We start from the raw sequence: 55898 nt of genomic DNA, 5'->3' as shown, positions 1-55898 counted from the left end.
CACCCGCTCTGCGCCGACACGGTCCGCGGATCGGCGAGCGCGTCCCGCAACCCCGAGAAGTAGTCCTCGAGGGCAGCCGGCTCCACGTCGACCCGGGTGAGCGGCTCCAGCCGAGGCCGCACGATCTCGTCGAGGTAGCTCTGCACCGCCGCGTCGAAGAGCCCGCGCTTGCTGCCGAACGCGTGGTACAGGCTGGAGCGGCCGAGTCCGGTCGCCGCCTCGAGCTCGGGCAGCGACGCCTCCTCGAAGCCGCGGTCCCAGAAGACGGCGCGCGCCGACCGGACCACCTGGTCGGTGTCGAAGCTCTGCGTGCGTCCCACGGCGACTCCCTCTGCTGACGACCCGGAACCGGTGGTCTGTTGTGAACCGGTCGTTCCAGTATAGAGTGAGGCCGTTCGGTAGTGAACCGAGCGATACACAATCAGGAGGCCTCGCCGTGATCGTCATCGGACTCGTTCTCGCCGTCCTCGCGGCGCTGCTGCACGTCTACATCTTCGTGCTGGAGTCGCTGCTCTGGACGACCCCGCGCGCCCGCTCCACCTTCGGCACCACGGCCGGCGAGGCCGAATCGACGAAGGAGCTCGCGTTCAACCAGGGCTTCTACAACCTGTTCCTCGCGATCGTCACGATCGTCGGCGTGATCGTGCTCGCCTCGGGAGCGACCGCCGTCGGCGCCGCACTCGTCTTCACCGGCACCGGATCGATGGTGGCCGCAGCCCTCGTGCTGCTGCTCTCCTCCCCCGGCAAGCGGCGCGCGGCCCTCACTCAGATGGCGCCCGGACTGCTCGCGGTCCTCGTGCTCGGCATCGGCCTCGCGGCCTCCTGATCTCCATCCCCACGACCCCTCGAGAGGCTCCATGACCACCGTCACCAGCACCCAGATCCAGCTCGTCCGCCGCCCCGTCGGCTGGCCCGTCGCCGAGGACTTCCGGACCGCGCAGGTCGAGTACGACGAGCCCGCCGCCGGCGAGATCCGCGTCGAGAACGCCTTCCTCTCCGTCGACCCCTACATGCGCGGGCGGATGAACGACGTCAAGAGCTACACCCCGCCCTACGCGCTCGGCGAGACGATGACCGGCGGCGCGATCGGCCGCGTCACCGTGTCGAGCGACCCGGACTTCCCGGTCGGCGCCGTCGTGCTGCATCAGCTCGGCTGGCGCGACATCGTCCAGGCCCAGAGCTCGGCGTTCCGCGTCGTCCCCGAGATCCCCGGCGCCCCGCTCTCGCTGCGGCTCGGCGTCCTCGGCATGACCGGCCTCACCGCCTTCGTCGGCCTCACCACCATCGCGGGGCTGAAGGAGGGCGACACCGTCTTCGTCTCCGGCGCCGCGGGAGCCGTCGGCTCGGCCGCCGGCCAGATCGCCCGCCTGCTCGGAGCGAAGCGCGTCATCGGCTCCGCCGGCTCGGCCGAGAAGGTCGCGCTGCTGACGGAGAAGTACGGCTACGACGCCGCGTTCGACTACCACGCCGGCCCCGTCCGCGAGCAGCTCGCCGCAGCGGCACCCGAGGGCATCGACGTCTACTTCGACAACGTCGGCGGCGATCACCTCGAGGCGGCGCTCGACGCCTTCAACGACGGCGGACGCGCGGCGCTCTGCGGCGCGATCGCCGGCTACAACAGCACCGAGAAGCCGGCCGGGCCCGACAACATGGCCAACATCATCACCCGCGGGCTGACCCTGCGCGGCTTCACCCTGTCGGCGTACCTCGACCACGCCCCGGAGTTCAACCGCCTGATGGGCGGCTGGTTCCAGGAGGGGAGCATCGCCTACGACGAGACCGTCGTCGACGGCATCGACCACGCGGTCGAGGCCTTCCTCTCCATGATGAGCGGCGGCAACACCGGCAAGATGATCGTCCGCCTCTAGTGCGACGCCGAGGCGTCCCCGGACCGTCGAGACGTCCCGCTACTGCGGGCTGTCTCGACCGTACGGGGACGCCTCGCCCGGCCCATGCTGGTCGAGTAGCCGCACAGCGGCGTATCGAGACCCGCCCACCGGACGACGATGGATCTCGATACGCCCTCTGCGAGGGCTACTCGATCAGCATGAGGGCACCCCTCGCGAGGGCTACTCGATCAGCATGACGGCAGCCCTCTGCGAGGGCTACTCGATCAGCAGGCAGTGCCCCCGCCCGGCGCCTCAGCGCTTGACGGCGTCGATCTTCAGCATCTTGGCGATGACGGAGTCGAGCTCCGAGTCGTCGAAGATCTTCTTCCAGTCGTCCTTGATCAGCGCCTCGCGGCCGTAGCCCATGGCGATGTGGCACGCCTCCGAGAAGGGGTTCGAGCCGCGCAGGCCGTTGGTCAGCGCGATCCAGGTGTGGCCGTAGAGCATCGCGCGGGCCGCCTCGTAGGGCACGCCGACGCCGTTGACGGTCTCGTCCAGCGCCTCCTTGAGGAACTCGCCGACCATGCAGGCGATGGTCTCGACCAGGGTCGGCTCGAGCACCGCGAGCTGCTTGACGGTCACCCAGTGCACGGCGATGACGGGCGCGTAGATGGTCGAGATGACCTTCCCCGCGATCGCCCGCACGTCGTCGTCGGCGTCCTCGAGGGCGGCGACGACCTCCTGCGGCGCGGCGATGCCGCCGAACGTGTCGGCCCACTCCTCCGGGGTGGTGCGCTCGAGGAACACCGACGGGTGGCACGGGTGCGCCACGGCGTAGTGGATGTCCTCGCGCTTCGCGAGCAGCCCCGCGTAGGCGGCGGCCGGGTCGAGGGTGAGGATGATCGCGCCGCTCTTCATCTGCGGGATCACGTCCTCCGAGACCGCGCCGAGCACGACGTCCGGCACGGCGAGGATGACGACGTCGGCGTCCTTCACGGCGTCGGGCGTCGCGGTGATCTCGCGGCCCGCCTCGCGGGTGCGCTCCTGGCCGGCGGGCGAGGCCTCGCTGTAGAGGGCGTTGTACTCGGACTTCTGCAGGTTGTTCGAGACCCGCATGCCCATCTTGCCGCCGGCGCCGATGACGGCGACGGTGAGGGCGGAGGCGGCGGTGCCCGGGGCGGTGGTGGCGGTGGTGTCGGTCATGAGTTCCTTCTCCTGAGCTGGTCGAGGGTGGTGCGGGTCCACTCGGCTTCGAGCCGGGTGGTGACGAGCGCCTGCTCCGCGGCGGGGACGGTGTCCTGCCAGGGGAGCCAGAACTCGATGATCTGGGTGATGCCGCGCTCCGCCGGCTGCAGCAGCGCGAGCATGGCGTCGTAGTCGAGGCGGCCGTCGCCGAGCGCCGTGCCGGTGTAGACGAAGCCGACCCAGCCGGGATTGCGGCTGAAGTCGAAGTCCTTCACGTGCCAGTTGGCGACGTACGGGGCGCAGCGGGCGGTGACGTCCTCCGGCAGCTCGAGGTTCGCGACGGTGTTCGCCGGGTCGAGGCAGATCCGGATCCGCGGGTGATCGAGCGTCGCGATCACGTCGACGAGGTCGGCCGTGCTCACCTGCTCGTAGGTCTCCAGGGCCAGCGTGACGCCGGCCTCCTCCAGCTCGGGCGCGATCTCGCGCAGGCGCCGCAGCGTCTCGGCGCGGTCCGGCCGGTCCTCCCCCGACGTCCACATGCTGCGCAGCAGCACGACGTCGAGCGCGCGGGCCAGGCGGAGCCAGCGGCGCAGGTGCGCGGGATCGGTGCCGCGGGTGCCGAGCTCGAGCCCGACCCCCTCGGCGTTCGCGACCGCGCGCAGCGACGCGAGCTGCTCGTCCGAGTACTCCTCGAGCGCCGGCACGTCGCAGAGCTGCAGCAGGTCGACGCCGAGCGCGGCGGTCTCGCGGACCATGGCCTCGACGCCGAGCGGCTCGGGGACGCGATCGGAGGAGCGCCAGAAGAAGGCGTAGCTGCTCAGCCCGATGCGGCTCACGATCGGGCCTCCAAGTCGGCGCGCACGAGAGCGAGCGCCTCGTCGAAGATCGCGCCGACCGCCTCGGGGTCGTGCGCGAAGCGGCCGAGGAACAGCCCGGGCACGCGGCCCTCGAGCGCGGTCAGGAGCCCGGGTCCGGCGCTGCCGCCGTAGATGACGCGGCTGCCGGCGCGGCCGGGGAGCTGCGCGAGCGCCGCCTCGAGCGCGGTGACGACGCCGGCGATGAAGGCCGGCTCGGCGGGCTCGGGGGCGCCGATCGCCCAGACCGGCTCGTAGGCGGCGAGGATCGGGCCGACGGCGCCGGCCTCGTCCGCGTCCGCGAGGGCGGAGCCGATCTGCGCGAGCACGAGCTCGACGGCGTCCTCGACGGAGCCGCGCTCGGTCTCGCCGACGCAGAGCAGCGGGACGAGGTCGTTGCGGAACGCCGCCGCGACCTTCGCGCGCACGCGCTCGTCGTCGTCACCGAAGAGCGCGCGCCGCTCGGCGTGGCCGATCTCGACCAGCCGACAGCCGACCTCGCGCAGCTCCGCACCGCTGACCTCGCCGGTGAACGCTCCCGCGTCCTCCCAGAACAGGTCCTGCGCGCCGAGCGCGACTCCGGTTTCCGCCGCGAGGGCGCCGACCGGCACCAGCGCGGGGAAGGTCGGCACCACGAACAGCTCGACGGCTCCCGAGGCGGTCGCCTCGTGCGTCCGCGCGATCTCGGCGATGCGCTGCATCCACTCGAGCGTCCGCGCGTGCCCGAAGTACATCTTGAGGCTCACGCCGACGGTGAACGCCGGGGCGTCCCCGGCGGCGCGGCTCAGCACGAGCCGACCGTGGCGGCGTCGTCCGCGACCGGGTTGCCGGCCTCGTAGGCCTCGATCACGCGCACCTTCTCGGCGGAGGCGGAGGAGCTGTCGAACTCGTAGCCGAGCCACTCCTTCGCGAGGCGGCGCGCGAGCTCGATGCCGACGACGCGCTGGCCCATGCAGAGCACCTGCGCGTCGTTGGAGAGGATCGAGCGCTCGACCGAGAACGAGTCGTGCGCGGTGACGGCGCGGATGCCGGCCACCTTGTTGGCGGCGATCGCGACGCCGAGCCCGGTGCCGCAGATCAGGATCGCGCGGTCGGCGTCGCCGCGGGCGACCATCTCGGCGGCGGCGATGGCGACGCTCGGGTAGGGCGTGTGCGACGAGGCGTCGACGCCGACGTCGACGACGGACGCGACGCGGGAGTCCTTCTCGAGGTCGGCCTTGACGATCTCCTTGTAGTCGAGACCGGCGTCGTCGGAGCCGACGACGAGGCGGAGGGGTGCGCTCATGGGTGTTCTCTCCTTGCTGGAAGCGGTCGTGGGGACGGGGTCGACGCTACGCGCCGCTGCCGACAGAGCCGGGGGTCGCGGAGACGGAGGCGCCCGCCCGCAGCACCGCGCCGATCGCGGTGACGATGAGCCCGAGCGAGTGCGCCCCGGCGTCGGGGGTGCCGAGGCTCTTCTCGGCGTGCGGCCGGGCGCGGCCCATCTTCGGCAGCAGCTGCGCGGTCGCGGCGGCGGCGGTCGTGCAGGCCTCGGCGGCCCGGGTCCAGGCCGCGGGCAGCTCCTCCCCCGCGGCGACGGCCTCGCCGAGGACGTCGGCGAAGGGGACGAGGGAGTCGACCATCGTCTTGTCGCCCGGCGTCGCGCCGAAGCGGAGGATCGCCGCGCGGGCGCCGTCGACCCCCTCGACCACCGCGGCGGCCGTGGGCGCGGCGGTGTCGCCGAGCGCCGAGCCGACCGCGGCGAGCGCGGCGCCCCAAAGCGCTCCGGAGGTGCCGCCGGCCCGGTCGGACCAGGCATCGCCGGCATGGGCGAGCACGGTTCCCGCCCCGGCGCCGGCCTCGAGCGCGGCCCGGGCGGCGGCGACCGCCGCGTGCACGCCGCGCTGCATGCCGATGCCGTGATCGCCGTCGCCGGCGACCGCGTCGATCCGGCCGAGCTCGTCGGCGTTCTCGTCGATCGTGGACTGCGTCGCCTCGAGAGCGGCGAGCACGGTGCGGGCGGCGTCGCGGGAATCGTCGCTCGCCTCGCCGATGACGACCGCGGTCGTCTCCTGCTCCGTCACAGCGGCCTGCTCGGCGGGGCGGACCGAGCCCTTGCGGTACGCGGGAGCCTCGGCCGGCGCGGCCCAGAGCCGCTCCAGCTCGTCGTCGACCCAGAAGAAGGTGAGTGAGACGCCGGCCATGTCGAAGCTCGTGACGAGCTCGCCGACCTCGGGCTCGAGCACCTCGAGGCCGCGCTCGCGCAGGCGCCGCTCGACGCCGGCGTAGACGACGAACAGCTCCTCGTACTTCACGGAGCCGAGCCCGTTCAGCACGACGACGAGGCGCGAGCCCTCGGCCGCGTCGACGCCGTCGGGCAGCTCGGCGAGCAGGGACGAGACCAGCAGCTCGGCGAGACCGTCGGCCGTGGGCACGTCGTCCTCGCGGATGCCGGGCTCCCCGTGGATGCCCATGCCGACCGCCATCCGACCCTCCGGCACGGTGAACAGCGGCTCCAACGCCCCGGGCAGCGAGCAGCCCGAGAACGCCACGCCGAAGGAGCGGGTGCGCTCGTTGGCGAGGCGGGCGATGCGCTCGACCTCGTCCAGCGACGCGCCCTCCTCCGCCGCGGCGCCCGCGACCTTGAAGACCGTCAGATCGCCCGCGATCCCTCGGCGCTTGTGCTTCTCGGCGACGCTCGCGCTCGAGACGTCGTCCGTCACCGTGACGGTGCGGACGTCGATCCCCTCGTCGCGGAGGCGCCGCTCGGCCGCGTCGAAGTTGAGCACGTCGCCCGCGTAGTTGCCGTAGCTGAGCAGCACGCCGCCGCCGTGCTCGGCCGCCGCGGCGACCGAGTGCACCTGCTGCGCGGACGGCGAGGCGAAGAGGTTCCCCATCGCCGCGCCGTGCGCGAGCCCCTGCCCGACGAGTCCGCCGAACGCCGGGTAGTGGCCGGAGCCGCCGCCCACCACGAGGGCGACCGAGCCGGGCGCGCTCACGGTCGAGCGCACCACGCCGCCCTGCACCCGCCGCACGAAGCGGCGGTTCGCGGCGACGAAGCCGTCGATCATCTCGTCGGCGAAGTCGGACGGGTCGTTGTAGAGCCGGGTCATCAGGAGTCCTGTTCGGGGAGGGGCGGCGTCGGGCGGTCAGCAGGTCGTGCGGGTGCTCAGTGCGCGATCACGTCGACGCTCGGGGCGTCGAGCGGTGCGTCCTTGTAGCGGCGCGCGAGGAGGGACATCAGCACCGCGGAGAGCAGCAGGAAGAAGCCGACGATGACCATCGGGACCTCGTAGCCGCCGGTCGCGTCCTTCAGGGCGCCCGTGATGTACGGGGCCGAGAAGCCGGCCAGGTTGCCGATCGTGTTGATCAGCGCGATGCCCGCGGCCGCCGCCGCGCCGGTGAGGAACCGGGTCGGGAAGGTCCAGAAGTTGGGCAGCGCCGAGAAGATCGCCATCGCGGTGACGGTGATCACGGCGATCGTGGCCGCCGGGGAGCCGGCGAAGAGCGCGAGCGGGATGCTCAGGCCACCGACGATCGCGGGGATCACGATGTGCCAGGTGCGCACGCCGCGGCGGGTGGCGTCGCGCGACCAGAGGTAGAGGGCGATGGCCGCGGGCACGTAGGGGATCGCGGTGATCAGGCCCTTCTCGAAGATGCCGAAGGTGGTGCCGTACTGCTCCTGGAAGCCCTCGATGATCGTGGGCAGGAAGAAGGCGAGCGCGTAGAGGCCGTAGATGAAGCCGAAGTAGACGAAGCTCAGCATCCAGACGCGGCCGCTCTTGAAGGCGGAGGACATCTTGGGGTGCGTGGTGACGCCCTTGGTCTTGACGTCCTCCTCGCGCTTCAGCGCGGTGGTCAGCCAGACCTGCTCCTCGCGGGTCAGCCACTTCGCGTCGGAGGGCTTGTCCTTGAGGTAGAACCAGGCGATGACGCCCACGACGATCGCGGGCAGCGAGACGCCGAGGAACATGAAGCGCCAGCCCTCGAGGCCGAGGATGCCGTCCTGCTCGATCAGGAAGCCGGCGAGCGGGGCGCCGATCACCGTGGTGAGCGGCTGCGCCAGGTAGAAGAGCGCGAGGATCTTCGAGCGGTGCTTGGCCGGCACCCAGAGGCTGAGGAAGAGGATCGCGCCGGGGAAGAAGCCGGCCTCGGCGACACCAAGCAGGAAGCGCAGGGCGACGAGCTGCTCGAAGTTCTGCACCCAGGTGAAGAGGAGCGCCACGATGCCCCAGCTGACCATGATGCGGGCGAGCCAGCGGCGGGCGCCGAAGCGGTGCAGCGCGAGGTTGCTCGGCACCTCCAGCAGGATGTAGCCGATGAAGAAGACGCCCGAGGCGAAGCCGAACTGGGCCGCCGAGAGGGCGAGGTCGGCCTCCATGCCGTTCGGCGCGGCGAAGCCGATGGCCGTCCGGTCGAGGTAGTTGATGAAGAACATCAGGGCGACGAACGGCACGAGCCGGATCGACACCTTCCTGATGGCGCTCTTCTCGACGGCGGCGTCCGCCGTCGCGGTTCCGCCTGTGCGGGAGGGAAGGTCCACGTCGATCTCCTGATCCGTGTCAACGACTGTGTTGGGTGGTGCGGGGTGGGGCTCGGGCCGCCTTCGGGGGAATTGGCTGACCGGTTGACCAATTAGAGGATGCCGTGCCGGGGCCGCGGTTGTCAACCGGTTCTCCGGTCGAGTCGCTGCGGGTGCGGCGTCGGCGCGGTTGCTACGGTCGGAGCATGCCGGCGTACCCCGAAGACGACCCGTCCCTCGTGCGCCTGGAGCTGCAGGTCCTCCCCCGCGGCACCGCCGTCGCCGAGGTCGCCAAGCAGCTCACCTCGCTGCTCACCCGCGGCGACCTCGTGCCCGGCTCCCGCCTCCCGCCGGAACGCCAGCTCGCCGAGAGCCTCGGCGTCGGCCGCTCGGCGGTGCGGGAGGCGCTCGCGGCGCTGGAGATCCTCGGCATCGTCACGGTGCGGCCCGGCTCCGGCACCTACCTCCGCGACAGCACCTCCGAGCTGCTGCCGACGACGCTGAGCTGGGGCCTGATGCTCTCGGCCGGCCGCACCGCCGAGCTGATCGAGGTGCGCAGTGGGCTCGAGGTGCAGGCGGCGATGCTGGCGGCGCTCCGGATCGACGACGAGGGACTCGCCAGGCTGCACGCGCACCTCGAGGCGATGGAGTCGCACCTCGACGACATCGCGGCCTTCGTCGAGGCCGACGTGCGCTTCCACCTCCAGATCGCCCTCAGTGCGGAGAACGTCGTGCTGCGCGATCTGCTGCAGACCATCCGCTCCCTGCTGCGGCTCTGGGTCGAGCGCGCGCTGAGCAGCCCGGAGCAGGCTCGCGACGCCTTCACCGAGCACCGTGCCGTGCTCGAGGCGATCGAGGCGCGCGATCCCGCCGCCGCTGCGAGGGCGATGGAGGCGCACATGAGCACCGCGTCGCGGCGGCTGGCGGACACCGGGAGCTGATCCGCGGGCCATCGATCCGGGTCCGTCGATGTGGGGCTGCCGATCCGGGTCCGTCGATCCGGGCTGCCGATCGCGCCCCGCGGTGGCAGACTCGGCCCATGAGCCACCTCCTGCGCCGCGGTGCCGCGGCGGCCCTGACCCTCGCCGCGGTCGGCCTCCTCGTCACCGGCTGCGCGGGGCGCGCCGGCATCGCCTCCACGACCTCGCCGCTGCCGCGGCCGAGCGCGACGGCCACCATCACGCCCACCCCCTCCGTCACGCCCACCGCGACGGCGACGGCCGCAGCGTCGCTCGCTCCGTCCGCGGAGCCGGCGCCGACGACCGCCCCGGAGACCCCCGCCCCGGCGCCGACCGCGTCCCAGCCGCCCGCGCCGGCGCCCGAGCCCGAGACCGTCCGCTGCGTCGGGAGCGACCTCTCGCTCGAGTACCGCCCCGATCCCGACGCGTCCGGCGCGGGCAGCAGCGCCTTCGACCTGGTCTTCACGAACACGACGGACCGCGCCTGCACCCTCGCCGGCATCCCCGGGGTCTACGCCGCCGGGGCCGACGGCAGCCGCCTCGGCGCGGTCGCCTCCGCCGACGGCCCGAACCCGTCCGGCCTGCTCGCCCTCGCTCCGGCGGCGCAGGCGGACGTCCGGGTCGCCTGGCACTCCCCCGGCGCCTTCGGCTGCCCGACCGCGACGTCGACGTTCCTGGTCGCCGAGGTGATCGACGCGGCCGATGCCGCCGTCCGCGCGCCCGCCGCGATCGAGGTCTGCACCGACAGCACGGTGTACCTGGACGCGTCCACGTACACGCTGCTCGGCTGAACCGACGCACACGCTGCTCGGCCGAACCGCAGCCCCGGTTCGTCGGGGCCGGGGCTCAGGTCCCGCGAAGGGCCGCGATCGGCTCGATACGGGAGGCGCGTCGGGCCGGCACGCTGCCCGCCAGCAGCCCGATCAGCGCGCCGAGGAGCGCCCCGCCGAACGCCACACCGGGGTCGAGCACCGGGGTCCACTGCTGCGCGAGTGAGACCGAGAGCACGGCGAGGACGCCGGTCGCCGCTCCGACCAGACCGCCGAGGAGGCCGATCACGGCCGATTCGACGATGAACTGCTGGGCGATCCGGCGCCGTGTGGCGCCGAGCGCACGGCGGAGGCCGATCTCGCCGACGCGCTCCATCACCGACAGCGTGGTGACGTTGGCGATGCCGACCCCGCCCGCGAGCAGCACAACCACCGAGAGGATCAGGAACACCAGGTCGACGTCGGCGCGGACGTCGCCCGCGAGCTCCGATCGGCCGCCGGGTGCCGCGACGGAGACGGAGTCGGGAGAGTCGGGGGCCAGGGTCAGCGGTGCCTGCGCCGCGACCTGCGGCCCGGCGCCGATGTCGATGCGCGCCTGGAGGTCGCCCGGCGTCGCGAGCGCGAAGTCGGCGCGCGCGGTGCCCGTGGGGAGGACGACCGCGTCGAGCAGCTCGGCGCGCGCCTGGACGTCGGCGAAGAGCCCGAGGACCGAGTAGGCGACGCCGTCGATCAGGATCGAGGGCCGGGAGTCGACGCGCTCCACCCCGAGCCGCTCCGCCGCACGGGCGCCGAGCACGACCACCCGGTCGGCGCGGGCGTCGTGTCCGGAGTCGAACATCCGCCCGGCGGTCACGTCGCCCTCCAGCGTGTCGAGGAGATCGGCGGAGGCGGCGAACAGCCGCGGCGGCGCGGCGGCGGGCGCGGACGGGTCGTTGACGGGGACCGCGGTGATGCTCGCCCCCTCGCGCAGGGACACCTCGCCCACGACGGCCGCCTGCTCGACGCCGGCGAGGCGGCGGACGCGGTCGACGGCGTCCCAGGGCAGCCGCCCGGTGGCGACGCTGTCGCCGGAGGAGTTCTCCGCCTCGGCCGGCTGCACGACGACCTGGGTCGCGGCGAAGGCGTCGAACCGGCGGGCGAGCTGACCGGCGGTCGTCTGCGCGAAGCCGATCGTGGCGACGAGGGCGCCGATGCCGAGCACCGTGCCGAGCAGGGTCATCACCAGCCGGGCGGGCCGGGTGCCGATGTCGGAGGTGGCCTCGGCGAGGAGGTCCGCGGCGGTGAAGCGGTCGGCGCGGCGGACGGGCCGCAGCAGCGGGGACGCGGCGGCCGAGCGCGGTCGCCGGCGCCGGAACCGGCGGCGGAGCGCCGCGAGCACGGGGCTCACGCCGTCACCTCCTGCATCCGTCCGTCGGCGATGCGGAGGCAGCGGCGCGCCCGCCGCGCGACGGCGAGATCGTGCGTGATCACGACGAGGGTGAGCCCGGTGTCCGTGAGGTCCTCGAAGAGCCGCATGACGTCCTCGGTGGTCGAGCCGTCCAGGTTCCCGGTGGGCTCGTCGGCCAGGAGGAGACTCGGACGCGCGACGACCGCCCGCGCCACGGCGACCCGCTGACGCTCGCCGCCGGAGAGCGTCGTCGGCAGGAAGCCGAGCCGGTGCCCGAGTCCGACCCGGAGCAGGGCGTCGCGGGCGCGCGCCTCGCGGGCGGCCCGCGGGGTCCCGCTGTAGAGCATCGGCAGCATCACGTTCTCGAGCACGGTGCGCCGCGGCAGCAGGTGGAAGGACTGGAAGACGAAGCCGATGCGCTGCGCGCGGACGGCCGCCCGGGTGTCCTCGTCGAGCGCTCCGGTGAGGGCGCCGTCGAGGCGGTACTCGCCGACGCTCGGCCGGTCGAGCAGGCCGAGGATGTTCAGCATCGTCGACTTGCCGGAGCCGCTGGGGCCGACGATCGAGACGTAGTCGCCCTCCTCGATGCGGAGGCTCACGCCCTTCAGCGCCTGTACCTCGGGCGGACCGGGGAAGGAGCGCGTGACGTCCCGCAGCTCGACCAGCGGAGCGGTCACCGGCCGACCACGACCAGGTCGCCCTCGTCGAGCGCCCCGTCCACGGCCGTGACCTCGACCGCCCCCTTCGCGGCGAGACCGGTGCTGACGACGACGAGTCGGCTGGCGGCGCCGGGATCGCGCGGGTCACCCTCGACGACCTCGACCCGGCTCTCGCCGCCGGAGCCCGCGGACAGCGCGGCGACCGGGACCGAGAGCACGGCGCCCTCCGTCGCTCCGACGGCGACCGAGACCTTGACGTTGGTGTCGCGCAACTGCTCGATCTGCTCCGGCGAGAGCGGGTCGGGGGTCAGCGTCACCGTCCAGCGGCCCTTGCCGTCCTTCGCGGGGTCCACTCCCGAGACGACGGCGCCGTGCGAGGCGCGATCCGGCAGCTCGAACGTCGCCTTCTGACCGACCGAGAGCAGGCGCGCATCGGCCTCGGCGGCGGACCCGGAGAGCTCGAGCTGTGCGCCCGAGACGGTCATCGCCGCGCCGGACAGGACGCTACCGCGCTTGGCGGTGACCGCGTCGACCCGCCGCGGGAGCGAGGTCAGGAAGAGGACCTCGCCGGCGGGGAGGGCCGGCAGGACCGACTGACGAGCCCGGGTGAGGTCCTCCTGCGCCTGCGCCACCTGGGACTGCGCGGACTCGACGGCGCCGCGCTGCGCACCGGTGTCGGTGCTCGCGCCCAGCTGGGACCGCTTGAGCTCGGCCAGGCCGAGCGCGTCGTCGAGGTCCGCGATGCGGAGTCCGTCCGGCGGCTCGGCCGAGCGGGCGGCCTCCAGCTCGCGGCGTGCGCCGGCGACCGCGATGTCGGCCTCGCGGACCTCGACCGGCGAGGAGCCCGCCAGGGCGTCGTCGAGGTCCTTCTGCGCGGCGACGAATCCCTGCTCGGCCGACCGCAGCGCCTCCTGGGCGGCACGGACGACGTCCTCGCCGTCCTCCTGCGTCGCGGGCGGCGCGTAGCCGGCCTGGGCGTAGAGCTCGGTGACCGCGTTCGCGGCCGTCTCGTCGAAGACGTCGTCGGCGGGGTCGCCGGCGTCGATCCCGAGGCCGCGCAGCGCGGTCTTGAACTGAACGACGTCCGGCCCGGACACCCCGAAGCGCAGGGTCCGGTAGGCCGGGAGCTCGCCGGGGAGGACGATGACGGGGCGGCCCGCGATCTCCAGGGCGATCGACAGCGGCGAGAGCTCTGCGCCGGCCGCGGGGACCTGACCGGTCACGACCGCCGCGCCCTGGATCGACGTCGTGTCGACGGTCACCTCGACCGCGTCCGCGTAGCGCACCTCGCCGCGGAGGGTGACGTCGTTGCTCAGCGCGCCGAACTCGACGGGCGCGGTGATCAGGCCGGGGGCGGAGGGTTCCGCATTCGCGGCGGCCTCCGCGGGCGACACCACGAATCTTCCGACGAGCAGGCCCGCGACGAGGCTCAGCAGCGCGGCGGCGGCCACGATCCAGAGGACGCGGTTGCGCGAGACGACCGCGGCCAGGGCGGCGAAGCGGCCCCGGCGAGGGTGCGTATCGGTGTCGCCGCTGTCGGTGCCGTCGTTGTCGTCACCGTCCGTGGGCTCGGCGACCGCGAGGAGGTCGAGCGGATCGGTCGGCGTCGGAGCGGTCGACGACGGATCGATCGACGACGGATCGGACGGATCGCCCGAGCCCGGGCGACGGGGGACGCGCATCTACTCGCCCTGCTCGGCCGCGGCCTTCAGCGCGTCCAGCTCGGCCCGGTGGTCGTCGATGAACTGCTGCTCCAGCGCGTCCTGGACCTTCTTGTGCACCGCCGCGTAGTCGGTCTTCTCCCGGCAGTCGAGGTCGGCGAGCGCGAGCTCGATCTCCTCGTCCTTCACGGCGACGAGCTTCGGGTCCGTCGGGTCGACGGGCTGGTCGCCGGCCGCCGCGTAGACCGCCGACATCTTGTCGTCGATCGAGTGCACGGCGTCGAACTGGGTCGCGAAGCCCGGATAGCCCGCGTCGCTCAGGCAGGAGGACCAGGCCGCATCGAGATCCGCCAGCTCGGGGACCGACGGCAGCTCCGTGTAGAAGTCGGTCAGCGCGTCGAGCACCGGCTCGTGCTCCTTCCCGGAGGTCGGGTCGTCCTCCTCCAGCTCGTGCGAGGCGGCGCCGTAGCAGCCCGCCGTCGTCCAGTCGAACTCGTAGGACCCGTCGTCCGAGGCGGCGACGTCCTCCGGCTCCGGCGGGCCGTGCAGCGCCTCGGACCAGGCCGCCTGCTCGGACTCCGAGAGGCTGTCGTAGTAGTCGGCGTTGGCGTCGACGTACTCGTCCTCCGCGTCGGCCGAGTCGTAGCGTCCGGGCGAATCGACGACACCGTAGCCGTACTGCGCGACCCACCCGCGGTCGTCCGGCTTGTAGGCGTCGTCGTCGGAGGAGAACGACGCCGACTGCACGCTCGGGGTGTACTCGAAGCCCGCCTCCTGCATGCACTTCGCGACGAGCTCCTCGCGCGCTCGGTCCTGCTCCTTGTACTTCTCCTCCTGCTCCTCCGGCGAGAGGTCGCCGCCGTAGAGCGAGCCGAGGTACTCCGTCAGCGGCGAGGTCGTCTCGTCGGTCTTCGTCTCGTCCGCCGGGGCGGAGCAGCCGGAGAGCGCCAGCAGTCCGGACAGTGCCAGAGCAGACAGTGCTGCGCTCAGATGGGCGCGGCGTCGTTGCTTCGGGCGGCGCTGCTTCACGCGTCGTTGCTTCACGGAGGACCCTCTCGATCAGGGGCGCGCGGCGCGGGCGGGGGTCCCGCGCTCGCGCGCCGCCGACGACGCTACCGACGGATCCTCACCACCGTGTGGGCGGCACGGTCCTCTGTCGTCGCACGTCGGTCGAGGGCTGCAAGACGTCGCGCCGGGCGCCGCCACCGGCACGGAACCTCGGTCTCGCGGTGCCGCTACGCCGTCAGCAGCACCCGCGCAGCTGCACCGGGCTCGAGCACGAACAACTCGCTCTCGGCTCCCCCGTGCGCCTCCCAGCGCTCGATCCCGGCCGGATCGACCGTCACCGCGGTGCCGCCCGGATTGCCGAGCAGCAGCACGCGGCCGCCCGGTGCGGCCGCTCCGAGCACGACCAGCCCCGGCGCGTCCACCTCGAGTCGCGGCGAGCCGACGAGGTCCGCCGCCCACTGGAGCACGACGCCCGCGGGAGAGACGCCCGTCGCCGCGGCGATCCCGCGCGGGCCCCACTGCTCGAAGTAGGCGAGCGAGGCGACGGCCGGGACCGCGAGGGCGGCGAGACTGCCGACGACCCAGGCCGCCAGCTCGGGCGCCTGCTGGCGCTCGTCGGTCGCGCCCGGCACGGCCTCCGGGCCGTAGCCGGACCGGTCGATGTCGGCGGCGCCGGGGTCGAACGGCGACGTCGACACCGCGTTCATCCGCGCCCCGAGGGTGATCGGCCCGATGTGCAGCGGTCGGCCGTCCGCGATCGCCGCTGCGTCCCGGACCACCGTGCGCTGCACGGCGAGGGACTCGACGAGCTGGTGCCCCGACCGGTCGTGCATGAAGGGAGTGATGCTGAAGGCGAGTGGCCCGTCGACGTGCGCGAGCGCGTCGGCACCGCGGTTGAGCTCGGTGAAGTGCGAGCGGACGCCGCCGATCACCTCGATGCCGCGTTCGGCCGCGACGCATCGCGCCTCCTCGAACAGCTCGGGTGTGCTGCGGTGCCCCTTGGCGGCGAAGACGCCGAGGCGGGAGAGCCGCGCGTCGCCCAGCTCGTCGAGGACCGCGCGGACGTCGTCGGGAGTGGACGCGACGATCCGCAGGTCGACGGGCCGCTCGCCCGCGTCCTCGATCGCGCGGCGGAGGGCTCGGCGCCAGCCGGTCCAGCGCACGTCGCACTCGACCAGCAGATCGATCGTCGGCCGGACGCCGGGCCGGAGGTCCGTCGGCGCGCTCGCGGCGGAGGTGCGGATCTCGGGCAGCGGGTGCCCGATACTCCCCGTGCGGAGGATGCAGACGGACGCGGTCGCCGCGTCGTCATTCGTCGGCGGCGCGCCGGCGCAGTCGATCCGCAGGCTCTGCCGGACGACCTCGCCCGCGGCGACCGCGACCGGGAACGGCAGGCTCAGCGGCGTCGAATAGGTCTTGAACGATGCGTCGGTCCAGTTGCGCTGGTCCTCCGTCTCGAACACGTCGCCCGCCAGGGTCAGCTCGACCGGGACGCCATCGGCGGTCCAGGCGAGTCCGGCGAGGTCCTGCGCGGGCTGGTGCGGCGCGATCCGGCCGGGGAAGGCGGTGCGCTCGGAGCCGCCGTCCGGGTGGCGCACCTCGAGGGCCGCTCCGGCGCTCTCCATGCCGTGCAGCACGATCAGCCCCAGGCGGTTGCGGAGGAACGCCGTGCTCGCACGCGCCTCGAGCGCGACCGAGAGCGAGTCGTCGGAGAAGACGACCCTCAGGGTCCATCCGACGCGCGCCTCGCCCTGGGCACTCTCGCCCTCGACGACCAGGACGTCGTCCTCGACCTCCAGTGCCGCGCGGACGGTCGCGAAGGTGCCCCAGTCCTCGTCCCGGACGACGACGCGGACCCCGCGGAGGATCCGCGCCGCGCCGAAGCGGACGTCGTCCAGCCGCCCGTCGGAGTACCGCAGCGACCACGGGCCGCAGCGCACCGTCCGCTCGTCGCGCTCCGCCGCCTGGAGGAGCCCGAGCGGGACCGTCGGCGCGGCCGGCCGGATCTCGATCGCGGGCACGATCAGAGGGTGGTCATGCCGCCGTCGACGCGGAAGAGCGCGCCGGTGGCGTAGCTCGACTCGTCGCTGGCGAGGTAGACCATGATGCCCTCGACGTCCGCGGCGGAGCCAGGCCGGCCGAGCGGGATGCGCGAGGTGATCGCCGCACGGGCCTCGGCGTCGCCGGAGATCGCGGTGACGAGCGGAGTCTCGGTGTAGCCGGGGACGACCGTGTTGACGCGGATCCCCTCCCCCGCGTACGCGGCGGCGACGGTCCGGGCGAGGCCGTGCATGCCGGCCTTCGAGCTGCTGTAGGCGGTGAAGTCCTGGCCCTCGCCGTTCAGCCCGGTCGGGCTACCGGTGAGGACGATCGAGCCGCCGCGGCCGAGAAGCGCCCGCACCGCGTGCTTGACGGTGAGGAACGTGCCGGTGAGGTTGATGTCGATCGTGCGGCGCCAGACGTCGAGGTCGAGGTCGGCGATCTTGGCGTCCTGCCCGAACAGCTGCACCCCCGCGTTCGCGACGACCACGTCGACCGCGAAGCCGTCGGCGGCCAGACGGGCGAAGGCCTGCTCCACGCTGCTCTCGTCCGAGATGTCGAGCTGCACGGCCACGGCGTCCGGGAAGGCGGCCGCTGCGTCCTCCGCGGCGGCGAGGTCGCGGTCGGTGAAGGCGACCCGGGCGCCCTCCCGCGCGAAGCGCTCGGCCACGGCTCGGCCGATGCCGGAGCCGGCTCCGGTGACGAGGGCGGTCTTGCCAGTGAGGCGTCCGGTCATGCGTGCTCTCCTTCGAGTCGATCTGCTCCGATCATATGAGGCGAACCGGTTGACCGCCTAGGTCACTCCTGCTCGATCCTCGACACTCGCGCGACCCCTTGACCCGGCCCGGTCGAGCCGCGACGCTCGCTCTACACGTCCCGCACCACCCCATCCCTCCCGGAGGTCCCCATGAAGGTCGGCTCGCTCATTCTCCGTCTCGCCGTCGGCGGTCTGTTCGTCGGACACGGACTGCAGAAGCTCCGCGGCTCGTTCGACGGGCCGGGTCTCGACGGCACCGAGCAGATGATGACGAGCCTCGAGCTGCACCCCGCGCGCCGCAACGCGGTCGCGGCCGCGGTCACCGAGACCGCCGGCGGCGCCGCGCTCGCCCTGGGCCTCGCCACGCCGATCGCGGCGGCCGGGCTCATCGCGACCATGGTGACCGCCGTGCGCAAGGTGCACTGGTCGAACGGGCTCTGGAACAGCGGCGGCGGCTGGGAGTACAACGGGCTGCTCGCGGCCGCCGCGACCGCGATCGTCGCGGACGGACCGGGCGCTCTCTCCTTCGACGGCCTCGTCGGGAAGCGGAAGTGGGGAGCCGGCTGGGCGCTCTTCGCCCTGGTCGCCGGCGCCGCCGCCTCCACCGCCGTGATCGAGGCCGGACGCCGCGCTGCACCCACCGAGGTCGAGGACACCGGCAGCGAGACCCCCGCCGCGTCGGACGAGACCGCCACCGCATGAGCGCACCCCTGCTGATCGACGCTTCCGCATGAGCGCAGCCGTGCTGATCGAGTAGACCGCGAAGCGGGCGTAACGAGATCCGCCGTCGTCCGAAGGAGGGTCTGCAGACCCGCCCTTTGGCGGAGCCGGGTCTCGATACGCCCCTGCGAGGCTACTCGACCAGCATGTGGGGGGCCGACGTGCCGCGGGGAGCCGCACCCGATCCGCAAGGAGCGGACGGGGACCCCCTGCTGCTCGAGCAGCCGTCCGCGGGACTGCCTATCGAGACCCGGTAGCGTCGGCACGTGACCGCCGCCACTCCTCCCACCGTCCGTCAGCTCCGCCTCGTCGTCCAGGTCGACGACATCGATGCGGCGCTCCGCTTCTACCGAGACACCCTCGGGCTGTCCGAGCGCGCGGCCTTCGAGGGCGGGGGCGACGCCCGCGTCGCGATCCTCGACGCGGGCGGCGCCACGCTCGAGCTGGCGAACGCTGCGCAGGTCCGGATGATCGACGGCATCGAGGCGGAGGGCGACCCGAGCGATCCCCTCCGCGTCGCCTTCGAGGTCGATGACGCCTCCGCCGTCACCTCAGCCCTCGCCGCCGCGGGCGCCGAGCTCGTCGCCTCCCCCCGCGAGACGCCGTGGCGCTCGCTCAACTCCCGCCTGCGCTCGCCCGACGGCCTCCAGCTCACCCTGTTCGAGGAGCTCGGATCCGCGCCCGACGACGAAACGGTCGACGACCTCGTCCTCTGGCAGCGCGCCGTCGACCGGCTCGACGGCCTCGACGATCCGGACGGGGTCGTCGAGCGGATGCGCGTCCTCGCCGCGCGCTACCCCGGCACCGACGGCGTCGCGCACTTCGAGCTCGGCGGAGCCCTCGACAGCGCGGGGCACGAGGCGGAGGCGGCCGAGGAGTACGAGCGCGCCGTCGCCGCCGGCCTCGACGGCGAGCGCCTCGCCCGGCTGAGCATCCAGTACGCCTCGACGCTCCGGAACCTCGGCCGGACCGACGAGGCGATCGCTCTCCTCGCCTCGACCGAGCCGCATCCGTCGATCGGAGCGGCGCGCGAGGTCTTCCTCGCGCTCGCCCTGCACAGCGCCGGTCGCACCGATGAGGCGCTGCGCACCGCCCTCGAGGCGCTCGCCCCGACGTTGCCGCGCTATCGCCGATCCGTCGCCGCGTACGCCGCCGATCTCACCGACTCGGCGCCGCAGATCTGAGACGGCCGGTCGCCGGTCGGCGCGCCCACCGCTGTGCGCCCTCGGCTCTGCTCACTCCGCCAGCAGCGCGTCGATCTGACCCATCGCCTGGTTCATCCCCTCCTCCATGCCCATCCGCACCATCTGCTCGAGCTGCTCGAGGGTCTCGAACGAGGAGCGGACGGTCATCGTGGTGCGTCCGTCCGCCTCGGCGAGGGTGACGACCGCGTGAGTGACCCCCATCGAGTCGTCCGGGCGCCCCTCCTCGTCGGCGAAGCCGTCGTCGAACTCGAACCGCGTCGGCTCCTCGACCTTCGTCACCACCCAGTAGCCGCGGGCCTTCTCCCCGTCCGGCCCCGTCATGAAGTACCGGCTTCGCGAGCCCTCGACCGCCTCGTGCGTCTCGAAGGTCGCCGGCCAGGTCGGCGGGCCCCACCAGCGCTCGAGTTGCCGCGGATCCGCCCAGATCCGCCACACCCGCTCGACGGGCGCCTCGAACTCGGCGGTGATGGTCATGGTCAGGTTCTCGATGTCCTTGACGGACTCCACGACGGTCATCCTGCACGTCCCTTTCTTCGTTCCTCCGGTGGTCGAACGTCGTCCTCGGCGAGGACGTCGGCGATGCGGTCGGCGCGATCGCGCCAGAGCAGCTCGTAGGCCTCGAGCAGTCGCGCCGCCCTCCTGAGCGAGGCGACCTCGCCGCTCACGAGCTGCTCCCTCCCGCTGCGGCGCTTGCGGACGAGCTCCGCCCGCTCCAGGACCGCGACGTGCTTCTGCACCGCGGCGAACGACATCTCGTAGCGCGCCGCCAGCGCCGTCACCGACTGCTCCGCTTCGAGCACCCGACTGACGATGTCGCGCCGCGTCCTGTCCGCCAGCGCCTGGAACAGCCGGTCGACCTCGATCTCGTGTCTCATATCTGAAACCATTTGGTTGCACGTTAGCCCTCTGACGAGCCGGGCGGAAGACCCCCGTCCCGACCGACCGACCCCGTGCGCCGACCACCGAGCTCACGGGCGAGCCGCCGCGCGATCCAGCGACCGGGCGGCCGCCTCGATCACCCAGTCGGGAACGGCGCGGATCTCGAACACCGACCAGTAGAGCTTCGCCATCGAGTAGTGCGGATCGATCCGGAGCGCCTCCTCGAGGTGGCGGGCGGCGACCGAGGAGACGCCGAGTGCCCACCAGCACCAGGCGAGGACGGTCAGCACCGGAGGGCGCGCCTCGAGAGGTGCGAGCGCGGCCGCCCGGGCGAGCCGAGCTGCCGCGCGCTCGGTCCGCTCGGGGTCCGGTCCGGGGCCCGTCCCCATCATCAGCGACGCGGAGACCAGGTCGTGCGCGTCCTCGAGCCCCGCGTCGACATCGCTCTCGACGATCTCGTCGATCGGCCGGCCGGTGCGCGCCTGCTCCTCGTCGAGCCGCTTCTGACGCCGCCGCTCCTCGAACGCCGCCTCACTGCCGAGGGCGATCTGCAGGGTCGTCCGATCGCGGAGCGGCGGGGACTGCAGCACCCGGATGAGCGTCGCCTCCTGGCGGGGTGCGGGAGGACCGTGCAGCCAGCGCTCGACCAGCCCGATCACGTCGCGCGCCCCAGACGCGGGATGGCGCAGGATCGCGGCGACGGTCGCGCGATCGCCGGCCGAGACCGTCGGCAGCGCGGCGAGCGCCGACACGTCCAGGGGCTCGGGAGCCGCCGCGCGAGCGAGGACACCGGCCTCGCTCCCCTCGATCTCGGCGAGCGGCCGCGGTTCACGCGTCTCCTCGGTCGAGGTGTACCGTCCCCACCCGTCGGCGGCGACGCAGGCCACGTCGACGATCCCGAGGTCGGTCCGCTCCAGCCTCCGGAGGACGGCGCGACCGAGGTCGAGCAGCGGGATCCCGCGCGCACTCTCGTAGCTCTGCCGCGTGTAGACGATGGCGAGCACCGCGGTGGCCCGTGGGATCGACGCCGTGAAGCGCACGCACCTTCCCGCCAGCTGGTCGATCTCGGCCCGGCGCAGTCGCTCGGGGATCGGGAAGCGGAAGCCGCCGCCGCTCCGGTTCCCGAGGAACGGGACGACGACGAGGGCCTCCTCCGGATGGAGGCCGATCATCGAGGGGACGGCGGCGAGGAGGTCGGGAAGGCCGTTCACGCAGAGGAGCTCCGGCTCCCGGGAGGGGCTGTGGCGGGCGGTGGCGAGGCGATCGGTGCGAGTCATGACGGTCACTGTCGTCCCCGCCGAGCCGGCCGTGGCAGCGGGGCGACGGATCCGTGGAGAGCCGCGGCATCTCCTCCGCTGTGGAGGGGACCGAGTCAGCGCGAGGCCGCGGCGTGCATCCGCTCGAGAGCCGCGCGCACCGCCGCGAGCGTGCCCGGATCCCCTTCCATCCGGTGCTCCACACTCTCCGGGATCCACACCAGCGCCGAGAGCAGACCGGCGACCGTCTCCGCCTCCACCGGCCACCGCGTCCACCGACTGTCGAGCGCCACCGCTCCGGCCGACCACCGCCCGAAGACCCGCACCACCTCCTCGAGCGGCAGCGCCAGATCGACCATCAGCTCGAACCGCGTCGTCCGCCCGGTCGACGCCACGAAGGCAGCGGCGTCGTCCCCGGGGAGCCGCCGGGGCTCGAAGTGCACCCGCGTCTCGAGGAGCCGGCTCACCCGGTCGAGCCGGAACGTGCGCCAGGCCTCGCGCTGCCGGTCCCAGCCGACCAGCACCCAGGTGCGGTGCGTCGACACGACCGCGTGCGGTTCGACGACGCGGTCGCTCTCCGCTCCGTCCGCGGCGACGTAGTGGAAGCGGAGCCGCTCGTGGTCGCGGCAGGCCAGCGCGATCCGCCCGAGGATCTCCGGCGGGATCGACGCGCTGCGCGGCCTCGCGGAGCGGAGCACGCCACCGACCGCGTTGACCCGCTCGCGCAGAGCCCCGGGCAGCACCTGCTCGAACTTCGCCAGGGCGCTGAGCGTCGTGTGCTCGCCGTCGGCGAGCCCTTCGTCCGCCGCGAGCCGGAGCCCGACCGCGACGGCCACGGCCTCGTCGTCGCTGAGGAGCAGCGGCGGGACACGGCTGCCCGCCTCGAGTCGGTAGCCGCCGAGGGCGCCGCGGACCGCCGCCACCGTGTAGCCCAGCTCGCCCAGCCGCTCGACGTCGCGGCGCAGCGTCCGCTCCGTCACGCCCAGCCGCGCGGCGAGGACCGGCCCCGACCACTGCCGGTGGGTCTGCAGCAGGTCGAGCAGGGCGAGTGCGCGGGAGGTGGTCGCGGCCATGACGCCATCCTGCTCCCGAATCAGGACGGGAACCGACCTGATTCCGCTCTAGCGTCGTCCCCGAGAGCCCGATCGGGCGCCCCTAAGACCCGAAGAAGGAGAGACACCATGGACATGAAGCTCGAGCTCGTCGCCGTTCCGGTGACCGACGTCGATCGCGCGAAGCAGTTCTACGTCGAGCGGATCGGCTTCGTCGCCGACCACGACCACACGGTGCACGAGGGCCTGCGGTTCGTGCAGCTGACGCCTCCGGGGTCGGCCTGCTCCATCGTCCTCGGCATCGGCATCACCGAGATGGCGCCCGGCTCGCAGAAGGGCCTGCAGATGGTCGTCGCGGACGCGGCGAAGGCCCGCGAGGAGCTGCTCGCCCGGGGTGCGGAGGTGTCCGAGGTCGACTCGCAGCCCTGGGGCGAGTTCGTGTACTTCGCCGACCCCGACGGCAACACCTGGGCGCTGCAGCAGATCGTGATCCCCGATCTGTCCTGAGGGCGGTGCTCTCCACTGCGGCCCGGTCGGATTCTGAGACGATCCGTGCCCGCCCGACACTGTCAGAGTGAGAGGGAGAGGAGGTCCGCGGATGACGCCCTCGCAGGAGAGCGCGCCCTACGGCGGAACAACGGCACCTTCCGGGGCGGGGTCGCCGGCGGAGGAGACCGATGCGGCGCTCGTACGCCGTGCGGCCGCGGGCAGCGAGCTCGCCTTCCGCACCCTCTACCGCGCCTACGTCCGCCCGGTCTACTGGCTCGCCCACGGGATCCTCCGCGACAGCCGCGATGCGGAGGACGTCACGCAGGAGACCTTCGTCCTCGCCTGGAGCCGGCTCGGCGGGCTCGAGCTGGTGAGCGACTCCCTGCTCCCGTGGCTCGCGACGATCTGCCGCTTCCAGGCGGCGAACCGCCTGCGCTCCCGCCGCCGCGACCGGGAGCGGACCGTCGAGGCCGACGACGAGACGCCCTCGCCGCACGACCTCGAGCAGCAGATCGTCACCGCCGCGCTCGCCGAGGCGGTCCTCCGCGAGACGGCCGGGCTCGCTGAGCTCGATCGCGCGATCTTCCGCCTCTGCGCCACCGAGGGCCGCGGGTACGAGGAGGCCGCGCTCACCCTGGGCGTCTCGCACGCCACCGTCCGCAACCGCCTGTCCCGCGTCCGTCGGCGCCTCCGCCTGGTGGTCGACGACTTCCGAGGAGCCGAGACGTCATGACCGAATCCACCGATGTGCGGGGCCGCGAGTTCCAGGTCCCCGATCCTCAAAGCTCCGATCTTCAGGGCCCCGATCGTCCGGCGCCCGAGCTCGAGGCCCTCGACGACGACCGCGTCTCGGCACTCGAGACGCGCGTCTTCCGCGCCATCGGCACCGCGCGCCGCGAGCGGGGAGCCCGTCGCCGACGCGTCGTCACGATCGGGAGCGTCGCCGCGGGTCTGCTCGTGCTGGCCGTCGTCATCGGCCCGCTGGTCGGAGGCGGCGCCGGAGTGGGGTCCGCCTCGAGCGCGGCAGGGGCCTCGAGCGAGGAGGGAGGTGCCGACTTCGGGCAGTCGGGTGGGGAATCCGCGCCGCAGTTCGCCGACGGCTCTGCGGAGGGCGCCGCCGCGGCACCCGGCGACCGGTCCGCGGAGGGGACCGGACGGGAGGTCGTGTCCACGGCGAGCGCGACACTCGAGGCCGACTCCGTCGCCGACGCGATCGCCGCGCTCAGCGCGACCGCCACCGAGCTCGGCGGCTACGTCGAGAGCTCCAGCACCGGCTCCAGCAGCTCCGGGTCGGCGGTCGGCGTCGATCCGGCGATCGACCCGTACCTCCCGGCGCCCCTCCCCGAGGGCGCGGGAACCGTCTCGATCCGCATCCCCGCCGACCGGCTCGCCGAAGCGCGCGACTCGCTGGCCGCCCTCGGCTCGGTGACCGGATCGTCGATCGACCGGCGCGACGTCACCACCCAGGCGATCGACCTCCGCGCGCAGGTCGACGCCGCGCAGGCCTCCGTCGACCGGCTGACCGAGCTGATCGCCCAGGCCGGCAGCCTCGCCGACCTCCTCGCGGCGGAATCCGCCCTCGCCGAGCGCCAGGCGTCGCTCGAGTCCTCCGAGCAGCAGCTCGCCGCCCTCGAGGGCCAGGTGTCGCTGGCGACCCTCACGGTGACGGTCCTCCCGGAGTCGTCCCCCGTCACCGCCCAGCCCACCGGCTTCCTGGACGGCCTGCTCGCGGGCTGGAACGGACTGGTCGCCGCCACGAACGGTGCCCTGGTCGGCATCGGCTTCCTCCTCCCCTGGCTCGTCGTCGTCGCCGTGATCGCCCTCATCGTGGTGGCCGTCCGCCGTCGCCGCGGACCGCCCGCCGGCACACCTACACCGGGTCGTCCGGACTCCGGCAGGACGGAAGGCGCCGACAGGAGCAGCGGCGAGAGCTCACGCACCGTCGGGAGCGAGGGCACCGGCAGGAGCACGACCGTCGAAGAGTGATCGTGCAGCGAGCGATGGGGTCGGCCTCAGCCGCGCAGCACCTTCGTCATCGCCTTGCCCTTCGCCAGCTCGTCGACCAGCTTGTCCAGCCAGCGGATCCTCTGCATCAGCGGATCCTCGACGCTCTCCACCCGCACGCCGCAGACCACGCCCGTGATCAGCTCCGCGCTCGGGTTCATCGGCGCCGCCGCGAAGAAGTCCTCGAAGGTCGTCCCGGCGTCGAGGTGGCGGCGCAGCTCGTCGTCCGAGAAGCCGGTCAGCCAGGCGATCACCTCGTCGACCTCCGCCCTCGTCCGCCCCTTCCGCTCGGCCTTCGCCACGTAGTGCGGGTACACGGAGGCGACGCTCGTCGTGAAGATCCGGTGCATGCGTCGAAGGCTAGCCCCGCACCCCCGAGCGCCGCGAGGGCGCACCCCGAAGAACTCGCAGACCCCGCCGGTTACCCCCGCGCCCGAGCGGCGTAGACCGCGGGCGTCGATCCCAGCCGAGCACGGAAGGCCACGATGAAGCTGCTCACCGAGTCGTACCCGACCGCGGGCGCGACCGTCTGCACGGCGTCCCCCCGCATGAGCATCCCGATCGCCGTGTGCAGGCGCGCCCGTACGCGCCACTCGCGGAAGGTGCTGCCCGTCTCGGCGGCGAAGGCGCGCGCGATGGTCTTGGTGCTCACCCCGAGCTGTGCCGCCCACTCGGCGAGCTCTCGCGGATCGGCCGGGTCCTCGAGCAGAGCCGTCGCCACCGCGCGGGCTCGCGGATCGCGTGGGAGCGCCACCGCCGCAGCATCATCGGGCGCCTCGTCGAGCAACTCCCCGAGCAGCAGCCAGCAGCGCCGACGACGCAGCGCCGACGGGGCGGAGTCCGCCAGGTGCAGCACCAGCGACCCGGCGAGGTCCTCGAGCCGCAGGGTCCGCGCGCCGCCCCACCGGTCGCCGCGCGGTCGCAGCGCCGGAGCCACGTAGACGCTGATCAGCTCGCCCGGCTCGACGAACGCCATCTCGTGCGGCACGCCGGCCGGGATCCACGCCATGTGCTCGCGCCGCAGGTGCCAGTGATCGCCGAGCACGCCGAGCTCCATCGACCCCGATGCCATCCAGGCGAGCTGGTCCTCCTGGTGCACGTGCGCGTCGAAGCCGGTGCCGCGGACGACCCGGGATCGCGAGGCCGAGAGAGCGGCGGATGTCCACTCGAAGGGATCCGCATCGAGAGGAGCCGCGCCACCGGGTCGGAGATGTTCGCTGACGGACACGACGGTGTCCCCCCTCCTTGATCGGCGTCCGCTCGAGGCGATGGCGGACCGAGTAAGGCAAGGCTAACCTGACGTCCGCCTCCCCTGCCCCACGATCCCGGAAGAGCCATGACCCCTCGCGCCCTGCCCGCCCGCCTCCTCGCCGCCTCCGCGGCACTCGCCCTGAGCGTCGCCGCGCTGTCCGGCTGCAGCAGCACCGCCGCGGCGAGCGCCGAGAACCCGGACTACACGACCGAGCCGTCCGACTCCTTCCCGGTCACCGTCGAGCACCAGTACGGCGAGACCGTCATCGAGGCCGAGCCGCAGCGCGTCGTCGTGGTGGGTCTGACCGAGCAGGACATCCTGCTCGAGCTCGGCGTCACTCCGATCGCCACCACCGAGTGGTACGGCGAGCAGCCGTTCGCCGTCTGGCCCTGGGCGACCGACCTACTCGGCGACGCGGAGCCGACCGTGCTCGACCAGACCGACGGCCCCGAGTACGAGCGGATCGCCGCCCTCGAGCCCGACCTGATCGTCGGCACCAACGCGGGGATGACGGAGGAGATCTACGACAGGCTCGCCGGGATCGCCCCGACCGTCACGAGCGTCGAGGGCTCCGGTCTCTACTTCTCCAGCTGGCAGGACCAGACCCGCCAGGTCGCCCGCGCCGTCGGCCGCTCCGCCGAGGGCGAGGCGCTGATCACCGGGGTCGAGGACGCCTACGCCGAGGCCGCCGCCGCGCACCCCGAGTTCGCCGGGCTCACCGCCACCTTCTCGCAGGGCGTGCCCTACGACGGCAGCATGTACGTCTACCCCGACGGCCTCAACACCGATTTCCTCACCGACCTCGGCTTCACCATCACGCCCGGGCTGGAGCAGTACGCTCCCGGCGCCGACCAGCAGGCACTGATCTCGCCGGAGAACATGGGCCTCATCGACGCCGACGTGATCGTCTTCGCGACCGAGTCGGCCGACGGCGTGCAGGAGGTCCTCGACTTCGGCACCACGTCGAGCCTCTCCGCGGTCACCGGCGGTCACGCCGTCTTCACCGACCCCGAGCTCTCGGGCGCGATCTACTTCCTCACCCCGCTCAGCCAGAAGTTCGTCCTCGAGAAGCTCCTTCCGCGACTCGTCGACGCCGTCGCCGGCGAGGCCCCGCAGAGCATCGAGGGCTGACGACTCCATGACGACACTCCTCGAGACCGAGGCGGCGGTGCCGACCGTCCGCCGGAACCGCCGCCTCGGTCTCGCGGCCGCGCTCGCCGCCCTCCTCGTGGCCGTGCTGCTGAGCGTCCTCGTCGGCTCGAACCACCTCGGTCCGGCCGAGCTCTGGCACGCGCTGACCGCCTACGACGGCTCGATCGCCGACCAGGTCGTCGTCGATCTCCGCCTCCCCCGGACGCTCGCCGGCCTCGTCGTCGGCGTCGCGCTCGGAGTGTCGGGCGCCGTGATCCAGGCGCTCACCCGCAATCCGCTGGGCGACCCCGGCATCCTCGGCGTCGACGCCGGGGCAGCGCTGTTCGTCGCGGTCGGAGTCGCCCTCGGCGCGAGCTCGCCCGCGCAGTACCTGCCGTTCGCGTTCCTCGGCGCGCTCGTCGTCACGGCCGTGGTCGCCCTGATCGGCTCGGTCGGCCGCGGCGGCCCGGACCCGGTGCGCCTCACCCTCGCCGGCGTCGCCGTCGCCGCCGTGCTGAGCGGGGTCACCACCGCGATGATGCTGCTCGACCCGGTCACCTTCACCGCCCTGCGCGGCTGGAACGCCGGGTCGTTCGTCGAGCGCGGCCTCGACGTCGTGCTCCCCGCCACCCCCTTCGTCCTCGTGGGAGTCGTGATCGCCCTCGCCGCCGCCCGGTCGCTCACCGCGCTCGGCCTCGGCGACGACCTCGCCGCCTCCCTCGGCACGCGGCTCGGCCGGACCCGGCTGCTCTCGGTCCTCGCGATCACGCTGCTCGCCGGGTCGGCGACGGCGATCGTCGGGCCGGTCGGGTTCGTCGGGCTCGCGGTGCCGCACATCGCCCGCTGGATCGCCGGCCCCGACCAGCGCTGGATCCTCGCGCTCTCCGTCCTGCTCGCACCGACCCTCCTGCTCCTCGCCGACGTGCTCGGCCGGGTCGCACTCTGGCCGGGCGAGGTCCCGGTCGGAGTGGTGACCGCGTTCGTCGGCGCCCCGGTGCTCATCCACCTGGTGCGGCGCTCGAAGGCGAGCACGCTGTGACCCTCGTCCTCCGCGGCGGCCCGCTCTCGCTGCGCGTCCGCCGGCGCACCCTCCTCGTCGGGGCAGCGCTCGCCGCCGCGGTCCTCGCGCTGGCCGTCGTCGCGCTCGGGCTCGGCGAGCTGCCGCTCTCAGCCCCCGACGTCGTCGCGGCCCTGCTCGGGCAGCGCTCCGGCATCGCCCGCACCGTCGTCGTCGAGTGGCGGCTCCCGCGCGTACTCGGCGCGGTCCTCTTCGGCGCGGCACTCGGCGTCTCGGGCGCCGTCTTCCAGTCGCTCACCCGCAACCCGCTCGCCAGCCCCGACATCATCGGCCTCACCGCCGGCTCCTACTCCGGCGGCCTCCTCGCGATCATCGTGCTCGGCGCCGGCGCGGGCTCGCTCCCCGTCGCGGCCGGCTCCGTCGCCGGCGGCCTCCTCGCCGCGACAGCCGTCTATCTGCTCGCCCACCGCCGCGGCGTCCAGGGCTTCCGGCTGATCGTCGTCGGCATCGGCGTCTCGGCGATGCTCGAGGCGCTCAGCACCTACCTCGTCCTGCGGGCGAAGCTGGAGATCGCGATGGTCGCCTCCGTCTGGGGGGCCGGCTCGCTCAACCCGGTCGGCTGGGACCAGCTGCTGCCCGCTGCGGTCGTGATCACGGTGGCGCTCGCCGGTCTCGGCCTCCTCGGCCGCCCGATGCGGCAGCTCGAGCTCGGCGACGACGCCGCCCGCGCGCTCGGCACCCCCGCGGAGCGCACCCGCGTCCTGCTCGTGATCGGCGCGGTCGCCCTGACCGCCGCGGTGACCGCCGCCTGCGGCCCGATCGCCTTCGTGGCCCTCGCCGCCCCGCAGATCGCCCGCCGTCTCGCCCGCACCGCCGGGATCGCGCTGATCCCCTCCGCGCTCGTCGGCGCCCTGGTGCTGCTCGGCGCCGACACGGCCGCCCAGCACGTCCTGCCCGGCTCGCTCCCCGTCGGCGTCGTGACCGTCGTCGTCGGCGGCCTCTACCTCGTCGGCCTCCTGATCCACGAAGCACGGAGACGCTCATGACCGCCCGCCTCGCCGCCGTCGACCTGACCCTCGGCTACGACCGCCGCGAGATCTCGCGCGCTCTCTCGCTCGAGATCCCCGACGGCTCCTTCACCGTGATCGTCGGTCCTAACGCCTGCGGCAAGTCGACCCTCCTGCGCGCCCTCTCCCGTCTGCTTCCCCCGAGCGCCGGGCAGGTCCTGCTCGACGGCCGCGCGATCGCCGCCGCGAAGCCCCGGGAGGTGGCGCGCGTGCTCGGGCTGCTGCCGCAGACCTCGCTCGCTCCCGACGGCATCACCGTCGCCGACCTCGTGGCCCGCGGCCGCTACCCGCACCAGGGGTTCCTCCGGCAGTGGTCCCCCGCCGACGAGGAGGCCGTGACCGCGGCGATGACCGCGACCGGCGTCACCGCGCTGGCCGACCGCCTCGTCGACGAGCTCTCGGGCGGACAGCGTCAGCGGGTCTGGGTCGCGATGGCGCTCGCCCAGCAGACCCCGCTGCTGCTGCTCGACGAGCCGACGACCTTCCTCGACATCGCACACCAGATCGAGCTGATGGAGCTGTTCACCGACCTGCACGAGCAGGGGCGGACCCTCGTCGCAGTGCTGCACGACCTCAATCAGGCGGCGCGCTACGCCAGCCACCTCGTCGCGATGAAGGACGGCGCCGTCGTCGCCCAGGGTGCTCCGCGCGAGATCGTCACCGCGGACCTGGTCGAGCACGTCTTCGGCCTGCGCTGCGTCGTGATCCCCGATCCGGTCACCGGTGCTCCACTCGTCGCACCGGTCGGCCGCGAGCGCGCCGGGCAGCGCCGATGACGAGGCGCCGGCCGGAGCGCCCCGGGAGACCGCGGACGAGGAACCCGCGCGGCCCGCTGCTCCAGGCACCGGCCGAGCCGATCGACGCCCGGCCGATCCGCCTCGACGACGCCACCACGCCCGCCCGCCTGACCCTCCGCGTCCTCAGCGGCGCCCGCCGCTACTCCGTGCCGGCACTGGTCCTCGTGATCAGCCATCAGATCGGCGAGGCGCTGGTCCCGGTGCTGATCGGGCTGGCGATCGACCGGGCCGTCGCGACGGGCGATCCGCTGCAGCTGCTGCTCCACCTCGCGCTGCTGGCGGCCGACTTCGCCCTGCTCTCCTTCTCCTGGCGCTTCGGCTCGCGGTTCGCCGAGCTGGGGATGCTGGTCGTCCAGCACCGCCTGCGCGGCCTCGTCGCCGAGCATCTGCTTTTGCGGCCCGCGCGGGGCGGCCGCGCCTCCGATCAGCCGGGCGTCGCGCTCTCGCTCGCCACGTCCGACGTCAACCGCCTCTCGGCCGCGGTCGAGATCGGCGTCCATCCCGTCGGGCAGCTCGCCGCGGTGCTCTTCGGCGGAGCGGTGCTGCTCGGGATCTCCTGGCCACTGGGTCTGGCCGTGCTGCTCGGGGCCCCGCTGCTGCTCGGGGCCGCGGAGCTCGCCGGCCGCGGACTGCGCCGCCGCAGCGAGGACGAGCAGGGGGCGGCCGCCGACGCCGCAGGGCGTGCCGCCGATCTGCTGGCCGGTTACCGCGTCCTCCGCGGCATCGGCGCCGAGCAGGAGGCGTCGCGCCGCTACTGCAGCGCCAGCCGCCTCGCCCTGCGCAGCACCGTCCGCGCGCGGCGGGCGGAGGGCGTCCTCGGCGGGGTGATGGACCTGGCAACCGGTCTCCTCCTCACCGCCGTCGCCGTCGGCGCCGCCCTCCTCGCCGTGGCCGGCGAGCTCGGCGTCGGCGGCTTCATCACCGTGGTCGGTCTCGCGCAGTTCCTGATCGACCCGCTGCAGAACGCGGCGCGCGAGGCGGGCTCGTGGTGGGCGACCGCGACCGCGTCGGCCGCCCGCCTGCTCGCCCTGCTGCGCGAGAGCGACGGCGCCGATCCGCCCGAACGTGCCCTGCACCTCGACGACCTGCGCGACGGAGAGCTCGTCGTCGTCGCCGTCGACGGCGACACGGCGGACACGGTGCTGGCCGGCCTGCGCTCGGCGCATCCGGGGGCCCTCGTCGCCCCGCACGCGGCGCGGCTGTTCTCAGGCAGCGTGCGCGAGAACGTGCAGCTCCCCGGTGTGGACGCGGCGAGCGCCGACCGCGCCCTGGCGGCGTCCGGCTGCACCGAGCTGGCCGGCGTCCTCGCCGGCGGGCTGGACGGCGACGTCGGCGAGGGCGGCTCCGCGCTGTCCGGCGGTCAGCGCCAGCGCGTCGCGCTCGCCCGCGCACTCGCCCAGGACGCGCCGCTGCTCGTGCTGCACGATCCGACCACCGCGGTCGACGCCGTGACGGAGGCGGCGATCGCCTCCCGGCTGCGCGCCGTCCGCGGCGAGCGCCGCACCGTCGTCCTCTCGCGCTCCCCCGCCTTCCTCGCCGTCGCGGATCGCGTCGTCGAGGTCCACGCCGACGACGGAGCCGACCGGAAGTCCGAGGCCGTGCGGTGACCGCCGATCGCCTCCCGATCGCCTCCGGGCGAGTCGTCCTCCGCGCCTCGTGGAGCGCCCTCGGCCGCGGCCGCCTCCTGCTCCCGCCGCTGGTCGTCGTGCTCGTCGCCGCGGCCGCCGCCGGCATCGTCCCGCCCCTCGCCCTGGGCGCCGTCGTCGACGCGGTCACCGCCGCCGAGCGCGACTCCGCCACCGTGTGGCTGCTCGGCCTGGTGGTGGCCGCCGCGGTCGCCGCCGGTGCCGTGCTCACCGCCGTCGGCGTCGTCGCCGCCTCGCGGCTGTTCGAGCGGATGCTCGCCGAGCTGCGCGAGCGGATGGTCGATGCAGCCTTCCGCCTCCCCCCTGCTCGCGTCGAGCGCGCCGGCACCGGCGACCTGATCGCCCGCGCCGGTGACGACGTCGCCGAGGTGTCGGACGCGATCCCGAGCGTCGTCCCCGCCGTCACCGGAGCGCTCACCACCATCCTCGTCACCGTCGCCGGAATGGCCGTGATCGACCTCCGCTACGCCGCGGCGATGCTCGTCGTCGTCCCCGTGCACGTGCTCGCCGTCCGCTGGTATCTCCGGACCGCGCCCGACGTCTACGCCGCCGAGCGCTCCGCGATGTCCGACCGCGCCCAGCGCCTCCTCGACTCCCTGCGCGGCCTCGAGACCGTGCGCGCCTACGGCCTCGGCCGGCAGCACCTGGCGCGGATCGCCGCGGCGTCCTGGTCGGTGGTGCGGGTGACGATGCGGGCCCGCGCGATCCAGAACGGCTTCTTCGCCCGGCTCAACCTCGCCGAGCTCCTCGGCATGAGCGCCCTGCTCGTCGTCGGCTTCCTCCTGGTCGCGAGCGGATCCGGCACCCTCGGCGGCACGACCGCCGCGATGCTGCTCTTCCTCCGCCTGTTCGGCCCGATCAACCAGCTGCTGTTCGTCGTCGACGAGCTCCAGTCGGCCCTCGCCTCCCTCGGCCGGATCGTCGGAGTGATCACGGTGACGACGCCGACCGAGCGGCCGGCCGCGTCCTCCGACGACCTCCGGCTCATCTCGATCCACCACACGCACGTCCCCGGCCACCCCGTCCTCGTCGACGTCTCGCTGCAGGTGCCGGCCGGCACGACCGTCGCCGTCGTCGGCGCCTCCGGGGCCGGCAAGAGCACCCTCGCGGCCCTCGCCGCCGGTCTGATCGTCCCCGACATCGGCACCGTCGCCCGGCCGCGCGCGACCGTGCTCGTGACCCAGGAGGTGCACGTCTTCGACGCGACCCTCCGCGACAACCTGACCCTCGCCGCCCCCGATTCCTCCGACCCCGCCCTCGCCGACGCCCTCCGTCGCGTCGGCGCCGAGCGGATGCTGGAACGGCTCGGCCTCGACGCCCCGCTGGGATCCTCCGGCGCCGCTCTCACTCCCGCCGAGGCGCAGCAGCTCGCCCTCGCCCGGGTGCTGCTCACCGATCCGGCCGGCGTGATCCTCGACGAGGCCACCGCCGAGGCCGGCTCGACCGACGCCGGCCGCCTCGAGCGCGCCGCAGCCGAGGTCCTTCGCGGCCGCACCGCCCTGGTCGTCGCGCACCGCCTCAGCCAGGCCGCGTCCGCCGACCACGTCGTCGTGCTGGACACCGGCCGCATCGCCGAGCAGGGCACGCACGCCGAGCTGCTCGCCGCCGATGGGCCGTACGCGCGCCTGTGGGCGGCGTGGAGCGGATCCGCGCGCGACTGAGGGGCGCCAGCGCTCCGCGAACCCGCATGTGCTTTCACCGAGCGCCAGAGCACCCGTCGACCGTCACTTCTTCGCTGCGCCGCGGGGTGCTATCGGACACTCTCAGCGATCCCGCGCCGATCCTCCGACTCCCCCGCAGGACGGCTCTGGAACCATCACTCACCGACGAGAGGTCGCAGAATGCCGTTCGAGGAGCACGCCGGAGATCAGCACGATCCCGACTCCACTCAGACGCCGGGAGTCGCTCGGCGATCCACTCTCGCCGCCGCCTGGTCGACGCCCGTGATCGCCGCCTGCGCGGCGGCGCCCGGTGCCGCGGCATCCATCGCCCCCTCTCCCGTCCTCCCCGAGACCTTCCTGGGGGTGCGCGTCATCGACGCCGGACTCGTGGCCACCGACCTCGGTCCCCGCCGGCGCTTCGAGATCTCGGTGTTCGTGAACGGAGACGGGGTCAGCGGAACGCCGATCGTGCTGCGCCAGGACGGCCGGGTGGACTTCAGGACGGATCAGGACGTCATCATCGCGTCGCGCCAGGTCGTCCGCGTCAGTCGTCGCGGCGGCTACATCCTCATCCCCGCGGGCTCCTACGCGGGTTCGATCCCGTACAGCATCGGCGGTGTCGCGAAGGTCGCAGCGCTCGTGAGCGGAGAGCCCTACCCCTTCGTCTACTCCGACCCCCCGCAGCGCGCCCACGTCGAGGTGATGGTCACCGGCGGCCCCGCCCGTCCCGGGACGCCCGCCCCGGGAACGATCAGCACTCGGGAGAAGGACGAGCTCACGACGGACTGACGCCGGCCCCGCCGCAGGAGCGCACGAAGGCCCCGCCTCCCCCCATCGGCGCGAGGGCTGCCGCGCGGGCCCGCCGCGCCGCTAGTCTCCCGGAGTGCCGTCGCATCGCGACCCGCCGCACACCGCGTCACCTCACCAGAGAGAACCACCGTGAGCCTCCTCCGCACCAAGTCCGTCGAGCAGTCCATCGCGGACACCGACGAGCCCGAGACCCGCCTCAAGAAGTCGCTGAGCGCCCTCGACCTCACCGTCTTCGGCGTCGGAGTCGTGATCGGCGCCGGCATCTTCACACTCACCGGGCGCGCCGCGCACGACATCGCCGGCCCCGCCATCGTGCTGAGCTTCGTCGTCGCCGCCTTCGCCTGCGCCCTCGCGGCCATGTGCTACGCCGAGTTCGCCTCCACGGTGCCGGTCTCCGGCTCCGCCTACACGTTCTCCTACGCCTCGCTCGGCGAGCTCTTCGCCTGGATCATCGGCTGGGACCTCATCCTCGAGCTGTTCCTCGGCGCGAGTGTGGTCGCCCAGGGCTGGAGCGCCTATCTGGGCTCCTTCCTCGGTCAGCTCGGCATCGTCCTGCCGGAGGCGATCTCGTACGGCGGCGTGGTCGACGTCCCCGCGATCCTGCTGGTGCTCGTGCTCGGCGCCCTGATGACCTTCGGCATCAAGGAGTCGCTGCGCGTCAACCTGGTGCTGGTCGCCGTGAAGCTCTTCATCGTGCTGTTCGTCATCATCGCCGGGCTGCAGTTCATCAACGCGAGCAACTACTCGCCGTTCATCCCGCCCGCGGAGGCGTCCCAGGCCGCGTCCGGCCTCGCCCAGCCGCTGCTGCAGTTCCTCTCCGGCATCGAGCCGGCGACCTTCGGAGTCGGCGGCATCATCGCCGGCGCCTCGCTGGTGTTCTTCGCCTACATCGGCTTCGACGTCGTCGCGACCACCGCCGAGGAGACCCGCAACCCGCAGCGCGACATGCCCATCGGCATCATCGCCTCGCTGATCATCTGCACCGTGCTCTACTGCGCTGTCGCCCTCGTCGTCACCGGCATGGTCCCCTACCGCGAGCTCGACCCCTCCGCCGCCCTCGCCAACGCCTTCGCGTACCACGGCCAGACCTGGATGGCCACGGTCATCTCGGCCGGCGCCGTCGCCGGCCTCACCACCGTCGTGCTGACCCTGCTCATCGGAGCGACCCGCATCATCTTCGCGATGTCGCGCGACGGCCTGCTCCCCCAGCGCCTCGCGAAGGTGCACCCCCGCCTGCGCACCCCGTGGGTCACCTCCGTCGTCGTCACGGTCATCGTCGCCCTGCTGGCCGGCCTGACCCCGATCGGCGTCCTCGAGGAGATGGTGAACATCGGCACCCTCTCCGCCTTCGTCCTGGTCTCCGTCGGCGTCATCGTCCTCCGCCGCAAGCGCCCCGAGCTCAAGCGCGGCTTCCGCGTCCCGCTCAACCCCTGGCTCCCCGGCCTCTCCGCCCTGATCTGCACCTACCTGATGCTCAACCTCTCCATCGAGACCTGGCTGCGCTTCCTGATCTGGCTGGCCATCGGCTTCGCGATCTACTTCGCCTACTCCCGCTCCCACGCGAAGCTCGGACAACTCGCGAAGTAGACCATGGCGCGAGGCCGGCAATCGGTCAGATCATGTGCAACGCGCCACTTCGAGAATTCCTCTTGTCTTGTAGTGGGCACGAACCTACGCTCCTCGATGACGTCGAGGAGGTGGAGCGTGAAACGCGCAGCAGATTTCCGCAGGGTGATGACCATCGCCGGACAGGTGGCCTATCAGCGGAGTGAGCCCGTGTCGGCGCTGCACGTCGCATTCGCCTACGCCGCATGCCTCGCGCCGGGTGACAGCACCGCCCGCATGATCCAGGCATTCGGCGACGAGCGCGGCTGGGATGCGAGCACCGACGCACGACCCGTCCTTCGACGGCTCCTTCGTCACCGACGTCCGGTGCAGTACGACCCCGCAGTCCGTCGGGCAGTCGAGAGGGCCGCCGCGGGCGGCTCTCCCGATATCCGGACGATGCTCGCAGCGCTCCTGAACGAGGGCGGCCTCGATCCGTTGCGGGAGGCGATCGAGCGAGCCGGCGGCGATCTCTCCCGCTGGCTGACCACCGATGCTTGACAACGACGCTCCTCGCCGGCTCCTCGACGTCCGAAGCCTCGGCAAGACGATGGGCGCGGTGGACGTGCTCCGCGACGTCTCCTTCACGATCGACGCCGGCGAGGTGGTCGGACTGGTCGGGCCCAACGGCGCCGGGAAAACGACACTGATGCGCACCCTCGCCGGACTCTACGAGCCCTCGCGCGGCAGTGCGCTCGTCCTCGGTCACGCGATCGGCACGACGGAGGCTCGACGAGCCCTCAGCCTCATGCCGGAGGAACCGGACCTGTACCCGGGTCTGAGCGTCGTGGAGCACGTCCGGCTGATCGAGCGGCTGAGCGGCTCATCCCGGAACGAGTCGCTCGGACCGTCGCTCCTGGAGCGCTACGGGCTGAGCGACAAGCAGGACCTCCTCCCCCATCAGCTCTCGCAGGGGATGCGCCGCAAGCTCGCTCTCGTCCTTGCGCTGCTGAAGGGCGCCGGGCTCCTTCTGCTGGACGAGCCGTTCAACGGCCTCGATGCCGTCTCTGTGCGCGAGCTCCGGAACGAGGTGCGGAGGCTGGCCGAGGAAGGCTGCAGCGTGCTGCTCTCCATGCACGGGCTGACCGAGCTGGAGCGCATCGCCGATCGAGCGGTGATCCTGCACGCCGGGAGGATCGCGCACATCGCGCGTCTCGGGCGCGACGATCTCGAGGGGCAGCCGCCTCTGGAGGACGTCTATCTCCGTGTCGTGGGGGCTCTTCGCGATGACGACGACTGAACGAACGCGGCGTCTTCCCCTTGCAGGAGCGCTGGCTCTCTCCCGGGCCTACCTGCGCATCCGTCTCCGCAGCACCACGGCCCTCGTGACGAATCCCCTCGCGATCGTCGTCCTCGTGATCGCTGCGTCGAGCGGCGTCTGGCTCCTGGTTCAGGGTGGAGCCGGCGGGTCTCCGACGGAGGCGCCCTCGACGCGGATCGCGGGATTCGTCCTCGGTCTCGCTCTGATCCTGGTGTCACTGACAGCGCAGCGGGGTTCGCCGCTGCGGTTGCAGCCCGCGGACGTCTCCTGGGTGCTGCAGAGCCCGAGTGGTCCGCGCATCGTCGTGGTGGTGCATGCGGTCGGGACCGCGGCGATCGCGTTCGTCAGTACCTCCGCGGCGTCGGCGACGGCGCTGCTTCTCCGTGGAGAGCCGGTCGCGTGGGGCGTGCTCTCGGGGTGCGCGATGACGGCCGTCCTCCTCCTGGTCCGGGCGACGTCCCTGACCAGCCATCTCCTCGGAAGGATCGCCCGGCCGGACCGGCGCCGGATCGGGCTGACCTGCGTCCTCGCCGCAGGCGCGGTCTGGATCGTCCTCTGGGTGCAGTCGCTGCTCGTGGGCGAGGACTCCATCGGGTCGGCCTCAATGAGTGCCGCCGGGCTCCTCTTCGAGGTGATCCTCGCGCCAGAGGCGAGCGGGCTCGCGCACGCCTTCGCCACCGTCGGCGTTCTCCTGCTGTCGAGCATCGCCGTCGGCCTGCTCGTCCGGCGAGCCGGCATCTTCGTCGAACCCGCGGTCGAGGAGAGCATCCTCGCGAATCAGCTCACCCGGGTCCTCTCCGGCGAGTCGAGCCGAGCTCTTTCCGGCCGGGGCTACGCCGTCGGCCGTCCCTCATGGACGCGATGGCCCGACTCCGCGGTCGGCGCGGTCCTAGCGAGTCACCTGGCGCAGACCCGGCGACGGCGCTGGCAGGAGCCCCGCACTGCGCTCGCCCTCCTCGCCGTGGCGGTGCTCTCCAGCCTGGTGCGGGACAGCGTGCCGATGCCGTTGGGCGGACTTCTCCTCGTGCTGATTCTCGCGCTGCCGGGTCCGTCTCAGGCGACCGCGCAGGACCTCGACCACCAGCACCTTCCGCTCGCGGACGTCTCGATCGCCCGAGCTGGATTCGCCGGTGTCGGCCTTCACGCCCTCATCTCGCTGGCCGTGTCGCTGCCCGCCGTCGTTCTCTGGGCCTCGGTGTACTTGCGCGGGATCGGCTGGGGTCTGCTCGCAGTCCTTCCTCTCGCACTCCTCTGCACGAGCGCTGCGCTCGCCGGAGTCGGATCACGCGCCTTCTCGGATCTGCTTCTCGGCCGGGTGGTCGCGGCGGTCGCGCTCACCATGCTGCCGGTGGCCGGCGCCGCCTCCAGCCTTGCGCTCCATAGCCAGGGGAACGATGCGCTCCGTGTCCTGGTGGCCCTCTCCGGCGCCGTGCTGATCTCCTGCCTGCTCTCCTCCGGTCTCGCCTGGGCCGTCCTCGAGTCCGCCAGGCCGGCCCGATCGTCGCGTGCACCCGAGGTCTAGGGTGCAGTCATGCCCCGCTCCATGGCCGACCTCGACTTCCGCCGACGGCAGTGGGAGCAGCGCTACGCACCCCACGTCGCGCCGATCAACCGCTGGATCGACGAGCTGCGGAACCCGTACGACCGCGGCTGGCTGCCCGACGTCGCGCCCCTGCACGGCGGCACCGAGGCGCGGGTGCTCAGCATCCTGCGCGATCCCGGCCCCGGCACTCGGGACGGCGCCGGCAGCGGCTTCCTCTGCACCGAGAACGACGACGGCTCGGCCGAGCTGATGTCGCGACTCCTCACCGACGTCGGGCTGTCGCCCTTCGACCTCCTGCCCTGGAACGCCTACCCCTGGTACATCAACAGGGCGCCGACCGCCGAGCAGCTCGATGCGGGGATCCCGACGGTGCTGCACCTGCTCGACCTCGCGCCGAGCATCCAGGTCGTCCTGCTGCAGGGGGCCGATGCCGACCACGGCTGGCGCCGCCTGCTCCGCCTGCACCCCGGCATCGAGCGCGAGCGCGGTCTGGCCGTTGTGCGCACGTTCCACCCCTCGCCGCAGGCCCTCTTCACGAAGGACCCGGTCGAGCGGGCGGCGCGGGTGGCGCGGCGCGAGGCGGCCTTCGCAGAGGTCGCGGAGCTGCTGCGCTGAGCGGCTCGGCACGCGCGCACGGCGGCGCCAGAAACGACGAAGCCCTGACGAGTGCTGTCCGCGATCGGACATCCCATCAGGGCTTTCTGTCGGGCTGACAGGATTTGAACCTGCGACCCCTTGACCCCCAGTCAAGTGCGCTACCAAGCTGCGCCACAGCCCGTGGCAGTCCGGACCGAGGCCCGGGCAACTCGACTACCTTAGCGGATCACGGGGCCGAGAGTGAAAACGGGCGTCGCCGCACGCACGTAGAATCGCGGGGGCGGTGCGCGCCGGGCGGGCCGGTGCATGCGCCCTACAGGAGGCAGCAGCAGTGGACGCGCGGCAGAAGCGATCGCAGGTGGCCCTGCACCGAGCCATCATCGATCTGGCGACTGCCAGGGACGTCTCCAGCCTCACGGTCTCCGAGATCACCGACCGCGCCGGCGTCAACCGCTCCACTTTCTACGCGCACGCCGCCTCGGCCGCCGAGCTGCTCTGCGCGGCTCTCGCCGACGAGCTCGACGCGATCCGCGACGAGTACCTCGACACCCTCCGCACCGGAGCGGCGACCGACGCGACCATCCGCCAGGGCACCGCGCGGATCCTGGGTCACCTCGAGGACCGTCGCGACCTCTACCTGCGTGCTTTCGACGCTCCGGGCGGCGACTCCGGCGTCCGCGCGATGCTCGCGCTGCACTTCCGCGCCGCCGTGCTCGCCACCCTCGAGACCGGGACGCTGCAGCTGCCCGACGGCGACGGCATCGGCACGTTCCTCGCAGACGGCACCGCCTCGTTCCTTGCCGCCGGCTCGACCGGGCTGATGGAGGCGTGGCTGCGACTCCCCGCCCCGCGCACGCCGGAGACGTACCTCACGGCGTACCGCCGCCTGCTGCCGTCCTGGTGGCCGTTCGCGACCCAGGACTGACGCCCACCGGTCTCCATCCGTCACGAGTGGTCGGGTCGACGCGCGGAGCACGACCGTCCGTGACCGATCGATCGCCGGACGCTCTGACACCGGTGGATCTCGATACGCCCGCTGCGCGGGCTACTCGATCAGCATGGTGCGCCCCACCATCCGCACACCCGGCAGCCGCCGGCTCCCATGCTGGTCGAGTAGCCCCGCAGGGGCGTATCGAGACCACCCACCCTCCGCAGGCCCCGCCTGCCGGCCCCCTCTTGCTGGTCGAGTAGCCCCGGAGGGGCGTATCGAGACCCACCCACCCTCCGCAGACCCCGCCTGTGGGCCCCCCTTTGCTGGTCGAGTAGCCCCGGAGGGGCGTATCGAGACCCACCCACCGTCAGCAGCCCCGGCGGCGGACCTCCGGCACGCAGAAACCCGTCCGGCACACCGGATCCGGCGCATCCCGCGAGCCCGAACGCGAATCCCGCGCCGAAGCTCGCCCGGCCGCACCTCCGGCACGTCGAAACACGTCCGGCTCGCCGAATCCGGCGCATCCCGCGAGCCTGAGTCCGAATCACGAGCCGAACCCCCGACCCCCGCCCACACCTCCGGCACGCAGAAACACGTCCGGCTCGCGGGATCCGAGGATTCCCGCGAGCCGGACGCAGAACGACGAGCCGAAGCCGCGCGCAGCAGAAGGCGTCAGCGCGCGCGCTTCTCCCGCACGCGCATGTTGACGTTCACCGGCGAGCCCTGGAAGCCGTAGATCTCACGCAGGCGGCGCGCGATGTAGCGGCGGTAGCCCGGGTCGAGGAAGCCGGTGGTGAACAGCACGAATGTCGGCGGGCGCGAGGACGCCTGCGTGCCGAACAGCACGCGCGGCTGCTTGCCGCCGCGCAGGGGGTGCGGGTGCGCCGCGGTGAGCTCAGCGAGGAACGCGTTGAACTTGCCGGTCGGGATGCGGGTGTCCCAGGACTCGAGGGCGAGCTCGAGCGCGGGCACGAGCTTCTCGAGGTGACGACCGGTCTTGGCCGAGATGTTCACGCGCGGCGCCCACGCCACGTGGGCGAGGTCCTTCTCGATCTCGCGCTCGAGGTAGCGGCGGCGCTCGTCGTCGAGGAGGTCCCACTTGTTGAAAGCGAGCACGAGCGCGCGGCCCGACTCGAGCACCAGGTCGATGATGCGGACGTCCTGCTCCGAGATCGGCTCGGAGACGTCGATCACGACGACCGCGACCTCCGCCTTCTCGAGCGCGGTCGAGGTGCGCAGCGACGCGTAGAAGTCGGCGCCCTGCTGCAGGTGCACGCGCCGGCGGATGCCGGCGGTGTCGACGAAGCGCCAGATCTTGCCGGCGATCTCGACCTGCTCGTCGACCGGGTCGCGGGTGGTGCCGGCCAGCTCGTTGACGACGACCCGCTCCTCCCCCGCGGCCTTGTTCAGCAGGCTGGACTTGCCGACGTTCGGGCGGCCGAGGATCGCGACGCGGCGCGGGCCGCCGACCTCGCGCTTGGCGACGAGCGACTCGAGCGGCAGCTTCTCCAGAACCGTGTCGAGCAGGTCGGCGACGCCGCGGCCGTGCACGGCCGAGACCGGGTACGGCTCGCCGAGGCCGAGCGACCACAGCGAGGCGGCGTTCGGCTCCTGGCGCACGTCGTCGACCTTGTTGGCCGCGAGGAAGACGGGCTTCTTGGTCTTGCGGAGCAGCTTCACGACGTGCTCGTCGGTCGCGGTCGCGCCGACGTTCGCGTCGACGACGAAGATGACGGCGTCGGCGAGGTCGATCGCGATCTCGGCCTGCATCGCGACGGAGGCGTCGATGCCGCGGGCGTCGGGCTCCCAGCCGCCGGTGTCCACGATCGTGAACTGGCGGTCGATCCACTCGGCCTTGTACGAGACGCGGTCGCGGGTGACGCCGGGAGTGTCCTCGACGACGGCCTCGCGGCGGCCGAGGATGCGGTTGACCAGCGCCGACTTGCCGACGTTGGGGCGGCCGACGATCGCCACGACCGGCAGCGCCGGGAGGTAGCGCACCTCGTCGGGGTCCTCGCTGGCGTACTCGAGGAGGTCGCGGTCCTCCTCGTCGAGGTCGTAGTCCTCGAGTCCGCTGCGCAGCGCCTGGGCGCGCGAGGAGGCGAGCTGCTCGTCGAGGTCGCCGAGGCGCTCGACGAGGTCGTCGTCTCCGAAGTTCAGCTCGTCGTCACCGACGTGCGTGTCCTGTGCCATGATCGGCCCTTGCTCTCGAAGTTCGGACCTCGGCGATGACCGCATCGACGGTCTGCTCGAAGTCGAGGTGAGTGGAGTCGAGAAGAGTGACTCCGTCTGCGGCGTTCATGAAGTCCACCACCTGGGAGTCGGCGCGGTCCCTGGACCGCAGTGCCTGACCCGTCGCTTCAGCGGATTGCGTGGTGACTTCGCGCGAACGCCTCGCCATCCTAGCCTCTTCGCTCGCCGTCAGGAGGATCCGCACCCCGGCGGTGGGCGCCACGACCGTCGTGATGTCGCGCCCCTCGACGATGATCCCGGCCTTCCGGGTCTCGCCGATGATGCGGCGGAACAGCAGCGTGATCCGCCGGCGCACCTCCGGGACCTTCGCCACGGCCGAGACCTGACCGGTCACGCGGGGCTCGCGGATCGCCGCGGTCACCTCGGTCCGGCCGACCCAGACCGAGTACGACTCGGGGTCGGTGCCGATGGAGTAGTCGAAGCCGTCGAGCGCGTCGACGATCGCGTTCTCGTCGGCGAAGTCGAGCCCGGTGTCGAGGCCGTGCCAGGCCAGCGCGCGATACGCGGCGCCGGTGTCGAGGAACTCGAAGTCGAGTCGGCGGGCCGCCTCGCGCGAGACGCTCGACTTGCCGCTGCCGGCCGGTCCGTCGATCGCGACGACGACGGCGTCGCCGAAGTCGGGCACGTCGTCGGTGTGCGAGCCGCTCGCGCGCTCGGGCGCCGCTCCCCCGTCCTCCGGGATGCTCTGCTGGGCGCGGCGGGCGGGCGTCATCCGGTTCAGGCCGCCCTCCTGCCTGTTCTGCTCCGTGCTCATCCGGCGATCCTCCAGCCGCGTGCGGTCAGTTCCTCGGTCAGCGGGCCGACGGCCTCCGGCACCACCGAGATCTCGGCGAGGCCCACGCGGCGCCCCTCCGCATGCTCGAGGCGCACGTCCTCCAGGTTGACCCCGGCCTCGCCGATCTCGACGAACAGCCGGGCGAGAGTGCCCGGGGTGTCGTCGACGAGGACGATCAGGGTGGAGAAGCGCTGGTCCTGGCCGTGCTTGCCGGGCAGCCGGGCGACGCCGGCGTTGCCCGCGGCGAGGTGCTCGGCGAGCAGGCGGCGGGCACCCGGGGCGTCGAGGTCGCGCAGAGCGTCGGCGACCGCGGCGACGTCGTCGCGGAAGGCGTCGAGCACGGCGACCACGTGCTCGCGGTTCGCGCCGAGGATCTGCACCCACAGCTCCGGAGCGGAGGCGGCGAGCCGCGAGACGTCGCGCACGCCCTGGCCCGCGAGCCGCAGGGCGTCGTTCGGCGCGTCGACGAGCCGCTGCCCGAGCAGGGACGAGATCACCTGCGGCGCGTGCGAGACGAGGCCGACCGAGCGGTCGTGCTCCTCCGGGCCCATCTCGATGATCGAGCCGCCGAGGTCGAGCGCGAGCGCCTCGACCCGGGCGAGCGCCTCGGGCGGCGTCTCGCCGTCGCGGCAGATCACCCAGGGGCGCCCGACGAAGAGGTCGCCGCGGGCCGCGACCGGGCCGCCGCGCTCGCGACCGGCCATCGGGTGCGAGCCGATGTAGCGGCTGAGATCGAGGCCCCGGGCGCGCAGCTCGCGCAGCGGCTGCATCTTCACACTGGCCACGTCGGTGACGACCGCCTCGGGGAACGCGGCCAGCTCGCGCTCGACGACGCCGGCGACGACGTCCGGCGGCACGCAGACCACGATCAGCACGGGCCGGTCGTCGGCGGAGGCTGCGCGGCCGGCCCCGTAGTCGATGGCGAGCGAGAGGCTGGCCGGAGACGCGTCGTCCAGGACGACGTCGACTCCGCGAGAGGCGAGGCCCAGGCCGATCGACGCGCCGAGCAGACCCGAGCCGACCACCCGCACCGTCCCCGTCGTCCGCATCGCGGGCGGGGCGGGGTGCAGGAGCTCGTTCACCCCGACAGCCTACCGATCAGGCCGACGCCGCTTGTCCTGACCGCTGCGGCGCACACCGGAGTCGGGCCGCTCGGCGCCGTTCGCGGAGGGACGTCGCCGGTCCTGCAGCGGTGTCGCGCGGTCGTCGGAACGCAGCGCATCGGAGGGACGCTCGCGCGGCCGCTCGTCGCGGCGACGCTCGTCGGAGCGACGGTCACCGCGGTCGTCGGTGCGGCGCTCAGACCGCTCCTCGGAGCGGCGCACCGGGCGATCGTCCGAACGGCGCTCGGGGCGCTCCTCGTAACGACGCACCGGACGATCGTCCGAACGGCGCTCAGGCCGGTCGTCCGACCGGCGCACGGGCCGGTCCTCCGACCGATGCTCGGGCCGGTCCTCGGATCGCCTGACGGGCCGGTCCTCGGATCGCCTGACGGGCCGGTCGTCCGATCGACGGACGGGCCGGTCGTCGGAGCGACGCTCAGGCCGTTCCTCCGACCGACGCACCGGACGGTCGTCCGACCGACGCTCAGGCCGCTCCTCGGTCCGCCGTACGGGCCGCTCCTCCGAGCGCCGCACCGAGCGCTCCTCGGTCCGCCGCTCCCCGCGCCCCTCGGTCCCCCGGTCGTCCGCGGTCTGCGGCCGCGGCCGCCGCGCGCCCGCACTCGCCTGGCGCGTCGGCTCCGGCTTCTCCACCGGCGCCTCGCCGCCCTGGCGCGAGATCGTCAGCAGCGCGCCGAGCTCGTCGCGGGTCAGGTCGCGCAGGTCGCCCGAGCGCAGCGAGCCCAGGTGCAGCGGGCCGAACTGCCGGCGCACCAGCTCGAGCACGGGGTGCCCGACGGCGGCCATCATCCGCCGGACGACGCGGTTGCGCCCGGAGTGCAGCGTGATCTCGACGAGCGACGCGTTCGAGCGCCCCTCCGGCCGGCCGAGCAGCCGCGCCTTGTCGGCCGCGACCGTGCCGTCCTCCAGCTCGACGCCGGCGGTCAGCGCCGCGATCGTCTGCGGCAGCACCTGCCCGTGCACCTTCGCGATGTAGGTCTTCGTCACGCCGAACGACGGGTGCGCGAGCACGTGCGCCAACTCGCCGTCGTTGGTCAGCACCAGGAGCCCCGAGGTCTCGGAGTCGAGGCGGCCGACGTTGAACAGCCGCTCCTCGAAGTTCTGGGTGTAGGTCCGCAGGTCGGGCCGGCCGTTCTCGTCCGACAGCGAGCTGACCACGCCGACCGGCTTGTTCAGCATCACGTAGCGGCGCGAGGTGTCCAGCTGCACGGCGACGCCGTCGACCTCGATCCGGTCGTTCTCCGGGTCGATGCGGCGGCCGAGCTCGCTCGCGACCTCGCCGTTCACGCGGATCCGCCGCGCGACGATCATCTCCTCGACGACACGGCGGGAGGCGACTCCCGCGGCCGCGAGGACCTTCTGCAGTCGTTCGCCCTCGGGCAATTCAGGCGCGCTCATCGAATCCGTTCCGTCCGTCGCTCAATAGGGGGGAGATCTTCGGCAGCTCGTCGAGCGAGGCGAGGCCGAGATGGACGAGCAGCTGCTCGGTGGTGCCGTAGAGGACCGCGCCGGTCTCGGGGTCGCTGCCGACCTCCGCGATCAGGCCGCGGCCGAGGAGGGTGCGCGCGACGGAGTCGACGTTGACCGCGCGGATCTGTGCGACCTGACCGCGCGAGATCGGCTGCTTGTAGGCGATGACCGCGAGCGTCTCGAGGGCGGCCTGCGACAGCTTCGTCGGATTCTGGGTCAGCACGAAGTCGGAGACGACGGAGTCGTACTCGCGGCGGACGTAGACCCGCCAGCCGCCGCCGACCTCGCGCAGCTCGAAGCCGCGGCGGATACCGCCGTCCGCGCCGTCGAAGTCCGCGGCGAGCCGCTCGACCGACTGCCGGACGACCGGGATCGGCCGGGAGAGCGCCGTGGCGAGCGCGGCGAGCGACTGCGGCTCGTCCGCGACCATCAGGATCGCCTCGACGGCGCGGTCGATCTCGAACGCGACGGTGCCGGGACCGGCGACGGTCATGGAGCTGGTGCTCGTGGGCTCACTGGTCATAGTCGGCCCCCAGGTGCGCGAGGCTCGCGTCGGACCAGTTCTCCGCCACCCACTGCAGGGTCAACTCGCCGAGCGGCTCCGGCTGCTCGAACGCGATCGCCGCGTGCCGGTAGAGCTCGAGCACGGCGATGAAGCGCGCCACGACCACGCCCTTCTCGTCCGCATCGGCGACGAGCTCGCGGAAGGTCGCCGTGGTCCGCTCGCGCAGCACGGCCACGATGTACGCGGCCTGCTCGCGGATGCTGATGAGCGGCGCGTGCAGGTGGTCGAGCCCGACCGTCGGGATCTCGCGCGGGGCGAGCGCGAAGGCGGCCAGCGCCGCGAAGTCCTCGGGCGAGAGCGTCCAGACCAGCTCCGGCTTCTTCGCGCGGAACTCCTCCTCGAGCGGCACCTGGCGCACGTGCCGGCCGGTCTCGGCGTCGATCCGCTCGGCGAACCACGCCGACACCTGCTTGAAGGCGCGGTACTGCAGGAGCCGGGCGAAGAGCAGGTCGCGCGCCTCGAGCATCGCCGCGTCCTCCGCGTCGACCAGCTCGCCCTGCGGCAGGAGCCCGGCGATCTTGAGGTCGAGCAGGGTCGCCGCGACGACCAGGAACTCCGAGGCTCGGTCGAGCCCCTCCGCCGTGTCGATGCCGTGCAGGTAGGAGAGGAACTCGTCCGTCACCGCGCTCAGCGCGATCTCGGTGATGTCGACCTGCTGCTTCGCGATCAGGCTCAGCAGGAGGTCGAAGGGGCCCTCGAAGTTCGACAGCGCAACGGTGAAGCCGCGGGAGACGGGGGCGGTGTCTGCCTCCTGGTCGAGCAGGAGCGCCTCAGGCGACCGCGCCACGCGAGATCAGCTCCCTGGCGAGCTTGCGATACGCCTTCGCCGCGTTGTGCTCCGGCGCGAACGTGGTGATCGGCACCCCCGACACGCTCGCGTCGGGGAACTTCACCGTGCGTCCGATCACCGTCTCGAGCACGCTGTCGCCGAAGGCGTCGACCACCCGGTCGAGCACCTCGCGCGAGTGCAGCGTGCGCGAGTCGTACATGGTGGGCAGGATGCCGTCGAGCTCGATCACCGGGTTGAGCCGGTCGCGGACCTTGTCGATCGTCTCGATCAGCAGCGCGACGCCGCGCAGGGCGAAGAACTCGCACTCGAGCGGGATGAGCACGCCGTGACTCGCGGTGAGCGCGTTCACGGTGAGCAGGCCCAGCGACGGCTGGCAGTCGATCAGGATCACGTCGTAGTCGGCGCTGACCTTGCGCAGCACGCGGGCCAGGATCGTCTCGCGGGCGACCTCGTTGACGAGGTGCACCTCCGCGGCCGACAGGTCGATGTTCGCGGGGATGATGTCGAGGCCGGGGACGCGGGTCGGGCGGATGGCCTCGCTCGGGTCCTTGACGGTGCCGAGCAGCAGGTCGTAGATCGTGATCGCGTCGTAGGTGGCGACACCGAGACCCGCGGACAGCGCGCCCTGCGGGTCGAAGTCGATGGCCAGCACGCGGCGGCCGTACTCGGCGAGCGTCGCGCCCAGGTTGATGGTCGTCGTCGTCTTGCCGACGCCGCCCTTCTGGTTGCAGAGCGAGATGATGCGCGCGGGCCCGTGCCCGGTCAGCTCCACCGGGAGCGGGAAGTCGCGCAGGGGCCGGCCGGTCGGGCCGAGCGTCGGGGCTTCGAGACCGGTGAGCTCGGCCTTGTCGTCCGTCTTGCGTGTCACCTGCGTCGCCTCGCTTCCCGTGTCGGCGTGCGCTCCCGCGCGGCCTCCGTCGAGTGTACCGGCGGCCGTGCCCCTCCCCGCGGCGCCCCGCCCATGCTGGTCGAGCAACCGCGCAGCGGCGTATCGAGACCCGAGCACGCCGACCGTGCAGCGGCCCCCTCCATGCTGGTCGAGTAGCCCCGCAGGGGCGTATCGAGACCCGCCGTCCTCAACAGGGCGGGTCTGCCGACTCCACTTCTGACGCTGGCGGATCTCGATACGCCCGCTCCGCGGGCTACTCGATCAGCATGAAGCGCCCCTGCTGGTCGAGTAGCGGCGCAGCAGCCCCTCCATGCTGGTCGAGTAGCCGCGAAGCGGCGTATCGAGACCCCCCTCAGCGCCGCGCCCGCGGGTGCGCCGTCGTGTACACGTCGCGGAGCGTGTCCGCCGTCACCAGCGTATAGATCTGCGTCGTCGCCACCGAGGCGTGCCCCAGCAGCTCCTGCACTACCCGCACGTCCGCCCCGCCGGCGAGCAGGTGCGTCGCGAAGGAGTGCCGGAACGTGTGCGGCGAGATCTCCCGATCCAGCCCCGCCTTCTCCGCGACCGCGCGGATCACCAGCCACGCGCTCTGCCGCGACAGCCGGCTCCCGCGCACCCCGAGGAACAGCGCCGGCGTCGCCCGCCCGCGTCGCGACAGCTCGGGCCGCGCCCGCACCAGGTAGTCCTGCACCGCCTCGCGCGCGAAGCTCCCCAGCGGCACCATCCGCTGCTTCGAGCCCTTGCCGGTCAACCGCACCACCTCCGAGTCGAAGACGTCGTCGACGCTCAGGTCCACCGCCTCCGAGATGCGCGCCCCGGTGGCGTAGAGCAGCTCCAGCAGCGCCCGGTCGCGCAGCTCCGACAGCTCCTCGCCGCGGGCCGCCTCGAGCAGCGAGGCCATCTGCTCGACCGTGATCGCCTTGGGCAGCGTCATCGGCAGCTTGGGCGGCAGCACGTCGTGGGCGACGTCGTCGGCGACGTGCCCCTCCTCCAGCGCGAAGCGGTGCAGCCCGCGCACGCTCGAGAGGATCCGCGCCCGCGAGCTCGCCGCCAGCGGCCGCTCGGCCCGCGCCGCGAGCCAGGACGCGAAGTCCCCCACGTCCGAGCGCCGCAGCACCGCGAGATCCGTGACCCCGCGCTCCTCGAGCCAGCCGAGGTACATCCCCAGATCGCGCCGGTACGCGGCGATCGTGTGCGCCGAGAGCCCGCGCTCGACGCTCGCCTGCCGGAGGAAGGCGTCGGCGATCGCGGGCGGAGTCACCCCCGGCGGACCCGCGGGTGCCGCGTCCACGGCGAGGAGGCGTCGCCGAGCCCGGCCCAGCCGCGCGCGCGGAAAGCGTGCGCCGCGAGCACCGCGAGGCAGAGCGACGGGTTCTGCACCCGCCGCGCGAGCACGGCGTCGACGGCCTCGTCGAGCGCGACCCAGCGCAGCTCCATGTCGGCCTCCTCCGCCTCGCGCTCGAAGGCGGCGTCGGTGGCGGAGAGATCGCGCGCCAGGTAGATGCGGATCACCTCGTCGCTGCCGCCCGGCGAGGTCGCGAACTCGGAGAGCAGGTCCCAGCGGCCGGCCCGCAGGTCGGTCTCCTCCCCCAGCTCGCGCTGCGCGGCGACGAGGGCGTCCTCCCCCTCGATGTCGAGGAGGCCGGCCGGGATCTCCCACTCGCGGGTGCGCACGGGGTGGCGGTACTGCTTGATCAGCGCGACGCGGTCCTCGTCGTCCAGCGCGAGCACCGCGACGGCGCCCGTGTGGTCGAGGAACTCGCGGCGCAGCTCGCCGTCGCCGTAGCGGAAGGTCTCGGCGCGGACGCCCCAGACCATGCCGTCGAAGACGCGCTCGCTGGTGAGGATCTCGGGCTCGACCGGCTCGTCCGAGAGCAGGACGTCAGAGGCCGGCGCGTCCGAGAGCACGGAGTCGGTCGCGTCAGTCATCGGAGCCGGCCTCCGAGGCCGGGAACAGCCGCGACGCCTCCTGGCGCTCGAGCGCCGCGGTCACGAGCCCCTTGAACAGCGGGTGCGCGTTGTTCGGCCGCGAGCGCAGCTCGGGGTGCGCCTGCGTGCCGACGTAGAACGGGTGCTTGTCGCGCGGAAGCTCGACGTACTCGACGAGGCTGCCGTCCGGCGACGTCCCCGAGAACCACAGACCGGCCTCGGCGATGCGGTCGCGGTAGCCGTTGTTGACCTCGTAGCGGTGGCGGTGGCGCTCCGCCGCCTGCGGCGCTCCGTAGACCTCCGCGACGATCGAGCCCTCGGCGAGGTCCGCCGTGTACAGGCCCAGTCGCATCGTGCCGCCCATGTCGCCGGCGGCGAGGATCTCGACCTGCTCGGCCATCGTCGCGATGACGGGGAACTCCGTCTCCGGGTCGAACTCCGACGAGGATGCGCCAGCGAGTCCGGCCTCGTTCCGCGCGTACTCGATCACCATGCACTGCAGCCCCAGGCAGAGGCCCAGCGTCGGGATGCCGTTCTCGCGAGCGAAGCGCAGCGCGCCGAGCTTGCCCTCGATGCCGCGGATGCCGAAGCCGCCCGGGACGCAGATGCCGTCGAGCTCCGAGAGCGCCTTCGAGGCCGCCTCCGGGTCCTCGAGTCCGTCAGAGGCGATCCAGCGCAGGACGACCTTGGTCTGCTGCGCGAAGCCGCCGGCCCGCAGCGCCTCGGTGACCGAGAGGTACGCGTCCGGCAGGTCGATGTACTTCCCGACCAGGCCGATGGTCACCTCGTGCTTGGGCTCGTGCACCGCCTCGAGCAGCTGCGACCAGCCGTCCCAGACGACCTCGCCGGCCGTCAGGTCGAGCTGGTCGATGATGTAGGAGTCGAGCCCCTGCTCGTTGAGCATCGACGGGATCTCGTAGATCGAGGCGACGTCCTTGGCGTTGACCACGGCCTGCTCGTCGACGTCGCACATCAGCGCGATCTTGCGCTTGTTCGACTCCGACACCGGCCGGTCGCTGCGCAGCACGAGCGCGTCCGGCTGGATGCCGATCGAGCGCAGCGCGGCGACGGAGTGCTGGGTCGGCTTGGTCTTCTGCTCGCCGGAGGCGCCCATGAACGGCACGAGCGACACGTGCACGAAGAAGACGTTGCGGCGGCCGAGCTCGTGGCGCACCTGGCGGGCCGACTCGATGAAGGGCTGCGACTCGATGTCGCCGACGGTGCCGCCGATCTCGGTGATGATCACATCGGGCTGCGGGTCGTCCTCGGACTGCAGGCGCATGCGGCGCTTGATCTCGTCGGTGATGTGCGGGATGACCTGGACCGTGTCGCCGAGGTACTCGCCGGCCCGCTCGCGGGCGATCACCCGGGAGTAGATCTGACCGGTGGTGACGTTCGCCGCCTGGTTGAGGTTGATGTCGAGGAAGCGCTCGTAGTGCCCGATGTCGAGGTCGGTCTCCGCGCCGTCGTCGGTCACGAAGACCTCGCCGTGCTGGAACGGGTTCATCGTCCCGGGATCAACGTTCAGGTACGGGTCGAGCTTCTGCATCACGACGCGCAGTCCGCGCGCGGTGAGCAGGTTGCCGAGGCTGGCGGCCGTCAGGCCCTTGCCGAGCGAGGAGACGACCCCGCCCGTGACGAAGATGTGCTTCGTGACCTTCGCGGGGGCGGTGTCGCGCCCGGCCGCAGAAGTGTCGGAAGAAGAAGAGGAAAGGCCCGAGTTCGAATTGTCCACCACGGGGTTCCACCGTAACAGCAGAACGGGGTCCGGGCGCCGCCCCCGCCGATTTCGCACCGGTCGGGGGGCGGCGCACCGCGCGACGTCAGCGCCGGCGGCTCGACTCGAGCAGCTCCCGCGCGTGCGCCAGGGCGTTCTCGGAGTCCGTCAGGCCGGAGAGCAGGCGCGCCATCTCGGACACCCGCTCCTCGGCGTCCAGCTGGGTCACCGCGCTCGAGGTGACCGAGCCGTCCGAGCCCTTCTCGACCCGGAGGTGGTTGGTCGCGAAGGCCGCGACCTGGGCCAGGTGGGTCACGACGATGACCTGCGACGTCTCGGCGAGCCGGGCGAGCCGGCGCCCGATCTCGATCGCGGCCGCGCCGCCCACGCCGGCATCGACCTCGTCGAAGACGAAGGTCGGCACCGGATCGTTCGCCGCCACGACCACCTCGATCGCGAGCATCACCCGCGAGAGCTCTCCCCCGGAGGCGCCCTTCGCCAGCGCACGCGGAGTGGCGCCGGTGTGCGGCTGGAGCAGCATCTCGACCGTGTCGCGCCCGTGCACCGTCGGCTCGCCCGTCGTACCGACCTGCACGTGCAGGCGCGCGTCCGCCATCGCCAGCGCGGTCAGCTCCTCGCTGACCCGCGCGCCGAGCTCGGCAGCCGCGGCGGTCCGCAGCACGGTCAGCCGGTCGGCGAGCCGCTCGACGAGATCGGCGTCGGCGGCCGTGTCCGCCTCGAGGGCCGCGATCCGCTCGTCGTCACCGTCGAGCTCGAGCAGGCGCAGGCCGGAGGAGTCGACGAGGTCGAGCACGTCGTCGAGGGTCGGTCCGTAGGTGCGGGCCAGGGCGGAGAGCTCCGCGCGGCGGTTCTCGATCAGCTCCAGATCGTGCGCGCCGTCGAGGTCGAGCTCGGCGAGGTAGGAGGAGAGGCCGGCCGCGACGTCGCCGAGCAGCACCGACGCCTCGCCGAGGGTCTGCGTCAGCGGCTCCAGCGCCGCATCGTGCTCCGCGGCGCGCTCGAGCACCCGCCGGGCGATCTCCACCAGACCGAGGGCGTCGCGGCCGTCGAGCTCCTCCGAGGAGACGGCCTCCCGGGCCTCACCCGCGGCGATGCGCAGCTGCTCGATGCTGCCGAGCCGCTCCGACTGCGTCGACAGCTCGACGTCCTCGCCGCGCTGCGGGGCGACCACCTCGATCTCGGCGAGAGCGCTGCGGAGCCGCTCGGCTTCGCGCGCCCGGGCCTCCCGCGCCGTGGTCAGCCCGTCGAGCTCCTCGCGGTTGGCCCGCCAGCGCTCGAAGGCACTCGCGTAGTCGCGCAGGGCCTCCCCCAGCTCGGGCCCGCCGAAGCGGTCGAGCGCGTCGCGCTGAGCGGCCGCCGAGCGGAGCCGGATCTGATCCGACTGCCCGTGCACCACGACGAGCTGGTCGGCGAGCTCGCTGAGCACGCTGACGGGGGCGCTGCGCCCGCCGACGACGGCGCGCCCGCGCCCCTCGGCCGAGACCGAGCGGGCGAGCAGCAGCTCGGGTCCGTCGAGGTCACCGCCCGCGTCGTGGACGCGATCCGCGACCGCGCCCTCCTCGGGCACGAGCCAGCGGCCGGACACCCAGGCCTGCTTGCTGCCGGAGCGGACGGCGGACGCGTCCGAGCGCGCGCCGAGCACGAGGCCCAGGGCGGTCACGACCATGGTCTTTCCGGCACCGGTCTCGCCGGTGACGGCGGTGAATCCCGGTCCGAGCGGGAGGGTCGCCTCGGCGATCACACCGAGGTCGCGGATCTGCAGCTCTTCGAGCATGCGGCTACTCCGTCTCCGCCGACCCCCGCCATCCGCGGATGGGGAGACCGAACTTCTGCACGAGGCGATCGGTGAACGGGGCGTCGTGCAGGCGCGCGAAGCGCACCGGCACGGGAGAGCGCCGGAAGACGACCCGGGCGCCGGGCGGCAGCTCGTAGGTGCGCCGGCCGTCGGCCCAGAGCACGCCGACGCCGTCGGTCCGCTCCTTCACCTCGACCGCGAGGCTGGAGTCCGGCCCTACGACGAGCGGGCGGGCGAACAGGGCGTGCGCACTGAGCGGCACGAGCAGCATCGCCTCGAGCGTGGGCCAGACGACGGGACCGCCGCCGGAGAAGGCGTAGGCGGTCGAGCCGGTGGGAGTCGAGACGACGATCCCGTCGCAGCCGAAGCTGGAGAGCGGGCGGCCGTCGACGCCGACCATCACCTCGAGCATCCGCTCGCGGCTGCCTTTCTCGACGGTCGCCTCGTTGAGCGCCCAGGTCTCGTAGACGACGGCGTCGTCGATCTTGACGCGCACCTGCAGCGTCATCCGCTCCTCGACCGCGTAGTCGCCGTCCAGTGCGCGCGCGACCGCGTCGTCGAGGTCGTCGCGCTCGCTCTCGGCGAGGAAGCCGACATGGCCGAGGTTCACGCCGAGCAGCGGCGCCGTCCCGGTCCGGACGATCTCGGCCGCGCGCAGGATGGTGCCGTCCCCGCCCAGGACGAAGACCAGCTCGATCTCCTGCAGCGGGACGTCGACGCCGAGCACTGCGACATCACTCAGCTCGGAAGCGTTCCGGACGATGTCGCCCTTGTCGTCGGCACAGAGCACGGGCCGGGCACCGGACCCGCGAAGGCGTCCGACCACGAGGATCGCCGCTTCGAGGGAGTCCGCCCGTCCGGTGTGGGCGATGACGAGGATGTTGCGCTCGCCAGGAGGGGACTGCATCGAGTGGGTGTCCTTCGGGTCGATCGACGGCGGCGGACACGATCGCGTCACCCGAGGGTGAGCGCGGTGACCGCGTCCCTCCATTCTGTCGGAATCGTTCCGCGGTCGCGGTGGAGGTGCACCAGATACTCCTGATTCCCAGCGCCACCGGGCAGCGGCGAGGCGATCAGGCCGGCCACTCCGAGCCCTGCGTCCCAGGCGGACCAGAGCACGTCCGAGAGCGCTTCGCGCCGCAGCTCGGGATCGCGGACGATCCCCTCCTTGATGCCGAGGCGCCCCACCTCGAACTGCGGCTTGACCAGCACGACGAAGTCGGCACTCGGCGCGACGGAGGCGGCGACGGCCGGCAGCACCATCGACAGGGAGATGAAGGAGACGTCGGCGACGACCAGATCCGGAACGACGCCCGTTCCCGATGCGGCCGCGAGCGACGTCGCCGTCATCTCCCGCGCGTTGAAGCCCTCGACGACACGGACCCGGTCGTCGGAGCGGATCCGGGGAGCGAGCTGCCCGTGCCCCACGTCGAGTGCGATCACCGAGGCGACTCCGCGTTCCAGCAGCACCTGGGAGAAACCGCCGGTGGAGGCGCCGACATCCAGGGCGTCCGCGCCGTCGACTCGCACGGAGGGGAAGGCGTCCAGCGCGGCGATCAGCTTGTGGGCCGCCCGGCTGACGTAGTGGTCCAGGGAGGCGACAGCGACCTCCTGCTCGGGCCGCACTCGGATCGACGGCTTGAGCGCCGGCGCCCCGTCCACGGTGACGACGCCGTCGGCGATCATGCGCGCCGCATGCACTCGGGAGCGGGCGATGCCCCTCGTCGCGAGTGCGGTGTCGAGACGCTGGTCCTCGCCCTCGGTCATCAGCGCGCGTCCCCGCCCTCGAGCCGGACGCGGAGCTGCTCCTGCACCTCCGCATAAGCGGCGGCGCGAGTCGCCAGGGGCGACTGCTCGATGTCGTCGAGACGATCGCCGAGATCGACGCTCTCGCCTCCGGATGCGCGGTCCTCGGACATCGTCACTCCTCACGGCGCCGCGTCGAGCGGCTGGCGGTTCCGGCTGGGGAACCTCTGGTTAAACAGCGATGGCCACCCATTTCTGGGTGGCCATCGTGAATTGGTGTCCGGCGGTGTCCT

Annotated in this window: 54 protein-coding genes, 1 tRNA gene and 1 pseudogene (1 of these 56 running past the window's edge); 22 read left to right on the top strand and 34 right to left on the bottom strand. The window is 72.9% G+C overall.

Translation table 11 applies throughout. From position 1 onward, the window contains the following. Window positions 1–320: the 5' portion of a TetR/AcrR family transcriptional regulator gene (locus HQQ86_RS17175; RefSeq protein ID WP_173289476.1), read on the bottom strand. 262 nt of this gene lie to the left of the window's left edge; only the first 320 of its 582 coding nucleotides appear in the window; it begins with the start codon at window positions 318–320; the stop codon falls past the left edge of the window. A gap of 116 nt (window positions 321–436) precedes the next feature. Between HQQ86_RS17175 and HQQ86_RS17170 the strand changes: the two genes are divergently transcribed. Then, complete coding sequence (locus HQQ86_RS17170; protein ID WP_173289475.1) at window positions 437–826, top strand: DUF1304 domain-containing protein; 390 nt, start codon at window positions 437–439, stop codon at window positions 824–826. Window positions 827–857: 31 nt separating this feature from the next. Continuing rightward, a complete protein-coding gene (locus HQQ86_RS17165) occupies window positions 858–1868 on the top strand; it encodes an NADP-dependent oxidoreductase (protein WP_173289474.1) in 1011 nt (336 codons plus the stop codon). A gap of 273 nt (window positions 1869–2141) precedes the next feature. Here the strand turns inward: HQQ86_RS17165 and HQQ86_RS17160 are convergent, their stop codons facing one another. Genes HQQ86_RS17160 through HQQ86_RS17135 form a run of 6 tightly spaced genes read right to left on the bottom strand, consistent with a single transcriptional unit; the run spans window position 2142 to window position 8390 of the window. Further along, window positions 2142–3032 (bottom strand): phosphogluconate dehydrogenase C-terminal domain-containing protein, encoded by an 891-nt coding sequence (locus HQQ86_RS17160; protein WP_173289473.1) that lies wholly within the window; start codon window positions 3030–3032, stop codon window positions 2142–2144. After that, complete coding sequence (locus HQQ86_RS17155) at window positions 3029–3850, bottom strand: sugar phosphate isomerase/epimerase family protein (RefSeq protein ID WP_367948709.1); 822 nt, start codon at window positions 3848–3850, stop codon at window positions 3029–3031. Before HQQ86_RS17155 ends, HQQ86_RS17160 begins: the two co-directional genes overlap by 4 nt. Next, a complete protein-coding gene (locus HQQ86_RS17150) occupies window positions 3847–4659 on the bottom strand; it encodes a triose-phosphate isomerase (protein WP_367948708.1) in 813 nt (270 codons plus the stop codon). The genes HQQ86_RS17155 and HQQ86_RS17150 overlap by 4 nt, the downstream gene beginning before the upstream one ends. Further along, entirely contained in the window at window positions 4653–5153 is a 501-nt protein-coding gene (locus HQQ86_RS17145) for a ribose-5-phosphate isomerase (protein ID WP_173289472.1), read from the bottom strand. The genes HQQ86_RS17150 and HQQ86_RS17145 overlap by 7 nt, the downstream gene beginning before the upstream one ends. Window positions 5154–5199: 46 nt before the next feature. Continuing rightward, entirely contained in the window at window positions 5200–6960 is a 1761-nt protein-coding gene (locus HQQ86_RS17140) for a dihydroxyacetone kinase family protein (RefSeq protein ID WP_173289471.1), read from the bottom strand. Window positions 6961–7016: 56 nt separating this feature from the next. Then, entirely contained in the window at window positions 7017–8390 is a 1374-nt protein-coding gene (locus tag HQQ86_RS17135) for an MFS transporter (protein ID WP_173289470.1), read from the bottom strand. A 185-nt stretch (window positions 8391–8575) separates the two neighbouring features. Here HQQ86_RS17135 and HQQ86_RS17130 point away from each other — a divergent pair, with 185 nt between their 5' ends. Together HQQ86_RS17130 and HQQ86_RS17125 are read left to right on the top strand one after the other, a co-directional pair. Continuing rightward, window positions 8576–9310, top strand: coding sequence for a FadR/GntR family transcriptional regulator (locus tag HQQ86_RS17130; protein WP_160090147.1), 735 nt, complete (start codon window positions 8576–8578; stop codon window positions 9308–9310). Between the two features lie 98 nt (window positions 9311–9408). Next, complete coding sequence (locus HQQ86_RS17125) at window positions 9409–10119, top strand: DUF4232 domain-containing protein (protein ID WP_173289469.1); 711 nt, start codon at window positions 9409–9411, stop codon at window positions 10117–10119. Window positions 10120–10174: 55 nt separating this feature from the next. On the opposite strand, the gene HQQ86_RS17120 is transcribed toward HQQ86_RS17125, so the two are convergent. The 6 genes from HQQ86_RS17120 to HQQ86_RS17095 form a co-directional block, all read right to left on the bottom strand. Further along, window positions 10175–11485 carry an ABC transporter permease gene (locus HQQ86_RS17120; RefSeq protein WP_367948707.1) on the bottom strand — a complete coding sequence of 437 codons (1311 nt, stop codon included), beginning with the start codon at window positions 11483–11485 and terminating at the stop codon, window positions 10175–10177. After that, a complete protein-coding gene (locus tag HQQ86_RS17115; protein WP_173289468.1) occupies window positions 11482–12162 on the bottom strand; it encodes an ABC transporter ATP-binding protein in 681 nt (226 codons plus the stop codon). The genes HQQ86_RS17120 and HQQ86_RS17115 overlap by 4 nt, the downstream gene beginning before the upstream one ends. After that, window positions 12159–13826 (bottom strand): hypothetical protein, encoded by a 1668-nt coding sequence (locus HQQ86_RS17110; RefSeq protein WP_254072207.1) that lies wholly within the window; start codon window positions 13824–13826, stop codon window positions 12159–12161. Before HQQ86_RS17110 ends, HQQ86_RS17115 begins: the two co-directional genes overlap by 4 nt. Then, window positions 13827–14849, bottom strand: coding sequence for a hypothetical protein (locus HQQ86_RS17105; protein WP_173289467.1), 1023 nt, complete (start codon window positions 14847–14849; stop codon window positions 13827–13829). A gap of 191 nt (window positions 14850–15040) precedes the next feature. After that, window positions 15041–16834 (bottom strand): hypothetical protein, encoded by a 1794-nt coding sequence (locus tag HQQ86_RS17100; protein WP_173289466.1) that lies wholly within the window; start codon window positions 16832–16834, stop codon window positions 15041–15043. Window positions 16835–16836: 2 nt separating this feature from the next. Continuing rightward, on the bottom strand, window positions 16837–17589 hold the full coding sequence (locus HQQ86_RS17095) for an SDR family NAD(P)-dependent oxidoreductase (RefSeq protein ID WP_173289465.1): 753 nt from the start codon (window positions 17587–17589) through the stop codon (window positions 16837–16839). Between the two features lie 171 nt (window positions 17590–17760). On the opposite strand from HQQ86_RS17095, the gene HQQ86_RS17090 reads away from it, so the two are divergent. Beyond that, entirely contained in the window at window positions 17761–18312 is a 552-nt protein-coding gene (locus tag HQQ86_RS17090) for a DoxX family protein (protein ID WP_173289464.1), read from the top strand. 284 nt (window positions 18313–18596) lie between these two features. Continuing rightward, window positions 18597–19514 carry a tetratricopeptide repeat protein gene (locus tag HQQ86_RS22155; RefSeq protein WP_367948706.1) on the top strand — a complete coding sequence of 306 codons (918 nt, stop codon included), beginning with the start codon at window positions 18597–18599 and terminating at the stop codon, window positions 19512–19514. Between the two features lie 51 nt (window positions 19515–19565). Here the strand turns inward: HQQ86_RS22155 and HQQ86_RS17075 are convergent, their stop codons facing one another. The 4 genes from HQQ86_RS17075 to HQQ86_RS17060 all read right to left on the bottom strand — a co-directional run bounded on the left by HQQ86_RS17075 (window position 19566) and on the right by HQQ86_RS17060 (window position 22743). Beyond that, entirely contained in the window at window positions 19566–20051 is a 486-nt protein-coding gene (locus tag HQQ86_RS17075) for an SRPBCC domain-containing protein (RefSeq protein WP_173289463.1), read from the bottom strand. Next, entirely contained in the window at window positions 20048–20422 is a 375-nt protein-coding gene (locus HQQ86_RS17070; RefSeq protein WP_173289462.1) for a metalloregulator ArsR/SmtB family transcription factor, read from the bottom strand. The genes HQQ86_RS17075 and HQQ86_RS17070 overlap by 4 nt, the downstream gene beginning before the upstream one ends. An 81-nt stretch (window positions 20423–20503) precedes the next feature. Then, the gene (locus HQQ86_RS17065) at window positions 20504–21691 is read right to left on the bottom strand and encodes a DUF4192 family protein (protein WP_173289461.1); all 1188 of its coding nucleotides are present in this window, start codon (window positions 21689–21691) and stop codon (window positions 20504–20506) included. A 95-nt stretch (window positions 21692–21786) separates the two neighbouring features. After that, window positions 21787–22743, bottom strand: coding sequence for a YafY family protein (locus HQQ86_RS17060; RefSeq protein WP_173289460.1), 957 nt, complete (start codon window positions 22741–22743; stop codon window positions 21787–21789). Window positions 22744–22851: 108 nt separating this feature from the next. Here HQQ86_RS17060 and HQQ86_RS17055 point away from each other — a divergent pair, with 108 nt between their 5' ends. From HQQ86_RS17055 to HQQ86_RS17045, 3 genes are all read left to right on the top strand, one after another. Next, a complete protein-coding gene (locus tag HQQ86_RS17055; protein ID WP_173289459.1) occupies window positions 22852–23229 on the top strand; it encodes a VOC family protein in 378 nt (125 codons plus the stop codon). A gap of 91 nt (window positions 23230–23320) precedes the next feature. Next, window positions 23321–23944, top strand: coding sequence for an RNA polymerase sigma factor (locus HQQ86_RS17050; RefSeq protein ID WP_173289458.1), 624 nt, complete (start codon window positions 23321–23323; stop codon window positions 23942–23944). After that, window positions 23941–25197 carry a DUF4349 domain-containing protein gene (locus HQQ86_RS17045; protein WP_173289457.1) on the top strand — a complete coding sequence of 419 codons (1257 nt, stop codon included), beginning with the start codon at window positions 23941–23943 and terminating at the stop codon, window positions 25195–25197. Before HQQ86_RS17050 ends, HQQ86_RS17045 begins: the two co-directional genes overlap by 4 nt. Before the next feature lie 26 nt (window positions 25198–25223). Here the strand turns inward: HQQ86_RS17045 and HQQ86_RS17040 are convergent, their stop codons facing one another. Both HQQ86_RS17040 and HQQ86_RS17035 read right to left on the bottom strand, forming a co-directional pair. Continuing rightward, window positions 25224–25565: a DUF2200 domain-containing protein gene (locus HQQ86_RS17040; protein WP_173289456.1), complete on the bottom strand. Its 342-nt coding sequence runs from the start codon at window positions 25563–25565 to the stop codon at window positions 25224–25226. Window positions 25566–25636: 71 nt separating this feature from the next. After that, on the bottom strand, window positions 25637–26443 hold the full coding sequence (locus tag HQQ86_RS17035; RefSeq protein ID WP_173289455.1) for an AraC family transcriptional regulator: 807 nt from the start codon (window positions 26441–26443) through the stop codon (window positions 25637–25639). Between the two features lie 108 nt (window positions 26444–26551). On the opposite strand from HQQ86_RS17035, the gene HQQ86_RS17030 reads away from it, so the two are divergent. From HQQ86_RS17030 to HQQ86_RS16975, 12 genes are all read left to right on the top strand, one after another. Beyond that, a complete protein-coding gene (locus HQQ86_RS17030; RefSeq protein WP_173289454.1) occupies window positions 26552–27598 on the top strand; it encodes an ABC transporter substrate-binding protein in 1047 nt (348 codons plus the stop codon). Window positions 27599–27605: 7 nt separating this feature from the next. Continuing rightward, window positions 27606–28637: an iron ABC transporter permease gene (locus HQQ86_RS17025; protein WP_173289453.1), complete on the top strand. Its 1032-nt coding sequence runs from the start codon at window positions 27606–27608 to the stop codon at window positions 28635–28637. Beyond that, complete coding sequence (locus tag HQQ86_RS17020; RefSeq protein ID WP_367948705.1) at window positions 28634–29662, top strand: FecCD family ABC transporter permease; 1029 nt, start codon at window positions 28634–28636, stop codon at window positions 29660–29662. The genes HQQ86_RS17025 and HQQ86_RS17020 overlap by 4 nt, the downstream gene beginning before the upstream one ends. Next, the gene (locus tag HQQ86_RS17015) at window positions 29659–30459 is read left to right on the top strand and encodes an ABC transporter ATP-binding protein (protein ID WP_173289452.1); all 801 of its coding nucleotides are present in this window, start codon (window positions 29659–29661) and stop codon (window positions 30457–30459) included. The genes HQQ86_RS17020 and HQQ86_RS17015 overlap by 4 nt, the downstream gene beginning before the upstream one ends. Then, window positions 30456–32087: an ABC transporter ATP-binding protein gene (locus HQQ86_RS21855; RefSeq protein WP_173289451.1), complete on the top strand. Its 1632-nt coding sequence runs from the start codon at window positions 30456–30458 to the stop codon at window positions 32085–32087. The genes HQQ86_RS17015 and HQQ86_RS21855 overlap by 4 nt, the downstream gene beginning before the upstream one ends. Then, a complete protein-coding gene (locus HQQ86_RS17005) occupies window positions 32084–33787 on the top strand; it encodes an ABC transporter ATP-binding protein (RefSeq protein ID WP_367948704.1) in 1704 nt (567 codons plus the stop codon). Before HQQ86_RS21855 ends, HQQ86_RS17005 begins: the two co-directional genes overlap by 4 nt. A 180-nt stretch (window positions 33788–33967) precedes the next feature. Continuing rightward, window positions 33968–34576, top strand: a complete 609-nt coding sequence (locus HQQ86_RS17000) for a hypothetical protein (protein ID WP_173289450.1) — start codon at window positions 33968–33970, stop codon at window positions 34574–34576. 150 nt (window positions 34577–34726) lie between these two features. Next, a complete protein-coding gene (locus HQQ86_RS16995; RefSeq protein ID WP_173289449.1) occupies window positions 34727–36184 on the top strand; it encodes an amino acid permease in 1458 nt (485 codons plus the stop codon). A 117-nt stretch (window positions 36185–36301) separates the two neighbouring features. After that, the gene (locus tag HQQ86_RS16990; RefSeq protein ID WP_173289448.1) at window positions 36302–36703 is read left to right on the top strand and encodes a hypothetical protein; all 402 of its coding nucleotides are present in this window, start codon (window positions 36302–36304) and stop codon (window positions 36701–36703) included. Then, complete coding sequence (locus HQQ86_RS16985) at window positions 36696–37442, top strand: ABC transporter ATP-binding protein (protein ID WP_173289447.1); 747 nt, start codon at window positions 36696–36698, stop codon at window positions 37440–37442. The genes HQQ86_RS16990 and HQQ86_RS16985 overlap by 8 nt, the downstream gene beginning before the upstream one ends. 85 nt (window positions 37443–37527) lie before the next feature. Beyond that, window positions 37528–38985, top strand: coding sequence for a hypothetical protein (locus tag HQQ86_RS16980; protein WP_173289446.1), 1458 nt, complete (start codon window positions 37528–37530; stop codon window positions 38983–38985). A gap of 9 nt (window positions 38986–38994) precedes the next feature. Then, window positions 38995–39621, top strand: a complete 627-nt coding sequence (locus HQQ86_RS16975) for a uracil-DNA glycosylase (protein WP_173289445.1) — start codon at window positions 38995–38997, stop codon at window positions 39619–39621. A gap of 89 nt (window positions 39622–39710) precedes the next feature. Here HQQ86_RS16975 and HQQ86_RS16970 read toward each other — a convergent pair. Continuing rightward, window positions 39711–39784, bottom strand: a tRNA-Pro gene (locus tag HQQ86_RS16970). A 177-nt stretch (window positions 39785–39961) separates the two neighbouring features. Here HQQ86_RS16970 and HQQ86_RS16965 point away from each other — a divergent pair. After that, complete coding sequence (locus HQQ86_RS16965) at window positions 39962–40528, top strand: TetR family transcriptional regulator (RefSeq protein ID WP_173289444.1); 567 nt, start codon at window positions 39962–39964, stop codon at window positions 40526–40528. 678 nt (window positions 40529–41206) lie between these two features. On the opposite strand, the gene der is transcribed toward HQQ86_RS16965, so the two are convergent. From der to HQQ86_RS16895, 14 genes and pseudogenes are all read right to left on the bottom strand, one after another. Continuing rightward, entirely contained in the window at window positions 41207–42727 is a 1521-nt protein-coding gene (gene der / locus HQQ86_RS16960; protein WP_160090190.1) for a ribosome biogenesis GTPase Der, read from the bottom strand. Continuing rightward, window positions 42702–43541 carry a (d)CMP kinase gene (gene cmk, locus HQQ86_RS16955; protein ID WP_243582657.1) on the bottom strand — a complete coding sequence of 280 codons (840 nt, stop codon included), beginning with the start codon at window positions 43539–43541 and terminating at the stop codon, window positions 42702–42704. The genes der and cmk overlap by 26 nt, the downstream gene beginning before the upstream one ends. Continuing rightward, window positions 43538–44611 carry a prephenate dehydrogenase gene (locus HQQ86_RS16950; RefSeq protein ID WP_123736021.1) on the bottom strand — a complete coding sequence of 358 codons (1074 nt, stop codon included), beginning with the start codon at window positions 44609–44611 and terminating at the stop codon, window positions 43538–43540. Before HQQ86_RS16950 ends, cmk begins: the two co-directional genes overlap by 4 nt. A gap of 720 nt (window positions 44612–45331) precedes the next feature. Further along, window positions 45332–46081, bottom strand: a pseudogene (locus tag HQQ86_RS21435) (pseudouridine synthase); the annotation flags it as partial. Then, window positions 46068–46646 carry an SMC-Scp complex subunit ScpB gene (gene scpB, locus HQQ86_RS16940; RefSeq protein WP_254072206.1) on the bottom strand — a complete coding sequence of 193 codons (579 nt, stop codon included), beginning with the start codon at window positions 46644–46646 and terminating at the stop codon, window positions 46068–46070. The pseudogene HQQ86_RS21435 and the gene scpB, both read right to left, overlap by 14 nt. 19 nt (window positions 46647–46665) lie before the next feature. Continuing rightward, the gene (locus tag HQQ86_RS16935; RefSeq protein ID WP_216845659.1) at window positions 46666–47481 is read right to left on the bottom strand and encodes a ScpA family protein; all 816 of its coding nucleotides are present in this window, start codon (window positions 47479–47481) and stop codon (window positions 46666–46668) included. 7 nt (window positions 47482–47488) lie between these two features. Further along, window positions 47489–48376 (bottom strand): ParA family protein, encoded by an 888-nt coding sequence (locus HQQ86_RS16930; RefSeq protein WP_123446039.1) that lies wholly within the window; start codon window positions 48374–48376, stop codon window positions 47489–47491. A 373-nt stretch (window positions 48377–48749) separates the two neighbouring features. After that, window positions 48750–49658 carry a site-specific tyrosine recombinase XerD gene (gene xerD / locus HQQ86_RS16925; RefSeq protein ID WP_173289441.1) on the bottom strand — a complete coding sequence of 303 codons (909 nt, stop codon included), beginning with the start codon at window positions 49656–49658 and terminating at the stop codon, window positions 48750–48752. Then, window positions 49655–50326 carry an NUDIX hydrolase gene (locus HQQ86_RS16920; protein ID WP_173289440.1) on the bottom strand — a complete coding sequence of 224 codons (672 nt, stop codon included), beginning with the start codon at window positions 50324–50326 and terminating at the stop codon, window positions 49655–49657. Before HQQ86_RS16920 ends, xerD begins: the two co-directional genes overlap by 4 nt. After that, window positions 50319–52064 (bottom strand): CTP synthase, encoded by a 1746-nt coding sequence (locus HQQ86_RS16915; RefSeq protein WP_367948703.1) that lies wholly within the window; start codon window positions 52062–52064, stop codon window positions 50319–50321. Before HQQ86_RS16915 ends, HQQ86_RS16920 begins: the two co-directional genes overlap by 8 nt. Window positions 52065–52149: 85 nt before the next feature. After that, on the bottom strand, window positions 52150–53838 hold the full coding sequence (gene recN, locus HQQ86_RS16910) for a DNA repair protein RecN (protein WP_173289439.1): 1689 nt from the start codon (window positions 53836–53838) through the stop codon (window positions 52150–52152). A 4-nt stretch (window positions 53839–53842) separates the two neighbouring features. Further along, on the bottom strand, window positions 53843–54766 hold the full coding sequence (locus tag HQQ86_RS16905; RefSeq protein ID WP_173289438.1) for an NAD kinase: 924 nt from the start codon (window positions 54764–54766) through the stop codon (window positions 53843–53845). 47 nt (window positions 54767–54813) lie between these two features. After that, complete coding sequence (locus HQQ86_RS16900) at window positions 54814–55626, bottom strand: TlyA family RNA methyltransferase (protein ID WP_173289437.1); 813 nt, start codon at window positions 55624–55626, stop codon at window positions 54814–54816. Beyond that, a complete protein-coding gene (locus HQQ86_RS16895) occupies window positions 55626–55778 on the bottom strand; it encodes a hypothetical protein (RefSeq protein WP_173289436.1) in 153 nt (50 codons plus the stop codon). The genes HQQ86_RS16900 and HQQ86_RS16895 overlap by 1 nt, the downstream gene beginning before the upstream one ends. Between the last annotated feature and the right edge of the window lie 120 nt (window positions 55779–55898).

The organism is Rathayibacter sp. VKM Ac-2857 (genome assembly GCF_013205025.1).
GTDB lineage: Bacteria > Actinomycetota > Actinomycetes > Actinomycetales > Microbacteriaceae > Rathayibacter.
The sequence above is the reverse complement of the archived record's forward strand: the minus strand, read 5'-3'. Positions and strand labels throughout refer to the sequence as shown.

Bases quoted from the DNA above. Each gene is read 5' to 3' on its own strand.
- HQQ86_RS17165 (WP_173289474.1), top strand. From the start codon at position 858: ATGACCACCGTCACCAGCACCCAGATCCAGCTCGTCCGCCGCCCCGTC.
- HQQ86_RS17160 (WP_173289473.1), bottom strand. From the start codon at position 3,032: ATGACCGACACCACCGCCACCACCGCCCCGGGCACCGCCGCCTCCGCC.
- HQQ86_RS17145 (WP_173289472.1), bottom strand. From the start codon at position 5,153: ATGAGCGCACCCCTCCGCCTCGTCGTCGGCTCCGACGACGCCGGTCTC.
- HQQ86_RS17140 (WP_173289471.1), bottom strand. From the start codon at position 6,960: ATGACCCGGCTCTACAACGACCCGTCCGACTTCGCCGACGAGATGATC.
- HQQ86_RS17130 (WP_160090147.1), top strand. From the start codon at position 8,576: ATGCCGGCGTACCCCGAAGACGACCCGTCCCTCGTGCGCCTGGAGCTG.
- HQQ86_RS17125 (WP_173289469.1), top strand. From the start codon at position 9,409: ATGAGCCACCTCCTGCGCCGCGGTGCCGCGGCGGCCCTGACCCTCGCC.
- HQQ86_RS17110 (WP_254072207.1), bottom strand. From the start codon at position 13,826: ATGCGCGTCCCCCGTCGCCCGGGCTCGGGCGATCCGTCCGATCCGTCG.
- HQQ86_RS17095 (WP_173289465.1), bottom strand. From the start codon at position 17,589: ATGACCGGACGCCTCACTGGCAAGACCGCCCTCGTCACCGGAGCCGGC.
- HQQ86_RS17090 (WP_173289464.1), top strand. From the start codon at position 17,761: ATGAAGGTCGGCTCGCTCATTCTCCGTCTCGCCGTCGGCGGTCTGTTC.
- HQQ86_RS17075 (WP_173289463.1), bottom strand. From the start codon at position 20,051: ATGACCGTCGTGGAGTCCGTCAAGGACATCGAGAACCTGACCATGACC.
- HQQ86_RS17070 (WP_173289462.1), bottom strand. From the start codon at position 20,422: ATGGTTTCAGATATGAGACACGAGATCGAGGTCGACCGGCTGTTCCAG.
- HQQ86_RS17065 (WP_173289461.1), bottom strand. From the start codon at position 21,691: ATGACTCGCACCGATCGCCTCGCCACCGCCCGCCACAGCCCCTCCCGG.
- HQQ86_RS17060 (WP_173289460.1), bottom strand. From the start codon at position 22,743: ATGGCCGCGACCACCTCCCGCGCACTCGCCCTGCTCGACCTGCTGCAG.
- HQQ86_RS17055 (WP_173289459.1), top strand. From the start codon at position 22,852: ATGGACATGAAGCTCGAGCTCGTCGCCGTTCCGGTGACCGACGTCGAT.
- HQQ86_RS17050 (WP_173289458.1), top strand. From the start codon at position 23,321: ATGACGCCCTCGCAGGAGAGCGCGCCCTACGGCGGAACAACGGCACCT.
- HQQ86_RS17045 (WP_173289457.1), top strand. From the start codon at position 23,941: ATGACCGAATCCACCGATGTGCGGGGCCGCGAGTTCCAGGTCCCCGAT.
- HQQ86_RS17040 (WP_173289456.1), bottom strand. From the start codon at position 25,565: ATGCACCGGATCTTCACGACGAGCGTCGCCTCCGTGTACCCGCACTAC.
- HQQ86_RS17030 (WP_173289454.1), top strand. From the start codon at position 26,552: ATGACCCCTCGCGCCCTGCCCGCCCGCCTCCTCGCCGCCTCCGCGGCA.
- HQQ86_RS17025 (WP_173289453.1), top strand. From the start codon at position 27,606: ATGACGACACTCCTCGAGACCGAGGCGGCGGTGCCGACCGTCCGCCGG.
- HQQ86_RS17015 (WP_173289452.1), top strand. From the start codon at position 29,659: ATGACCGCCCGCCTCGCCGCCGTCGACCTGACCCTCGGCTACGACCGC.
- HQQ86_RS21855 (WP_173289451.1), top strand. From the start codon at position 30,456: ATGACGAGGCGCCGGCCGGAGCGCCCCGGGAGACCGCGGACGAGGAAC.
- HQQ86_RS17000 (WP_173289450.1), top strand. From the start codon at position 33,968: ATGCCGTTCGAGGAGCACGCCGGAGATCAGCACGATCCCGACTCCACT.
- HQQ86_RS16985 (WP_173289447.1), top strand. From the start codon at position 36,696: ATGCTTGACAACGACGCTCCTCGCCGGCTCCTCGACGTCCGAAGCCTC.
- HQQ86_RS16975 (WP_173289445.1), top strand. From the start codon at position 38,995: ATGCCCCGCTCCATGGCCGACCTCGACTTCCGCCGACGGCAGTGGGAG.
- der (WP_160090190.1), bottom strand. From the start codon at position 42,727: ATGGCACAGGACACGCACGTCGGTGACGACGAGCTGAACTTCGGAGAC.
- cmk (WP_243582657.1), bottom strand. From the start codon at position 43,541: ATGAGCACGGAGCAGAACAGGCAGGAGGGCGGCCTGAACCGGATGACG.
- HQQ86_RS16950 (WP_123736021.1), bottom strand. From the start codon at position 44,611: ATGCGGACGACGGGGACGGTGCGGGTGGTCGGCTCGGGTCTGCTCGGC.
- scpB (WP_254072206.1), bottom strand. From the start codon at position 46,646: ATGACCGTCGCCGGTCCCGGCACCGTCGCGTTCGAGATCGACCGCGCC.
- HQQ86_RS16920 (WP_173289440.1), bottom strand. From the start codon at position 50,326: ATGACTGACGCGACCGACTCCGTGCTCTCGGACGCGCCGGCCTCTGAC.
- recN (WP_173289439.1), bottom strand. From the start codon at position 53,838: ATGCTCGAAGAGCTGCAGATCCGCGACCTCGGTGTGATCGCCGAGGCG.
- HQQ86_RS16905 (WP_173289438.1), bottom strand. From the start codon at position 54,766: ATGCAGTCCCCTCCTGGCGAGCGCAACATCCTCGTCATCGCCCACACC.
- HQQ86_RS16900 (WP_173289437.1), bottom strand. From the start codon at position 55,626: ATGACCGAGGGCGAGGACCAGCGTCTCGACACCGCACTCGCGACGAGG.
- HQQ86_RS16895 (WP_173289436.1), bottom strand. From the start codon at position 55,778: ATGTCCGAGGACCGCGCATCCGGAGGCGAGAGCGTCGATCTCGGCGAT.